Source organism: Pseudomonas sp. UMAB-08, assembly GCF_900095225.1.
Taxonomy (GTDB): Bacteria; Pseudomonadota; Gammaproteobacteria; order Pseudomonadales; family Pseudomonadaceae; genus Aquipseudomonas.
Map to the genome: position 1 here is coordinate 16820 of NZ_LT607423.1, position 57671 is coordinate 74490.

General features: G+C 58.0%; 50 protein-coding genes (1 of these 50 cut by a window edge). 24 read left to right on the top strand and 26 right to left on the bottom strand.

Features of this window, described 5'->3' with window-relative positions:
* Together K0F75_RS17045 and K0F75_RS17050 are read right to left on the bottom strand one after the other, a co-directional pair.
* A partial coding sequence (locus K0F75_RS17045; RefSeq protein WP_257604417.1) for a LysR family transcriptional regulator occupies positions 1-693 on the bottom strand: 693 nt, incomplete at its 3' end.
* A 214-nt stretch (positions 694-907) separates the two neighbouring features.
* Positions 908-1615, bottom strand: a complete 708-nt coding sequence (locus K0F75_RS17050; protein ID WP_219063127.1) for a glutathione S-transferase family protein — start codon at positions 1613-1615, stop codon at positions 908-910.
* Positions 1616-1817: 202 nt separating this feature from the next.
* Here K0F75_RS17050 and K0F75_RS17055 point away from each other — a divergent pair, with 202 nt between their 5' ends.
* Together K0F75_RS17055 and K0F75_RS17060 are read left to right on the top strand one after the other, a co-directional pair.
* On the top strand, positions 1818-2432 hold the full coding sequence (locus tag K0F75_RS17055) for a TetR/AcrR family transcriptional regulator (RefSeq protein WP_219063128.1): 615 nt from the start codon (positions 1818-1820) through the stop codon (positions 2430-2432).
* The gene (locus K0F75_RS17060) at positions 2425-3132 is read left to right on the top strand and encodes a glutathione binding-like protein (RefSeq protein WP_219063129.1); all 708 of its coding nucleotides are present in this window, start codon (positions 2425-2427) and stop codon (positions 3130-3132) included. Before K0F75_RS17055 ends, K0F75_RS17060 begins: the two co-directional genes overlap by 8 nt.
* A gap of 37 nt (positions 3133-3169) precedes the next feature.
* Here the strand turns inward: K0F75_RS17060 and treS are convergent, their stop codons facing one another.
* On the bottom strand, positions 3170-5236 hold the full coding sequence (treS, locus tag K0F75_RS17065) for a maltose alpha-D-glucosyltransferase (RefSeq protein WP_219063130.1): 2067 nt from the start codon (positions 5234-5236) through the stop codon (positions 3170-3172).
* Positions 5237-5449: 213 nt separating this feature from the next.
* Entirely contained in the window at positions 5450-7387 is a 1938-nt protein-coding gene (locus tag K0F75_RS17070) for a DNA topoisomerase III (protein WP_219063246.1), read from the bottom strand.
* Between the two features lie 272 nt (positions 7388-7659).
* On the opposite strand from K0F75_RS17070, the gene K0F75_RS17075 reads away from it, so the two are divergent.
* Complete coding sequence (locus K0F75_RS17075; RefSeq protein WP_219063131.1) at positions 7660-8592, top strand: universal stress protein; 933 nt, start codon at positions 7660-7662, stop codon at positions 8590-8592.
* Here K0F75_RS17075 and K0F75_RS17080 read toward each other — a convergent pair.
* Positions 8570-11188, bottom strand: coding sequence for a cation-translocating P-type ATPase (locus tag K0F75_RS17080; protein WP_257604418.1), 2619 nt, complete (start codon positions 11186-11188; stop codon positions 8570-8572). The two genes, K0F75_RS17075 and K0F75_RS17080, sit on opposite strands and share 23 nt — an antisense overlap.
* 320 nt (positions 11189-11508) lie before the next feature.
* Between K0F75_RS17080 and K0F75_RS25835 the strand changes: the two genes are divergently transcribed.
* The 6 genes from K0F75_RS25835 to K0F75_RS17105 all read left to right on the top strand — a co-directional run bounded on the left by K0F75_RS25835 (position 11509) and on the right by K0F75_RS17105 (position 18478).
* On the top strand, positions 11509-11859 hold the full coding sequence (locus tag K0F75_RS25835) for a hypothetical protein (RefSeq protein WP_257604419.1): 351 nt from the start codon (positions 11509-11511) through the stop codon (positions 11857-11859).
* Positions 11860-12153: 294 nt separating this feature from the next.
* A complete protein-coding gene (locus tag K0F75_RS17085; RefSeq protein ID WP_219063132.1) occupies positions 12154-13506 on the top strand; it encodes an OprD family outer membrane porin in 1353 nt (450 codons plus the stop codon).
* A gap of 252 nt (positions 13507-13758) precedes the next feature.
* Complete coding sequence (locus tag K0F75_RS17090; protein WP_219063133.1) at positions 13759-14463, top strand: YoaK family protein; 705 nt, start codon at positions 13759-13761, stop codon at positions 14461-14463.
* A gap of 525 nt (positions 14464-14988) precedes the next feature.
* Positions 14989-17547 carry a nitrite reductase large subunit NirB gene (gene nirB, locus K0F75_RS17095; RefSeq protein WP_219063134.1) on the top strand — a complete coding sequence of 853 codons (2559 nt, stop codon included), beginning with the start codon at positions 14989-14991 and terminating at the stop codon, positions 17545-17547.
* Complete coding sequence (gene nirD, locus K0F75_RS17100) at positions 17547-17942, top strand: nitrite reductase small subunit NirD (RefSeq protein WP_219063135.1); 396 nt, start codon at positions 17547-17549, stop codon at positions 17940-17942. The genes nirB and nirD overlap by 1 nt, the downstream gene beginning before the upstream one ends.
* Before the next feature lie 95 nt (positions 17943-18037).
* Positions 18038-18478 (top strand): CBS domain-containing protein, encoded by a 441-nt coding sequence (locus tag K0F75_RS17105; protein WP_219063136.1) that lies wholly within the window; start codon positions 18038-18040, stop codon positions 18476-18478.
* 92 nt (positions 18479-18570) lie between these two features.
* Here the strand turns inward: K0F75_RS17105 and K0F75_RS17110 are convergent, their stop codons facing one another.
* The 7 genes from K0F75_RS17110 to K0F75_RS17140 form a co-directional block, all read right to left on the bottom strand.
* Positions 18571-20205 (bottom strand): sensor domain-containing diguanylate cyclase, encoded by a 1635-nt coding sequence (locus K0F75_RS17110; RefSeq protein ID WP_219063137.1) that lies wholly within the window; start codon positions 20203-20205, stop codon positions 18571-18573.
* A gap of 220 nt (positions 20206-20425) precedes the next feature.
* Entirely contained in the window at positions 20426-21616 is a 1191-nt protein-coding gene (gene prpF, locus K0F75_RS17115; RefSeq protein ID WP_219063138.1) for a 2-methylaconitate cis-trans isomerase PrpF, read from the bottom strand.
* Positions 21617-21675: 59 nt separating this feature from the next.
* The gene (gene acnD / locus K0F75_RS17120; protein WP_219063139.1) at positions 21676-24270 is read right to left on the bottom strand and encodes a Fe/S-dependent 2-methylisocitrate dehydratase AcnD; all 2595 of its coding nucleotides are present in this window, start codon (positions 24268-24270) and stop codon (positions 21676-21678) included.
* A 78-nt stretch (positions 24271-24348) separates the two neighbouring features.
* Positions 24349-25476 (bottom strand): 2-methylcitrate synthase, encoded by a 1128-nt coding sequence (prpC, locus tag K0F75_RS17125; RefSeq protein WP_219063140.1) that lies wholly within the window; start codon positions 25474-25476, stop codon positions 24349-24351.
* 78 nt (positions 25477-25554) lie between these two features.
* A complete protein-coding gene (prpB, locus tag K0F75_RS17130; RefSeq protein ID WP_219063141.1) occupies positions 25555-26445 on the bottom strand; it encodes a methylisocitrate lyase in 891 nt (296 codons plus the stop codon).
* A complete protein-coding gene (locus tag K0F75_RS17135) occupies positions 26442-27155 on the bottom strand; it encodes a GntR family transcriptional regulator (RefSeq protein ID WP_219063142.1) in 714 nt (237 codons plus the stop codon). The genes prpB and K0F75_RS17135 overlap by 4 nt, the downstream gene beginning before the upstream one ends.
* A gap of 154 nt (positions 27156-27309) precedes the next feature.
* Positions 27310-29082: a murein L,D-transpeptidase gene (locus tag K0F75_RS17140; RefSeq protein WP_219063143.1), complete on the bottom strand. Its 1773-nt coding sequence runs from the start codon at positions 29080-29082 to the stop codon at positions 27310-27312.
* A gap of 84 nt (positions 29083-29166) precedes the next feature.
* On the opposite strand from K0F75_RS17140, the gene K0F75_RS17145 reads away from it, so the two are divergent.
* Positions 29167-29874, top strand: coding sequence for a murein L,D-transpeptidase catalytic domain family protein (locus tag K0F75_RS17145; protein WP_219063144.1), 708 nt, complete (start codon positions 29167-29169; stop codon positions 29872-29874).
* Positions 29875-29946: 72 nt separating this feature from the next.
* Here the strand turns inward: K0F75_RS17145 and K0F75_RS17150 are convergent, their stop codons facing one another.
* From K0F75_RS17150 to K0F75_RS17170, 5 genes are all read right to left on the bottom strand, one after another.
* Positions 29947-30378: a universal stress protein gene (locus K0F75_RS17150; protein ID WP_219063145.1), complete on the bottom strand. Its 432-nt coding sequence runs from the start codon at positions 30376-30378 to the stop codon at positions 29947-29949.
* Positions 30379-30471: 93 nt separating this feature from the next.
* Positions 30472-31419: a sensor domain-containing diguanylate cyclase gene (locus tag K0F75_RS17155; protein ID WP_219063146.1), complete on the bottom strand. Its 948-nt coding sequence runs from the start codon at positions 31417-31419 to the stop codon at positions 30472-30474.
* 156 nt (positions 31420-31575) lie between these two features.
* Positions 31576-31881: a helix-turn-helix transcriptional regulator gene (locus tag K0F75_RS17160; RefSeq protein WP_219063147.1), complete on the bottom strand. Its 306-nt coding sequence runs from the start codon at positions 31879-31881 to the stop codon at positions 31576-31578.
* An 83-nt stretch (positions 31882-31964) separates the two neighbouring features.
* Positions 31965-33089, bottom strand: a complete 1125-nt coding sequence (locus tag K0F75_RS17165) for an alkene reductase (protein WP_219063148.1) — start codon at positions 33087-33089, stop codon at positions 31965-31967.
* 143 nt (positions 33090-33232) lie between these two features.
* A complete protein-coding gene (locus K0F75_RS17170; protein ID WP_219063149.1) occupies positions 33233-34240 on the bottom strand; it encodes an NAD(P)-dependent alcohol dehydrogenase in 1008 nt (335 codons plus the stop codon).
* A gap of 278 nt (positions 34241-34518) precedes the next feature.
* Here K0F75_RS17170 and K0F75_RS17175 point away from each other — a divergent pair, with 278 nt between their 5' ends.
* From K0F75_RS17175 to tal, 7 genes are all read left to right on the top strand, one after another.
* Complete coding sequence (locus tag K0F75_RS17175) at positions 34519-35280, top strand: hypothetical protein (RefSeq protein ID WP_219063150.1); 762 nt, start codon at positions 34519-34521, stop codon at positions 35278-35280.
* Between the two features lie 140 nt (positions 35281-35420).
* Positions 35421-35732, top strand: a complete 312-nt coding sequence (locus K0F75_RS17180) for a hypothetical protein (protein ID WP_219063151.1) — start codon at positions 35421-35423, stop codon at positions 35730-35732.
* 171 nt (positions 35733-35903) lie between these two features.
* Entirely contained in the window at positions 35904-38177 is a 2274-nt protein-coding gene (locus K0F75_RS17185) for a bifunctional diguanylate cyclase/phosphodiesterase (RefSeq protein WP_219063152.1), read from the top strand.
* Positions 38174-39763 (top strand): PAS domain-containing methyl-accepting chemotaxis protein, encoded by a 1590-nt coding sequence (locus tag K0F75_RS17190; RefSeq protein ID WP_219063153.1) that lies wholly within the window; start codon positions 38174-38176, stop codon positions 39761-39763. The genes K0F75_RS17185 and K0F75_RS17190 overlap by 4 nt, the downstream gene beginning before the upstream one ends.
* Positions 39764-39925: 162 nt before the next feature.
* Positions 39926-42298, top strand: a complete 2373-nt coding sequence (locus K0F75_RS17195) for a DUF3772 domain-containing protein (protein WP_219063154.1) — start codon at positions 39926-39928, stop codon at positions 42296-42298.
* Positions 42299-42448: 150 nt separating this feature from the next.
* On the top strand, positions 42449-43450 hold the full coding sequence (gene dusA, locus K0F75_RS17200) for a tRNA dihydrouridine(20/20a) synthase DusA (protein WP_219063155.1): 1002 nt from the start codon (positions 42449-42451) through the stop codon (positions 43448-43450).
* 152 nt (positions 43451-43602) lie between these two features.
* On the top strand, positions 43603-44529 hold the full coding sequence (gene tal / locus K0F75_RS17205; RefSeq protein ID WP_219063156.1) for a transaldolase: 927 nt from the start codon (positions 43603-43605) through the stop codon (positions 44527-44529).
* 76 nt (positions 44530-44605) lie between these two features.
* On the opposite strand, the gene rssC is transcribed toward tal, so the two are convergent.
* Together rssC and rssB are read right to left on the bottom strand one after the other, a co-directional pair.
* Complete coding sequence (gene rssC / locus K0F75_RS17210) at positions 44606-45088, bottom strand: anti-sigma factor antagonist RssC (protein WP_219063157.1); 483 nt, start codon at positions 45086-45088, stop codon at positions 44606-44608.
* A complete protein-coding gene (rssB, locus tag K0F75_RS17215; protein WP_219063158.1) occupies positions 45088-46269 on the bottom strand; it encodes a two-component system response regulator RssB in 1182 nt (393 codons plus the stop codon). Before rssB ends, rssC begins: the two co-directional genes overlap by 1 nt.
* 270 nt (positions 46270-46539) lie before the next feature.
* Between rssB and K0F75_RS17220 the strand changes: the two genes are divergently transcribed.
* The gene (locus K0F75_RS17220; RefSeq protein WP_219063159.1) at positions 46540-46839 is read left to right on the top strand and encodes a PilZ domain-containing protein; all 300 of its coding nucleotides are present in this window, start codon (positions 46540-46542) and stop codon (positions 46837-46839) included.
* 71 nt (positions 46840-46910) lie between these two features.
* Here K0F75_RS17220 and K0F75_RS17225 read toward each other — a convergent pair whose 3' ends face one another.
* Positions 46911-47612 (bottom strand): VacJ family lipoprotein, encoded by a 702-nt coding sequence (locus tag K0F75_RS17225; protein ID WP_219063160.1) that lies wholly within the window; start codon positions 47610-47612, stop codon positions 46911-46913.
* A gap of 207 nt (positions 47613-47819) precedes the next feature.
* On the opposite strand from K0F75_RS17225, the gene K0F75_RS17230 reads away from it, so the two are divergent.
* Positions 47820-48485, top strand: a complete 666-nt coding sequence (locus tag K0F75_RS17230) for an HAD family phosphatase (protein ID WP_219063161.1) — start codon at positions 47820-47822, stop codon at positions 48483-48485.
* Between the two features lie 121 nt (positions 48486-48606).
* Positions 48607-48870, top strand: a complete 264-nt coding sequence (locus K0F75_RS17235) for a DUF4404 family protein (RefSeq protein ID WP_219063162.1) — start codon at positions 48607-48609, stop codon at positions 48868-48870.
* Positions 48871-48936: 66 nt separating this feature from the next.
* Here the strand turns inward: K0F75_RS17235 and queF are convergent, their stop codons facing one another.
* A complete protein-coding gene (gene queF / locus K0F75_RS17240; RefSeq protein WP_219063163.1) occupies positions 48937-49767 on the bottom strand; it encodes an NADPH-dependent 7-cyano-7-deazaguanine reductase QueF in 831 nt (276 codons plus the stop codon).
* Positions 49768-49828: 61 nt separating this feature from the next.
* Positions 49829-50398, bottom strand: a complete 570-nt coding sequence (locus tag K0F75_RS17245; RefSeq protein ID WP_219063164.1) for a plastocyanin/azurin family copper-binding protein — start codon at positions 50396-50398, stop codon at positions 49829-49831.
* 164 nt (positions 50399-50562) lie between these two features.
* On the opposite strand from K0F75_RS17245, the gene K0F75_RS17250 reads away from it, so the two are divergent.
* On the top strand, positions 50563-51243 hold the full coding sequence (locus K0F75_RS17250; RefSeq protein WP_219063165.1) for a heavy metal response regulator transcription factor: 681 nt from the start codon (positions 50563-50565) through the stop codon (positions 51241-51243).
* Positions 51243-52598, top strand: a complete 1356-nt coding sequence (locus tag K0F75_RS17255; protein WP_306823047.1) for a heavy metal sensor histidine kinase — start codon at positions 51243-51245, stop codon at positions 52596-52598. Before K0F75_RS17250 ends, K0F75_RS17255 begins: the two co-directional genes overlap by 1 nt.
* Positions 52599-52625: 27 nt before the next feature.
* On the opposite strand, the gene K0F75_RS17260 is transcribed toward K0F75_RS17255, so the two are convergent.
* From K0F75_RS17260 to K0F75_RS17270, 3 genes are all read right to left on the bottom strand, one after another.
* On the bottom strand, positions 52626-53870 hold the full coding sequence (locus tag K0F75_RS17260; RefSeq protein WP_219063167.1) for a lipoprotein-releasing ABC transporter permease subunit: 1245 nt from the start codon (positions 53868-53870) through the stop codon (positions 52626-52628).
* 65 nt (positions 53871-53935) lie between these two features.
* Positions 53936-54619 carry a lipoprotein-releasing ABC transporter ATP-binding protein LolD gene (gene lolD, locus K0F75_RS17265; protein WP_219063168.1) on the bottom strand — a complete coding sequence of 228 codons (684 nt, stop codon included), beginning with the start codon at positions 54617-54619 and terminating at the stop codon, positions 53936-53938.
* A 7-nt stretch (positions 54620-54626) separates the two neighbouring features.
* The gene (locus K0F75_RS17270; RefSeq protein ID WP_219063169.1) at positions 54627-55877 is read right to left on the bottom strand and encodes a lipoprotein-releasing ABC transporter permease subunit; all 1251 of its coding nucleotides are present in this window, start codon (positions 55875-55877) and stop codon (positions 54627-54629) included.
* 93 nt (positions 55878-55970) lie between these two features.
* Here K0F75_RS17270 and K0F75_RS17275 point away from each other — a divergent pair, with 93 nt between their 5' ends.
* Both K0F75_RS17275 and K0F75_RS17280 read left to right on the top strand, forming a co-directional pair.
* Positions 55971-56558 carry a PilZ domain-containing protein gene (locus K0F75_RS17275; RefSeq protein WP_219063170.1) on the top strand — a complete coding sequence of 196 codons (588 nt, stop codon included), beginning with the start codon at positions 55971-55973 and terminating at the stop codon, positions 56556-56558.
* 95 nt (positions 56559-56653) lie between these two features.
* A complete protein-coding gene (locus K0F75_RS17280; protein ID WP_219063171.1) occupies positions 56654-57376 on the top strand; it encodes a glycerophosphodiester phosphodiesterase in 723 nt (240 codons plus the stop codon).
* A gap of 42 nt (positions 57377-57418) precedes the next feature.
* On the opposite strand, the gene sthA is transcribed toward K0F75_RS17280, so the two are convergent.
* A protein-coding gene (gene sthA, locus K0F75_RS17285) for a Si-specific NAD(P)(+) transhydrogenase (protein ID WP_219063172.1) crosses the window boundary here: on the bottom strand, positions 57419-57671 show its final stretch. It continues 1142 nt past the right edge of the window; 253 of the gene's 1395 nt are visible here — the last part of the coding sequence; its start codon lies beyond the right edge, outside the window; it ends in the stop codon at positions 57419-57421.

The following is a 57671-nucleotide window of genomic DNA, read 5'->3' on the forward strand; positions in this document are numbered from 1 at the left end:
CATCGTCACCACATGCCGTGTTTCGCAGACACTCGGCCGCGCCGGTTTAATGTGAATCAGCGACTGATCGAGCAGGAAGCGATTGCCTGACGTTTTATCCACCGCAATGTAATCGTGCTCAAAAAACTCGCGCCACGTCACGCTCTCCCGACTCGCCAAAACATGGTCGCGGCGGCAGGCCAGCACATAGGTGTCCTGTACCAATAACTCAAACTCAAGCCCGACATCCAGATTACCCATGAAACTGAGGCCCAGGTCGGCCTCGCCACTGACCACCGCGTCGTGTACGTCGTGAGCGCTGGCGTCGAGCACCTTTACTCTGATTTTCGGGTAGAGCTGGTGATAGCGAGCGACCACCCGCGGCATGAAGTAATAAGCCGCCGACGGCACACACGCGACTGTGACATGGCCCAGGCGTGTCGACGCGACATCGCTGATACCCAGCAATGCGTCGTCGAGGTCATCGAGCAAACGCTCGGCACGCGGTGCGAACGCCCGCCCTACCATGGTCAGGCTGACGCGGCGTGTGGTGCGTTCGAACAGCTTGACGCCCAACGCTTCCTCAAGCTTTTCGATACGTCGGCTAAGGGCCGGCTGAGAAATATGAATCGCTTCGGCAGCCTTGCCAAAGCTGCCTTTTTCCACCACGGCGCGGAAAGCCTGGAGATCGTTCAGGTCGAAGTTGATAGCCATGGAGCACGCACGCCAGAGGCAATTAATAGGTTGAATACGTCGCGGCAGGGAACAGGGTCATGGATGCATGGTTTCAGGACTCGCGTCTTTCACCTTATTGCGGCGGCGAAACAGGGTACCAAGGAATTGCATTCAGCGAGACCAAAAGTGGACTGAGCGTCGGGCCCCTCTGAACCGGAGCCCAGAGGAAACGTGAAGTGCCAACAAGCACATTTCAATCCGCGCTTTTCAAGTAATTCGAGGGGAAAAGCGCACGCCTCGCCTGTTCATCCAACTCTTTCTTGAACGCATGGTCCTTGCCGACGGCTCGCGCTCGAAGCACCGCCGGGCGAGCATCGATTGTCTGGAACCATCGTTTGAGGTTTGGAAAAGCAGCCAGCGGATCGGCTTCGCCTTTCATCACGCGGGGCGCTCGATCCAGCCAACCCCAGGCTGACATATCAACGATCGAATAATCATCACCCACGATGTAGTCGCGCCCGCTCAGACGGTCATCCAGCACCTGATAGTGCCGCTCGATCTCGCGGCGATAACGATTCACTGCATACTCATTGTCATCCGGCGCTGCGTATTGAAAATGCACAGCCTGGCCCGAGAATGGCCCCAGGCCCGTGCCTATGAAAAACAGCCACGACAGCAGCTCGGGACGATCAACAGGCGTGCCGATAAAGCGTCCGGTTTTCTCACCGAGGTAGAGCAAGATGGCGCTCGAATCGAACACTCTGGCATCGCCGCCACCCGGTCCTTCGGTGTCAACAATGGCCGGTACCTTGCCATTCGGATTGATGGCGCGGAACTCGGGGGTGTGCTGCTCGCCTTTGCTGGTATCAATCGGCACGACTTCATAGGCAAGGCCCAGTTCTTCAAGCAACAGTGCGACTTTGGCCGGGTTGGGTGTCGGGTGGAAATAGAAGCGGATCATGGCGTTCAGCCCTTATGGAGCGTGCGAGGGGTAGTTTTCAGCGACGCTATCGCCACACAGCAATCACCACGTTAATCGCGAAGATTACCCATTGCAGCACGCTAGATGCCTCGCCTTTGCGTTTTAGAACGATTGATTTAGAATAGTTCGGAAAGGACAAAGGGGCAACGGCTTTGTCCGCCTGATGCAGAGGAACAGCGAGATGGCTCGACCAAGAGAATTTGATGAAGCCGCCGTGCTCGATGCAGCCGTGCAATGCTTCTGGGTACGGGGGTATGAAGCCACCTCGATTCGCGACCTTGCCCAGAAAATGGGGATCACGGGCGCCAGCCTTTACAACGCGTTCGGCGATAAACGTTCACTGTATCGACGCGCGCTGGACCACTACCTGGAGCAACGCCTGGTTGAACGCATCAATCGCCTGGAGAAGCTGGCCCCACGTGAAGCGATTGGCGCATTCTTTAGCGAAATCATCGAACGGTCCCTGAACGATCCGCAGAACAAAGGCTGCATGCTAGTGAACGGAGCGCTCGAAGCCTCCCCCCTTGACCCGGGGTTCCAACGTGCCATTGCCGACGTTTTCACGCAGATAGAGGCTTTTTTTCACCGCTGCGTGATAACGGGTCAGCACACCGGGGCAATTTCCACCTCACAGCCTGCCGATGACTTGGCACGCCTGCTTCTGGGCGTCCTGCTGGGCATTCGCGTCCTCGCCCGCGCACGGCCAGAGCGAGACCTGCTGGAAGGCTTGGTGCGTCCAGCCCTTGCCCTACTCGACCATCACACCACTGCAATGGGAAGCATCCGCCATGATTGAGCTCTATTACTGGCCCACCCCCAATGGCCATAAAATCACCCTGTTTCTCGAGGAGGCCGGGCTGGACTACACCCTCCACCCGGTCGATATCAGCGCAGGCGATCAGTTCAAACCAGAGTTTCTGGCTTTCTCGCCCAACAACAGAATGCCCGCCATCATCGACACTGCACCTGCAGATGGCGGTGAGCCGATAACGATTTTCGAATCTGGCGCCATCCTGATGTACCTCGCGGAGAAGACCGGGCTATTCCTGCCCAGCGACGTTCGCGGTCGTAAAACCGTGTCTGAATGGCTGTTCTGGCAAGTAGGTGGCTTGGGTCCCATGGCCGGACAAAACCATCACTTCGGCCTCTATGCGCCCGAGAAAATTCCTTACGCGATCAACCGTTACGTCAACGAGACGAAGCGGCTGTACAGCGTGCTCGACCGTCGGCTGGCCGGTCGGGAGTTTATTGCCGGCGAGCACTACACCATCGCTGACATGGCATCCTACCCTTGGGTTGTCCCATGGAAACAACAGCAACAGAACCTTGACGACTTCCCCAACCTGCGCCGCTGGTTTGAAGCCGTGCAAGCCCGTCCGGCGACGATACGGGCTTACGCCAAAGGCGAACCCTTCTCTAGCCGCCCCGCCGTCACCGAGGACGGCAAGAAAATCCTGTTTGGGCAAACGGCGCCAGAGCGTCCCAAGGGTCAGTAAACCTATGGACCGCAGGAGCGAAGCCGGCCGGTCATCCTCAAACCATCGGCGATGTGCTCACTACCCGTAACGCGAGGCCTTCATAAGCGTCCAGGGTGATGGTGAATTCGCCTTGCTCGGTCAGATCCCCCTCGACTCGTTCATTGATGATATCAACGACCGGGCCGGGGGCGATGTCGGGCAGATGCAAGGTCTCGACGACGGGTTCAGCACTGAAGTTCAGTGCGGTGATCTGGGTGCCCTTCCCGGCTGGCAGTTCGTGAACCATGATCAGCAGACCTGGATGCTGCACGTCAGGGATCAAAATCTGGCGACTCGCGGCGATGTCGTACGCGCGCCGCACAGCCAGTATTTTCTTGAGCTGAGAAACAAAGGAGTCCGGCCGCTGCAATTGATCGACCAGGCTGCCGTACAGCGTCTTCGGACGCGGCATGTTGCCAGCCGAAAACTCCGCGTCAGGGTCGAGGTCGACCAGATCGTAAGCCCCCCGATGAATCCAGCGCGTATCGCCATCCTGCATCAAATGTTGCACCTGCTCGGCTGGCAGCGTCAGCGCGCCCACCAAGTCCCAGCCGGACAAGGCGAAAACACCCGGCTGCATCGCGTTGTACATCACCAACAACAAATGAATGTGCTGGATCTGCTGAATGTCGGCATCTGTGATCGCCTCAAGATCGCGAATACCCAAGGCTGCGGTGATAATGCTGGCCGTGGTGCAGGACACGCCGTTCGTAACGAACTTGAGATTGTAGGGCGCGTGTTCCCCTGCCAGCCGTTCGTACATTTCTTCGCGGATGTGTTCGCGCAAGATGTTTCCAGGGAAGGTCTGCCCCTGATAGTGATAAGTATCGTGGGCGTGCAGCGTCCAGAAGTGCACCAGTTCAAGGGTCAACTCATCATGGTTTTGCAGCGCGTGAATCAGCGAAGCAGGATCAATCCCGAACACATGGACCTGACGCAGCATCAGCCGCAAGAACTCAGTATTGCCGGTCAGTAACGCGTGCTGGTAAGCCGGTCGGGTAATGAAGTCGTAGGACAGATCGGCGCCGCCGTGGGACATGGCAGCGATGTCATCCAGGGTCAGGTTCAGCTCCTGAAAGCTGAAGCCTCCCGCCTTGCGAATGGCGCCGCCCAGCAGTTGATTACCGGTGATCGACAACGGGTGACTCTCTGACCAGGCATTGCCTTCGGCCCTGCGTTCGACCCCGAGAAAACCATTGGCGTCGAGACGTAATACCCGTGCGCCCATGACATCGATGGCATGCAACGCATCGCCGATGATCATCTGTTGTGCGGCAAAGCTTGGGTCCAGCCAGTTGAGTGATGGCTGCCCTTCTTTGAAATAGTGCAGATACACCCAGCGCCGGTCCTTTCCGTCCACGCCCTGAACCACCGGTGTGGCACTCCAATCGGTATCCTTGATGCCCGGTTCGAAGAAAATAACCCGCTGCAACTGCCCCACGATGTAATGCTTGTCTCTGAGACAGTCGACGATTTCCGGCGTGAGGTTCACCGCATCCCGACCTTGCGGAATGTCAGGCAACAGGTGCCAGTCCTCCTCCCTGATCTCGACCATGTGGTAAAGGCCTGGATAGTCTTCGTAGGCCATTTCAGCCAGACGAAAATCAGCGCCTTTGCCCGTGTGAGAAGGAATCACATCGTCGATGATGACGGCGTTGTGCGCAGCGGCGATGCGGCTCAAACGTTGAAATTGCGCGTCGGTGCCCAGCTCTGGGTCGATCTCGAAACTGATCCTGTCGAAGTTGCCATCAATGCTGGGCGTACGAAGACGCCCTTGCAAACCACCGGAGGTTTTGAGTGGGCCGTTGTGAATGCCCTCAATACCGATTTCGGACAAGGCGTGCCACAGCGTCTCATCGGCAAGCGCCTCCAACACAGAGCCGCCCTCACGGGTCACAATGGATGCCGGGTAAGCGGTGAACCAGACCGATGCAATGGCCGAGGCATCTCGGGGGCGAGTCTGCGCATAAGGCCTCTGCCAGAGCCTGCCCTGCCCCGAATACAATTTGGCGCGCTGCTTGGCGGCATTGAGCATCGACTGCTCGACCAGCCACTCCACATACTGCTTGTCCGGGGTCGTCATCTGTTCAGTCACTCCCTCTTTAAGGTGGATTGGAGAAGAACGCCTAAAGCGATATGAGCATCCTCAAGCCAATCCTGTCTGCGCTATTGCCTACCTCTATGAGCGCCAGCAGCGGCAAACGTTGCATCGTTTGCCTATTTCTCCCGTCGCAGTGGTTTCGGTGAGGTCGCCCGATCACCCGTTTTTTAGGACCCGCGTCTCAGTCAAGCCAAGCTATTTGGCTTTACGGCGCTTACGGGTGGTCGCGGCCTTGGGTGCAGCTGCACTGCGCTTCTTCTTCCAGGGCGTATTGCCGCGACCCGCCGGGCTCGCGGGTCCGGCAATGGTCAGGCCCAAGCCAGCGCAACGACCCACTTGTTTGCTCATCCAGGCTGACTGTTTGGCCACGAAGTCCTCCAGGCTCATCTCGCCGCTCTGGACCATATCCAGCGCCTGCTCCCAGATGGCGGTGGTTCCGGGATCGGCGATGGCTCGGGGCACGGCGTCGATCAGGCTGAAGGCTGCCGGGGTGGCGGCTAATGCCTTGCCCTGCTTGATCAGATAGCCCCGATTGAGCAATCCCTGAATGATCCCGGCACGCGTCGCCTCAGTACCGATGCCGGTGGTGTCCTTGAGTTTCTGCTTGAGTCGGGGATCGTCTACCAGTTTGGCGACGTTCTTCATCGCCTTGATCAGATCGCCTTCGGTGAAGGGCTTGGGCGGCTGGGTCCAGAGGTCTTTCAGCGTTACGTCCGCCACGTCACACTCTTGCCCTTCGGTCAGGGCCGGCAGGATTTGGGCCGGAGGCGCTTCGCGGCCTTTGGCGGGCGCCACGGCTTGCGGAAGTGCACGCCGCCAGCCGGGCTCGACGATCACCTTGCCTACTGCGCGCAACGCCTGCCCGGCGCAGTCAAAATCCGCTTGGGTTCGGTCGTATTCGTGGTTTGGTAGAAACTGCGCCAGATAGCGCGCCCGAATCAAGGTGTAGACCGCCCGGTGCTTACCTGCCAGGCGCCCAAGGTCTATCGCTGCGGCAGTCGGGATGATGCCGTGGTGGGCGCTGACCTTCGCGTCGTTCCACGCCCGCGAGCGGCGCTTGGGGTCTATGTGTTTCAGCAGGTCTGCCAGGTCCGGATCGGCACGGCCCAAGGCAGCCAGAATCCCTGGTGCTTCGCTGTGCTGGCTCAGCGGCAGGTAGCCGCAATCACTGCGCGGGTAGGTAATGACTTTATGGGTTTCGTAAAGTGCCTGGGCGATGTCCAGGGTTTCTTGAGCGCCAAAGCCCAGTTTTTTGGAGCACACTTCCTGCAGAGTCCCCAAATCGAACAGCAACGGCGGTGCTTCGCGCATGCGCTCGGTGCGCAGCTTGATCACCCGTGCGCTGGCGGCCTTGGCCATGGCGGCTGCAGCCTCTTGAGCCAGCGCCTGGTTCAAGCAGCGACCGTGCTCGTCACACGTGTCTTCGTGCGCGCGCCACTGGGCGGTTAAATACGCGCCGTCGCAGAGTAGCTGCACATCAATCGCCCAATACGGGACCGGCACGAAATCGGCAATGCTGCGGTCGCGGTCCACGACCAGGCGCAGGGTCGGTGTCTGTACCCGCCCCACTGGCAGCACGCCTTGATAGCCGGACTGGCGCCCAAGCAAGGTGAACAAGCGACTCATGTTCATCCCAATCAACCAGTCGGCGCGCGAGCGGCCCAGCGCCGAATGATAGAGACTAAACGTCTCGACACCGGGCTTGAGCGCCGCCAGCGCCTTACGGATCGACGCATCGTCGAGGGCTGATAGCCAGAGCCGTTGGATCGGCCCACGGTACCGACAATACTCCACCAGCTCTCGGGCAATCATTTCACCCTCACGGTCGGCATCCGTCGCAATGACCAGCTCACGGGCCTCACCGAGCAAACGTTTGACAGCCTTGAACTGGCTTGCAGTCTTCGGCTTGACCAGCATTTTCCACTCTTTGGGTACGATCGGCAGATCGGCCAGGACCCAGCGTTTGTACCGGGCGTCATAAGCGTCCGGCGGTGCCGTTTCCAATAGATGACCGATGCACCAGGTCACCGTGACGTTCGATCCCACCCAGCAGCCATCGCCGCGCCTGTCAGCGCCCAGTACCTTGGCAATGTCTTTGGCCTGGGAAGGTTTTTCACACAGGAAGAGCCGCATGGTCATCATCGTTCATTGCGTCGGGGGATGAGGTGCAGCATGCGCAGTGTTGGGGGTTGAGGCAACCTTTATCTGTATGGATGTACAGCCTTATCGCGCATCTGTTGGCCTGGAGCCTGTTCGGGATCATCAGCGCCGCGAACATCTGGTTGCTTGCGCAACTGGCTATATTAAGGTTGATCCACATCAAATACTGCGCCACGACCTGGAGCATGCTTGCATTAAGCGGCTACCATCGGTGGCAACTAACGACTTTTTCGCCGGGGTGCATCATGACCAATCAACAGCGACTCATGCTCATTGTTCCTCCTTTGCTGGAGAAAACCCCGGCGTTTGAGCGCGCCGCAGCATTGGCAAAAGCCAAAGGTGCTGCCTTGCACATTGTTGCCTTTGATTATCTGGAAGGCTTGGCGACCGCCGGACTGGTCAACGCGCGGGCACTGGAGGAAATGCGCTCCAGCTATGTCGAGCGCCATCGTCAATGGCTGGAAGAGCAAGCGCATCCGCTACGTCATTTGGGCATAGAAGTCACGACAGCAGTGGTCTGGGCTGAACATCCCCTGAAGGAAATGCTCACGTACTTGCACGAAATGCCTGTTGACCTGGTGATCAAGGATTTGCAACACGAGTCCTTACTAAAGCGCGCTGTATTTACCACCCTGGACCTGCAACTGCTTCATGAGTGTCCCTACCCTTTGCACTTTGTTGCAAAAAGCCATAACCCTACGCCTCGCAGAATCGTTGCAGCGGTTGATCTACTGCATCCCGATGATCAGTATTCCGGGTTCAATGACACGATCATTCACGAAGCGTTGAAACTGGGTACTCAATGCAACGCTCAGGTGGATGTGGTGTATGCCTATGACCTGTCAATGATTGATGCGGCGGATTATAGCTACGCCAGTGCCTCAATGATGTTCGATTCAAACCTGGCACCGACTACACCGACCTTGTACGAACTGGAAAATGTAGCCTTCGATACATTGGCTGAACGCAACGGTGTTCCCGTGGAGAACCGTCACTTTATGCTGGGAAGCCCTTCCAAGGTATTAGCCCGCTTTGCCGAGAGCCAAGACATCGACGTTATCGTTATGGGCCGGCTACACCACCGAAGCTTGGGGCATCTGCTGGGAAGCACGGCAGAGCGCATCCTTTACAAGATGCCGGGCAGTGTTTTGATACTCAATCCAGACACCTCGATTTAAGGGCGTTGGTTGAACGGGCACGAAGGCCCCACTTGACGCATTCGAACCAGATCAGGCTCAAAGTCGAGACGCCGAGCGCCGCTGCGAGCAACACAGGCGTTGGCGTCACGAACGAAAACAGCCGGCTGATGGCGGGTACGAAAAGCACCCCACACAGCATGGCGATCGTGCCCACCGCGATCCAGCCGAATTGCCGATTGGAGGCACTGCTGCTGTGCCAGGTGCTGTGAACCCAAGAGCGATTGGCCTGTATCAGGGCGAGGTTCGATAGCACCAGCACGACAAATGTCAGCGCTCGCGCCATGTCATCACGACCGGCATCCTCAGGCACCACCAAGTGCGCACTCGCGTAAGTCCCCAGCAACAACACCAGCAAACCACCCCCCTGCCACACGCCACGCACCATCAAGGCCCTGTCGAACAGACGCTGATCCGTGCGCCGTGGCGCAACCTTCATCGCATCCGCCTCCAGCGCCTCGGCTTCGAACACCACCGAACACGCGGGGTCGATAATGAGTTGCAGGAAGAGGATGTGTACCGGCATCAGCAGCATCGGCAAGCCGATCAATACAGGCAGGATTGACAGTCCGACGATGGGGACATGCGCCGCCACCACGAAGGCAATCGCTTTGCGCAGGTTGGCAAACACCCGACGACCATAACGAACCGCCGTCACGAGTGAGGCAAAGTCGTCGTTCAATAGCACCAGCGCGGCCGCCTCGCGCGCGACCTCGGTGCCTCGCGCGCCCATGGCGACGCCAATGTCGGCGGCCTTCAGCGCCGGAGCGTCGTTGACGCCGTCGCCCGTCATCGCGACCACATCGCCCCGAGCGCGGAATGCCCGTACGAGGCGCAGCTTCTGATCGGGCTGCACACGGCAGAAGATATGCGTATCGGCAAGGCGCGCCGTCAGGGCCTCATCGCTCAAGGTGGCGAGCTCAGTCCCGGTGATGACTGGCGCCTCAGCACTCAAACCCGCCTGCCGCGCTATCGAGATCGCAGTGGCCGGGTGGTCGCCCGTCATCATCACGACACGTATGCCTGCGGCTTTGCACTCCGCGATGGCCTGCGGCACGTCGGGCCGCACCGGGTCCTCCAGAGCAACCAGTCCGAGGAACTGAAAATCGAAGTCATGCTGCAGTTTCGGCAGCGCCTCTGTATCAAACGTGGCCTGCGCGACACCCAGCACGCGCAGGCCGTCGCTCGCCATCGCCAGGACCTGTCTGGCGATCGCAGCACTGCGCGTGGCGTCCAGGTGACATAGATCGACGATGGCCTCCGGCGCGCCTTTGGCCGCAATGAGGCGAGCAGGCGAGCCCTTGTCCGGGCTTTGCCATACTCGGGACATTGCCAGCATTTCGGGTGATAACGGGTAGTCGTCGACGAGCGTCCAGTTGCCGTGCAGGTGTTCGGTGTTGGCCAGCAGGCGCTGGCCGGCTTCACCGATGGCCAACTCCATCGGATCAAACGCACGGCGATGACTCGCCAGCACCGCATACTCCAGCAGGCCATGCAACGCCTCCTGCAGCGGTGCAGCTCCCGCCTGCGAGGTGTCGTAAGTTGCCTCTTCGGACCACAGGCGCCGCACCGTCATTCGGTTTGCGGTCAGCGTGCCGGTCTTGTCGACGCACAACACCGTCGTCGCCCCCAGCAACTCGATGGCGGGAATGCTGCGGGCCAGTACTTTCTCGCGGGCCAGACGCCAGGCTCCCAGCCCCAGAAAAAGCGTCAGCACAACCGGCAGTTCCTCGGGCAGGATGGCCATCGCCAACGTAAGCCCGGCCAATAGACCCTGCAGCCAGCTGCCGAGGATGAGTGCGTGGGTAACGGCGAGGGAAGCGGCCAGTGCCAGGCCGACGAGCGCCACGCGTTTGACAACCCAACGCGTCTCCTGCTGGATCGGTGTGGTCTCGACCACGATCCCTGCGAGCGATTGGCCGATGCGCCCCAGCGCGCTGCGCTCGCCAGTAGCGATAACCCGCCCACGCGCAGTGCCGCGCGTGACCAGCGTGCCCGAAAAGGCCCGCGACAGATCCGCTGCATTCTGTGCGATGGCCCCATCGTCATCGATCACGTTCAAAGGCGACGCATGCTTGTCCACCGATGTCGACTCCCCTGTCAGCAGTGACTCGTCGACCGCAAAATTCGGTGCGTCGATGAGCTGCAGGTCGGCAGGCACCCGGTCACCTTCAGCGAGAAGCACGATGTCACCCAGCACCAGCTCTCGGGCCGCGATCCGGCGTAGCAGGCCGTCGCGCTGGACCTGGGCTTGCGGGCTGGACAGATCGCGCAGAGCGTCCAGCGAGCGCTCGCTACGACGCTGCTGGACAAAGCTCATGCCCATGACCACAAAGACGAAGCCCAGAAGCATCAACGCTTCCTGCGCATCCCCCAGCACCATGTAGAGCGCACCACACGCCAGCAACAGCAGAAACATCGGTTCAGTCACGACCTGGCGAACCAGACGCAGCACGCTTCGTGGTTGCGAAACCGGCATCTCGTTCGGGCCATCCCGGCCAAGACGAAGTTGAGCCTCACACTCGCTCAGACCCACCTCAGCAATGACGTGCGCCTCCAGAGGCGAGAAATCTTTCATCGTGTGTCCTGCATGACAGGCTTTTCATGGTTGAGGTCGGTTCGGGGCCACGGATCGACACACACAACAAGAAGCATCCCCGAGGTCAGCCGTGCGGCGGTCTCGAAACGCCGGTGTCTGCAGGGGGTAGTTGTCGTGCTTGATCTGACCATCCGCTTGACTCTACTCGTCAAGCGGAGTTTGCGTCCGTGCGTCACGTGAACATATATCGGGTGGCAGTGAGTGGCTTGATTTGGGTCAAAAAAAGCAATGGAGCATGGAGTGAGTGGACTCATTACTACGGAGTGCTAAAGTCGGCATTTTCAGGACGAGGAAACATAATGCGGATGCTAATAGGTGCCCTGACCTTGGGGGTGTTGGCTGGATGTACAGCGCCGGCCATGAATGAGGCCAGATCCCAAGGCCCGTACAAGACGTTTTTATCTCAGAAGTCAGGCCAGCTCGTCGCCCAATGTATCCAGTTCGCCTGGCAGGATGAGTCAGTCTTTGGCGTAGAAGGTGATGCATTTATACATTCCGGTAGCCAGAAAGATCTCACGGTCTACACAAGGGGCTCGGAGTACTTCGTTGATGTGCTCGGTGGGGCGTCCGGCACAACTGTCAATTATTACCAGACACTGAGTAATTCGATTGCAGAGCGCAGGCTTAGCGCGCTGGCGACCTGTCTCTAAACATTCGCGTCAGGTTAAAGGGGATTTAGATCCATCAGATCCCCTGCAAAAAAAATGAAAAGAGCTCCGTCCACTTCACACTCCCCCACCAACCTACCTTTTCAAGCAACGGTCAATGCGACGTTCCTCTGAGCGCCCTGTCATATAACTGTCATGTCCTTGTTTCCTAATGCGTTTCGAAATGTTGCAGCGCCAACGGTGTTAACCGCCCGCGCTGCCATGCCGTGGCTGACCGGCTGTGCCGGGCTGCCCCTGCATAAGTAGTTTGAAATACTCCTGTGAACGAGACCCATGATGATCAAGAAGCTCAACAAACCCATTGTCGGCGCCTTGCTAGGCAGCGTGATGATGTCTGCTCAAGCAGACTTTATTGACGACAGCCATGCCGATCTGACGTTGCTCAATCGCTACCTTAATCAGCAAGGCCGCGATGTGGCGGGCAGCAGCGCCAAGGCCAAAAGCTACCGTGACTGGGGTCAGGGCTTTCAGCTCAACTTCAAGTCTGGTTATACCGAAGGCACGGTGGGCGTTGGTCTGGACGTGGAGGCGTTTTATGGCCTCAAACTCGACTCTGGCGGCGACTTGAACAACAAAAACCATCAAAGTCGTTACCCAGGCAGCATGTTCCCGCTGGACGATGGAAAGTCTGCCAGCGACTTCGCTGTTCTGAGCCCCACCTTGAAAATGCGCTTCCTGAAAGACGAGCTGCGTATCGGCACGCTTTATCAAAACAACCCGATGCTGGCCAACACCGATGGGCGTCTGTACCACCAGACCAATACCGGGGCGCAGTTGGTGTCCAAGGATTTGTCCGACTTCACCTTTACCGGTGGCGATATCATCCGGACGAAAATCCGCAATGAGACCAACGACAGTGACATGACCACTGGCGGCGGTAACAAGCTCAGCGACCGCTTCCTCTATGGCGGTGCCGATTACACGGGGATTGCCGACACAACCTTGAGCCTGTGGTACTCCAACCTGCAGGATTACTACCAGCAAGCCTTTATCGGCGCCAAACACACCACTCAGCTACCTGTCGGCAGCCTCGCCAGTGATTTTCGTGCTTACCGCAGCCTGGGCATCGGCGCCAACTCAGCCGGGGACAGTGACTATGCAACCGCCGGTTACTACGGTGATGGCCTGAAAAAGGGCCAGATCAACCAGTCGACCATCAGCTTGATGGAAAGCTATAGCCTGGCAGGCCATACCTTGGGCCTGGGTCTCCAGAAAAACACCGGCGAAAGCGACTTCCCCTACCTCGACTCAGGCCTGAACAGCGGTGACGCACGTCAGGGTCCAGGCGCAGGCGCTGATACCCCGGCGCTGACCAACCTGCAATTGAATAAGTTCCAGCACGCTGGCGAGCGCACGTGGCTCGCGCAGTACAAATATGACTTTGGCCAGTTGGGTGTCAAAGGTCTGGGCTTCGCAGCCACTTATGGCCACGGTGACCAAATCAAGGTGGCCAGCGGTGGTAGCAGTGAATGGGAGCGCGACCTTGCGCTGGCCTATCAAGTGCCAGAGGGGAAACTCAAGGGGCTGGGTGTCACCTGGAAGAATGCCCGGGCCAATCCAAGTATGACTGGACAGACGATGCAAGATGAGAATCGCTTCTACGTGAGCTATATCGTGCCGCTGTGGTAATGCACGACCGGACATGAACGCTGTCAGGGCGAAGTAATCTGGCTTACCCATGCTTCGCGTGGGTAAGTCGCCTTAAAATGAACCGGTTGACTGTTGGCGCAACCACGAAAAATCCCGCTCGAAAAGCAAGGAGTCCTTGAAGAGGCATTCGTCGAATTCAAATCCCCTGGGCTTTGCCTCATACTCCGCGCTGAGATATGACGATACCAGCACCTTGACCTCACGAATCATCCCAGGGAGCCCGATACGCTGATGCTGCCTTCCCCCTTTAAAAACCTTACCAATCCCGCACGGCTGCACACACAGAAATGGCGTGGGCGCGTTGGCCTTTGTCTGGTTGCCGGCCTCTCGGTATTGGCAGGCATGACGGACGCTATCGGCTTCATGGCAACCGGCGACTTCGTATCGTTCATGAGCGGCAACACCACCCGCCTGGCCGTGGCCATCAGCGAAGGCGACTTCGGGCTTATGCTGCGACTGCTTGTCGTCGTTGCCACGTTTATCGGCGGCAATACACTGGGCATTGTCGTAAGCCGAATGACAGGGCGACGCGCCCTTCCCTTGCTGCTGTGCATCGCTGCGTTGCTGAGCGCTGCGGCAGCCTTGCCATTGACCGCTCAACTGCCGGCACTGTTGGCCGCTATTATCGCCATGGGCATGCTCAACGCCGCCGTCGAAGAGGTCAATGGCTTCCCCATTGGCCTGACTTACGTGACAGGTGCACTCTCACGATTCGGCCGAGGATTAGGCCGGTGGATGCTGGGGGAACGAAGAAATGGATGGCGAGTTCAGTTGATACCCTGGACCGGCATGTTTGCAGGCGCAGTGATCGGCGCATTGCTGGAGCAGCAACTGGGTATGAAAGCTCTATTGTTCAGCGGCTTGCTTTCTGCCGTCCTGGGGTTTGCCGCACTGAAAATCCCACGTCGCTGGCAACTGGCTTATATGCCTAAATAAGGGCAATCAGCATTCCCCCCGCTTTTCCAGACTGCGCAGCAGCTTGCGGGGGGAATAGTCATGCAATGTCGACTCCATCACCCACGACCTACCTTGCCCCAAATGAGGGAACCGGGAAACTTATCCGCACCCTTCTGGTTCAATGTGCTCATTGGCAATTGACCCGATCACGTTGCCAGGTCTGTAGAGAGCACCTGAAAAAGACCCGCCGTATAGCGCTTCAACCCTCCCCTGCTTAGCGATCCCTGGATCGAAAGACCTCCCGCCGGCACTGGCATGAAACCTGCTTTAGTCCTGACAAACCTGTAGAAATCTCCGACAGGACATCCTTGCGTGGTCACCGACGACCACCTGCCAGCACTGGCGCAGGACGGGTGAACCAGGCAGCGCGGCCTCGGTTAATCACCCCACCACACATCCATGAATACCAGGCAAAGACGCCTGGAGCTGTCACACGGCTCCAGGCGTTTTTTTTGCTTTTTTTTCTGGCCATGCCACGGCAGCGGCTTCGACTGAGGAAAGGTTATGAACGCAACCGCCACCCCGATCAAGAGCGAAACACTGGTCGTCATCGGCAACGGCATGGTCGGCCACCATTGCGTCGAGCAGTTGATCGAGCATGGCGCGCTCGCTCACTATCACGTGCATGTGTTCGGTGAAGAGCGGCAGCGTGCCTACGACCGCGTACATCTTTCCGAGTACTTCGGTGGCCGTGATGCAGAGTCCCTCGCACTTGGCGAGGCCGATCTGTATGCCCGCCACGGCGTGCAGCTGCACCTCGGCGTGCAGGTGCTCGAGATTGACCGCGAGCGTAAGGAAGTGGTCACCAGCGCCGGACGCCAGGCTTATGACCGCCTGGTTCTGGCCACCGGCTCCTACCCTTTTGTGCCGCCGATCCCCGGTGCTGAAGGCCGCTCCCGGTTGGTCTACCGCACCCTGGACGACCTCGACGCCATCCGCGAAGCCGCCACCAACGCCCGACGCGGCGTGGTGGTAGGCGGCGGTCTGCTTGGCCTTGAAGCCGCCAACGCATTGAAGTCCCTGGGGCTGGAAGCCCATGTCGTTGAATTCGCCCCACAACTGATGCCGGTGCAACTGGACAGCTCAGGTGGCGAAGCACTGCGGGCACGGATCGAGGCCCTGGGCGTCGGCGTGCACCTTTCACGAGCAACCCAGGAGATCGTTATCGGTGAAGAGTATGCCTATCGCATGAACTTCAACGGTGGCGAATTCCTTGAAACCGACCTGATCGTATTCTCTGCCGGCATCCGCCCGCAGGACGCTATCGGCCGCAGCGCCGGGCTGGACGTGGCGCCGCGTGGCGGCCTGGTGGTGGACAATCATTGCCGCACCAGCGACCCCGATATCTTCGCCATCGGCGAGTGTGCATCCTGGAACGGCAGCATTTTTGGCCTGGTCGCGCCGGGCTACAGCATGGCGCGTAACGTTGCCGCGCAACTGGCGGGGCAGCATTACGAGCCCTTTACCGGCGCAGACATGTCGACCAAGCTCAAACTGTTGGGCGTCGATGTCGGTTCTATCGGCGACGCTCACGCGGCGACTACCGGCGCCAAGAGCTACCGTTTTATCGACGAAGCCAGCGCCAGCTATCGCCGTCTGGTGGTCTCTGCCGATGGCAAGCATGTGCTGGGCGCGGTACTGATCGGCGATAACAGCTATTACGACACCCTGCTGCAATACGCACAGAACGGCATAGCGCTGCCCAAGGACCCGTCCAGCCTGATCCTGCCGCTGTCAGACGGCGCACCGACACTCGGTGCCGATGCGCTGCCGGACACCGCCACTATTTGCTCCTGCCATAACGTCACCAAGGGCGCGGTGTGCTGTGCGGTCGACGCGGGTTGCGTCGACCTCGGCGAGCTCAAGGGCAAGACCAAGGCCGCCACCGGCTGTGGCGGTTGCAGCGCACTGCTCAAGCAGGTCTTCGACCACGAACTCAGCGCCCGCGGCGTCGCCGTCGACAAAAGCCTCTGCGAGCACTTCGCCTATACCCGTCAGGAGCTGTACGCCCTGGTGCGTGTGGAAGGCATCATCAGCTTCGACGAAATGCTGGCCAAGCATGGACGCGGCCACACTGGCTGCGATATCTGCAAGCCTGCGATGGGTTCGATTCTAGCCTCATGCTGGAACCAGCCGATCATGGACCCATCGTTGGTGCACCTGCAGGACACCAACGACACGTTCATGGCCAACATGCAGAAGAACGGCACCTACTCGATCATCCCGCGCATCGCCGCCGGCGAAATCACCCCGGACAAGTTGATCGCCTTGGGCGCCGTTGCGAAAAAGTACGACCTCTACACCAAGATCACTGGCGGCCAGCGCATCGACCTGTTCGGCGCCCAATTGCATCAGTTGCCAGACATCTGGGGCGAACTGATCGAGGCCGGTTTCGAGACCGGTCACGGCTACGGCAAGTCTTTGCGCACGGTCAAATCTTGCGTCGGCAGCACGTGGTGCCGCTATGGCGTTCAGGACAGTGTGAGCATGGCTCTGCTCCTCGAGAACCGCTACAAGGGCCTGCGCGCGCCGCATAAATTCAAGCTTGCGGTTTCCGGCTGCACCCGCGAATGCGCCGAAGCGCAGAGCAAGGACGTCGGGGTGATCGCCACCGAGAAAGGCTGGAATCTCTATGTCTGTGGCAACGGCGGCATGCGCCCGCGTCACGCCGAACTGCTAGCCACGGACCTGGATGACGCAACCCTGCTGCGCTACGTCGACCGGTTCCTGATGTTCTACATCCGCACCGCCGACAAATTGCAGCGCACCTCCGTCTGGCGCGAGAGCCTGGATGGCGGCCTGGACTACCTCAAGGACGTCATCATCAACGACAGCCTGGGGCTTGGGGCGGAGCTGGAGTCGCAGATGCAGTTGGTCATTGACCGGTACGAATGCGAATGGGCCAACGCTATCAATGACCCGGAAAAGCTCAAGCGCTTCCGGACCTTCGTCAACGACGAGCGCGGTGACCCGGATATCCATTTCGTCAAAGAACGAGGCCAGCGCCGCCCGGTGCATGCTAACGAACTCCACCTGATTCCCGTTACCCAGGAGGTGCTCTGATGAGCCAGTCAAACGTCGTCCGTATCGAACCCCGCCACGCGATTGAAAGCCCTGCGCAATGGCGGATGCTGTGCAGCCGTCAAGACCTGGTGGCCAATTCCGGTGTCGTCGCCTGGCTCGATGGCGCCCAGGTCGCGCTGTTCCACCTGCCCGACAACCAAGGCAAGACCCTCTACGCCATCGACAACCGCGACCCGAAGTCAGGCGCAAATGTTATTGGTCGAGGCATCGTCGGTAATCTTAAGGGCGACCTGGTTATCGCCTCGCCGCTGTATAAGCAGCACTTCCGTCTCGAAGACGGCAGCTGCCTGGAGTATCCGGAACAGAACCTGCGAGTCTGGCCGGTGCGTTTGAACGGGGATGCTGTGGAGATTGGAGTGAGTGCAGCGCTTTAGCGTTAAACAGTGAGAACAGTCCTGATGCTGCAGCCTGCACCGCAGCGCCAGGGCGGTTCGCGGCCACCTATAAGAATGATAGTGGAGAAACCCTCATGAAGACCGTTGCACAACTGCTCAAGCTAAAGGCCATCCACAACCAGCACGTCCACACCATCGGTCCAGACCAGATGGTGCTGGAGGCGCTGCGGGTGATGGCCGAGAAAAATATCGGCGCTCTACCGGTGATCGAAGAGGGTCAAGTGGTCGGCGTTATCAGCGAGCGCGACTACGCACGCAAGATCGTTCTCCAGGGCAGATCCTCCATCGGCACGTCCGTCAGAGCCATCATGAGCTCGCCCGTCGTGACGGTGAACTCCCACCAAAGTATCGAGACGTGCATGGGGGTCATGACCGATAGCCACCTGCGTCATCTGCCCGTCGTGGAAGACGGACAACTGCTCGGCCTGCTGTCCATTGGTGACTTGATTAAAGAAGCGATAGCCGAGCAGGCTGACCTTATCCGGAAACTGGAACAGTATATTCGCGGACATTAAACTGACCGCTTTTCCGACAGATCAAAAAGCAAAAAGAATACAACCGGACTCAACTGATGACAGAGCCGTCTTGGGCCTCAGGTCATCGTTGGCTAATGTTTGTAGATTATATATTTGCCGCGCCCGGTCTTTTTAGCTTGATACATCACTCTGTCTGCGGCGCGCAGGAGATTATCCGCAGAGCTTTCCCTGTCCCACAGTGCTATACCGATTGAAACGCCGACGATGCACGATGTGCCGAAAATAAAAAATGGCGTTTTCAGTGCATCGATACACTTAGCGGCGACAGTGCTGACGGCCTCTTCGGCATTGTCGTCCTCAAGGTCACTTAGCAGCAAAACAAACTCATCGCCACCAATACGCGCGAGGGTATCGGACTCCCGCAACGTATTGGCGAAGCGCTTCGCAACCTGCCGCAACACCTCGTCACCGGCCTCGTGGCCGAGCGTGTCGTTGATATTCTTGAAACCATCGAGGTCCATGAACAATAGGCCGACCTGCGTTTCATTGCGGCGTGCGAGCGCTAATACCTGGCGAAGCCGCTCAGAAAGATGCGCTCTATTGGGCAAACCCGTCAGCGTATCGTGATGAGCCATGCGGGTCAGTTCAGTTTGATGGTCATTGAGTTTGATCAACAAACGATTGAACGCCGATATCAAGTGCCCTACTTCATCATCGCGGACGACAGGCAAGGGTTCGAGCGGCAACTCATCCCGCGTCATGCGGTCGGCGTGCTCTGCTGCATAAAACAAATGACGGAGGACGAAATACAGCCCGATCGAGGAGAGAACAGCGAATACCAAAATGGCGAAGACGGCATTTTTAATCAAAAAATGCTGCATCCGCCCCACCGTCGCAAACGCCTCGCTGCTCGGCACACGGCCGACGACAAACCAGCCCGTGCTCGGGACAGACACCATTGCCGCGACCTCTTCGACACCCTGCTCATCGACCGTGATCCCGGCACCGCGAAAGCCCGCCATGGCCCGATCATGAAGCACATCGACGCCGGGGGGCGGTGTGGGTTTGAGCACCTTGTCGAGATCAGAAGAGGCGACAAATAATTTATCTCTCGGAGAGACAAGCAAGAATCCACCCGTTGCATTACCAATACGACTCTGGAGTAACGAATCAAGAAACCCAGGGGCAGCCAGTGCCGTAACGCCAACCAAAACAGCTTGAACCACACCGCTTTCATTTCTGATCGGAGCAGAAATCGGCAGAACCGGCTCTTTTGCAGCACGGCCAACCACAGGACGACCGACAAATGAAGCACCGCCTAATCCAGCCTTAACATAGTCACGGTCAGCATAATTGATCGTCAGCGGATCGCGCAGAACAGGATAGTCCGCGATTGGAACGCCATTAGGCGTTACCACGAATAGACCCGCTGAGAACAACGTTTGGAAGTCGAAGTGCTCTTTCAGCCACGCACGTAGTTGCTCAGGCTGCGTAAGCAAACGCGTCGGCAAGGAGGCGGCAAGGCGTTCAAGCAAGACCTGGCGCTGAACAATTTTTCCATCAATATCGTGGGCAACATAAGTCGCCAACGCTAATTGTTGGTTTTCCACTACCGCGCTCAAATCCTCACGCAAAAAATGAGTCAGCACGAAATAGCGAAGGACAGAACCAGAGATAACAATGCACAGCGCCAGTACCAACAGTCGAGTAACGACACTATTGAAGATACGGGGAAGGCTTGTGCGCCCATAATATTTTTTTGGCATCCCGGGAGTTTACCCGAGGAGCAGCGTTTTTTGTGCACTGGAACAGGCGCAAAGGCGGACTTTACTGTCAGTTCGCCATTAAATATCCAGGACTTATGCTCTCTCACGGCCTCGGTCGAAAACAGAGACCGCGATGCGGCAATGAATCGCGCCAAGGAGCATCGGCGCGATAGCATTGTTTAACCGTTGACAGGTTCCCTGTATTCAGCGGTAGCGCACATTAGAACGCATCACCGGGCACACGGACCCATCCTTCCATCAGCACGCGAGCGCTGCGGCTCATGATGGCTTTGGTCACCGTCCATTCGCCATTTACCTGACTGGCTTCTGCCCCCACACGCAGGGTGCCTGAGGGGTGGCCGAAGCGTACAGCGCTACGCGCGCCACCGCCAGCAGCGAGGTTCACCAGCGTGCCCGGGATCGCCGCAGCGGCACCGATGGCCACGGCGGCCGTGCCCATCATGGCGTGATGCAGTTTGCCCATCGATAGCGCACGCACGAGCAAGTCAGCGTCATCGGCAGTCACACGCTTGCCGCTGGAGGACACGTATTCGGCCGGTTTGGCGACGAAAGCGATTTTCGGTGTGTGCTGACGCTTGGCGGCTTCATCAAGGTCCTGAATGAGGCCCATACGCAGCGCGCCATAAGCGCGAATCGTCTCGAACATCGCCAGTGCCTTGGGATCGCCGTTAATCGCGTCCTGCAGCTCGGTGCCCGTATAGCCGATGTCTTGCGCGTTAACGAAGATAGTCGGGATGCCGGCATTGATCATTGTGGCCTTGAATGTGCCAACACCCGGCACTTCAAGATCGTCCACGAGGTTACCGGTGGGGAACATCGAGCCGCCCGCGCCCTCTTCGTCGGCCGCCGGGTCCATGAATTCCACCTGCACTTCGGCAGCGGGAAAGGTCACGCCATCAAGTTCGAAGTCACCGGTTTCCTGGACAGCGCCATCGGTGACAGGCAGGTGCGCGATGATGGTCTTGCCGATGTTGGCCTGCCAAATGCGCACGGTCGCCATACCGTTATGCGGGACGCGGCTGGCATCGACCAGACCACTGCTGATGGCGAACGCGCCGACAGCGGCAGACAGGTTGCCGCAGTTGCCGCTCCAGTCAACGAACGGCTTATCGATGGACACCTGACCGAACAGGTAATCGACGTCGTGATCGGGCTTTGTGCTCTTGGACAGGATGACCGTCTTGCTGGTGCTCGAGGTTGCCCCGCCCATGCCGTCAATCTGTTTGCCGTAAGGATCGGGGCTGCCAATCACGCGCAACAACAGCGCATCGCGCGCCGCGCCGGGGACCTGTGCGGATACGGGGAGGTCTTGCAGGTTGAAAAAGACGCCTTTGCTGGTACCGCCACGCATGTAGGTGGCGGGGATCTTGATCTGGGGTACGTAAGCCATGGAAATAGTGTCCTGATAAGACTCAGGCGCAACGTTGCCGTCGCGCCTGAGTATGGTGCTTAGACAGCCGCAGTCGATTCAAGGAAGTCCTGGGCGAAACGCTGCAGAACACCGCCCGCCTCGTAGATCGACACTTCTTCGGCGGTGTCGAGACGGCAGGTGACTGGCACCTCGACACGTTCGCCGTTTTTGCGGTTGATCACCAGGGTCAGCGTGGTACGCGGGGTACGCTCGCCGATGACGTCGTAAGTTTCGCTGCCATCGATAGCCAGGGTGTGGCGGTCGGTGCCCGGTTTGAACTCCAGCGGCAACACGCCCATGCCGACCAGGTTGGTACGGTGAATGCGCTCGAAGCCTTCGGCCGCGATGGCTTCCACGCCAGCCAGACGCACGCCTTTGGCAGCCCAGTCACGCGAGGAACCCTGACCGTAGTCAGCACCGGCGATGATGATCAACGGCTGCTTGCGTTCCATGTAGGTTTCGATGGCTTCCCACATGCGCATGACCTGGCCTTCCGGCTCGACGCGGGCCAGGGAACCCTGTTTCACCTTGCCGTTTTCCAGCACCATCTCGTTGAACAGTTTCGGGTTGGCGAAGGTGGCGCGTTGCGCGGTCAAGTGGTCGCCGCGGTGGGTGGCGTAAGAGTTGAAGTCCACCTCTGGCAGGCCCATTTTGAACAGGTACTCACCGGCTGCGCTGTCGAGCATAATCGCGTTCGACGGCGACAAGTGGTCGGTGGTGATGTTGTCCGGCAGCACGGCCAGCGGGCGCATGCCCTTGAGCGGACGAGCGCCAGCCAGCGCGCCTTCCCAGTACGGCGGACGGCGGATATAGGTGCTCATCTCGCGCCAGTCGTACAGCGGCTTGACCTTGGGACCCGTGTCTTCCTCGATGGCAAACATCGGGATATAGACCTGGCGGAACTGCTCCGGTTTTACCGAGGCCTTGACCACCGCGTCGATCTCTTCATCGCTCGGCCAGATGTCCTTCAGGCGAATTTCCTTGCCGTCGGCATCCAGGCCCAGCACATCCTTCTCGATGTCAAAACGGATGGTCCCGGCGATGGCGTAGGCCACCACCAGTGGCGGCGATGCGAGGAACGCTTGCTTGGCGTACGGGTGGATTCGACCGTCAAAGTTGCGGTTGCCCGAGAGTACCGCGGTGGCGTACAAGTCGCGGTCGATGATTTCCTGCTGGATCACCGGATCCAGCGCGCCAGACATGCCGTTACAGGTGGTGCAGGCAAACGCCACGATACCGAAGCCTAATTGCTCCAGTTCGTCAGTCAGGCCGGCTTCATCCAGGTACAACGCGACGGTCTTGGAACCGGGTGCCAGGGAAGACTTGACCCAAGGCTTGCGGGTCAGCCCCAGCTTGTTGGCGTTACGCGCCAGCAGGCCAGCAGCGATGACGTTGCGTGGGTTGCTGGTGTTGGTGCAACTGGTGATAGCCGCGATGATGACCGCACCGTCCGGCATCTGGCCGGGAACGTCGTCCCACTGGCCGGCAATGCCCTTGGCCGCGAGGTCCGAGGTGGCCACTCGGGCGTGGGGATTGCTCGGGCCCGCCATGTTGCGAACCACCGAGGACAGATCAAAGGTCAGCCCACGTTCGTATTGGGCGCCCTTCAGGCTGTCGGCCCAAAGGCCGGTCAATTTTGCGTAACTCTCGACCAGTTTCACCTGCTCGTCTTCACGGCCGGTGAGCTTGAGGTAGTCGATGGTTTGCTGGTCGATATAGAACATCGCGGCGGTGGCGCCGTATTCCGGGGCCATGTTGGAGATGGTCGCGCGATCACCAAGGGTCAGTGCCGAGGCACCTTCACCGAAGAACTCCAGCCAGGCGCCGACCACCTTTTGCTGGCGCAGGAACTGGGTCAGTGCCAGCACCATGTCGGTGGCGGTGATGCCCGGCTGCAACTTGCCGGTGAGTTCGACGCCGACGCTTTCCGGCAGACGCATCCAGGAGGCGCGGCCAAGCATGACGCTTTCTGCTTCAAGGCCACCGACACCGATGGCGATTACGCCCAACGCATCAACGTGCGGGGTGTGGCTGTCGGTGCCAACGCAGGTGTCAGGGAACGCCACGCCATCACGCACCTGGATCACCGGAGACATTTTCTCCAGGTTGATCTGGTGCATGATGCCATTGCCCGGCGGGATCACGTCGACGTTCTTGAAGGCTTTTTTGGTCCAGTTTATGAAGTGGAAGCGGTCTTCGTTGCGGCGATCTTCGATGGCGCGGTTCTTTTCGAACGCCTCGGGATCGAAGCCACCGGACTCAACGGCCAACGAGTGGTCGACGATCAATTGGGTCGGCACCACCGGGTTCACTTGCGCAGGATCACCACCTTGCAGCGCGATCGCATCACGCAAGCCAGCGAGGTCGACCAGCGCGGTCTGGCCGAGAATGTCGTGACACACCACACGGGCCGGGAACCACGGAAAGTCGAGATCGCGCTTGCGCTCGATGAGCTGGTTCAGCGATGCGGTCAACATGGCCGGGTCGCAACGGCGCACCAGGTTCTCGGCCAGCACGCGCGATGTATAAGGAAGTGTATCGAAGGCCCCAGGCTTGATTCCGTCCACCGCCGCGCGCGTGTCGAAATAATCCAATCGGGTGCCAGGTAAAGATTTGCGGTATTCAGTGTTCATGGCGTTGGGACTCAATCACGGAATGTTCAGGGATGGGCGGGGAGCACCGAAGATCATGGTCCACTCCCCTTTTCCCAATCAGCGTTGTTCGATGGGCACGAACTTGCGCTGTTCGACGCCGATGTATTCGGCACTCGGGCGGATGATGCGGTTATTGCCACGCTGTTCGAACACGTGAGCGGCCCAGCCGGTCAGGCGTGAGCAGACAAAGATCGGCGTGAACAACTTGGTCGGGATACCCATGAAGTGGTAGGCCGAGGCGTGGTAGAAGTCAGCGTTTGGAAACAGTTTTTTCTGTTCCCACATGGTTTTGTCGATGGCTTCGGACACGGGGTACAGCACGGTGTCACCCACTTCATCGGCCAGTTTTTTCGACCAGCCCTTGATCACCTCGTTACGCGGGTCGGACTCTTTGTAGATCGCGTGACCGAAGCCCATGATCTTGTCCTTGCGCTCAAGCATGCCCAGCGTGCCTTTAACGGCTTCTTCGGCAGAACCGAAACGCTCGATCATTTCCATCGCGGCTTCGTTGGCGCCGCCGTGCAGCGGACCGCGCAATGAGCCGATGGCTGCGGTGATGCAGGAATACAGGTCCGACAGCGTCGAGGCACAAACGCGGGCGGTAAAGGTCGAGGCGTTGAATTCATGCTCAGCGTACAAAATCAACGAAACGTCCATCACCTTGCGGTGCAGTTCGCTCGGTTTTTTATCCAGCAGCAGGTGCAGGAAATGCCCGCCGATGGACTCTTCGTCCGTCACGCAATTAAGGCGTACGCCGTCATGACTGAACCGATACCAGTAGCACATGATGGCCGGGAACGCCGCCAGCAGGCGATCAGTGACGTCGTGCTGCTGCGCAAAACTCGCTTCTGGCTCCAGGGTGCCGAGCATAGAAGCACCGGTACGCATGACGTCCATCGGGTGGGTCTCGGCAGGAATGCGCTCGAGCACTTCCTTCAAGGCTTGCGGCAGATCACGCAGACCTTGCAGCTTGCTCATGTACGCCGAAAGTTCGGTCTTGGTCGGCAGCTCGCCGTAAAGCAGCAGGTAAGCCACTTCTTCAAAACGCGCCTCGGCGGCCAGTTCACGCACGTCGTAACCACGGTAGGTCAGGCCGGCTCCGGCTTGCCCAACGGTAGACAATGCGGTCTGCCCCGCCACCTGGCCTCGCAGGCCAGCCCCGCTCAACACTTTTGCTTCAGCCATTGCTTTCTCCAATCTTGAATTTATTTGGGAAACGGCAATCCGGTCCAGGCGACGTTACGCCTGGACCGGCACCCAGAATCACTTCTTCTGCGCGAACAACGCATCGAGTTTCTGCTCGAAGATGTGGTAATCAATGGCGTCGTAGAGCTCCATACGCGTCTGCATGGTGTCGATGACATTCTTCTGCGTGCCGTCGCGACGAATCGCGGTGTAGACGTTCTCTGCAGCCTTGTTCATGGCGCGGAACGCTGACAATGGGTATAGCACCAGAGAGACATCGGCCGACGCCAGTTCATCAGTGGTATACAGCGGGGTAGCACCGAACTCGGTGATGTTGGCCAGGATCGGCGCGCCAACCTGGGCAGCAAACAGCTTGTACATCGCCAGCTCGGTGATCGCTTCCGGGAACACCATGTCAGCGCCCGCTTCAACGCAAGCCGCAGCCCTTTCCAGTGCCGACTCCAGGCCTTCGACTGCCAGTGCATCGGTACGCGCCATGATCACGAAGCTATCATCGGTACGCGCATCGACGGCTGCCTTGATACGGTCGACCATCTCTTGCAGGGAAACGATTTCTTTGTTCGGGCGATGGCCGCAACGCTTGGCGCCGACCTGATCTTCGATATGAATCGCTGCTGCGCCGAACTTGATCATCGACTTGACTGTACGCGCCACGTTGAACGCGGACGAGCCGAAACCGGTATCCACGTCCACCAGCAGCGGCAAGTCGCAGACATCGGTGATACGACGTACGTCGGTCAGCACGTCATCCAGGCCAGTGATGCCCAGGTCCGGCAAGCCGAGCGAACCTGCTGCCACGCCGCCACCCGAAAGATAGATGGCTTTGAAGCCGGCGCGCTTGGCCAGCAGTGCGTGGTTGGCATTGATCGCGCCTACCACTTGCAATGGATGTTCGCTGGCGACGGCATCACGGAAACGTTGACCGGGAGTAGTTTTGGCGGAACTCATTTTTCACCTCGGGCTGTCGGTTGGGGAGCGGCCTGATAATGGCGCTCGATGTTGCGTTTGGATGCGCTGATATGGCGGCGCATTAACAATTCGGCCAGTTCGCCGTCACGCTCGGCAATGGCATCAAGAATACGGTGGTGTTCGGCAAACGCCTGACGCGGACGATTGGGCGTCGCAGAGAACTGGATGCGGTACATGCGCACCAGTTGATAAAGCTCGCCACAGAGCATTTGGGTCAGCGTGCGGTTGCCGCTGCCTTGAATGATCCGGTAATGGAAGTCGAAATCGCCTTCTTGCTGGTAGTAGCCCACGCCCGCCTTAAAAGCGGCATCTTGTTCGTGGGTATCGAGAACGCGGCGCAATTCGTCGATCTCTTCGACGGTCATGCGTTCGGCGGCCAGACGACAGGCCATGCCTTCCAGCGATTCGCGAATTTCATACAGCTCGATGAGCTCGGCGTGGCTCAGGGAAACCACACGAGCGCCCACGTGGGGAATACGCACCAACAAACGCTGCCCTTCCAGGCGATGGATTGCTTCACGCAGCGGTCCCCGGCTGATGCCGTAGGCGCGTGCCAGCTCTGGCTCGGAAATCTTGCTGCCGGGCGCGATCTCACCCCGCACGATGGCCGACTGGATACGCCGGAACACATGCTCGGAGAGGGTGCCAGACTCCTCGCCTACAACCTGGGTTTCTGCAAGATCTTCCATTACATTGTCGACACATTGGCAATTAGATGGCGGAAAATTACGACCAATCCCCATAAATGTCAAATGTCATTAGACTATTGTCGACAATGCGCCGCACCAACACCGAGACATGGATTAGATCATGCACCGGCTTCAGTCAAGGCCGTGTCGACGGTTATCGAGAGGGCTTCGGGGCCTCGTTTTGCCACGTCGCCGCATCGGAAAATCCTACACGCGGCAACGCCAGAACGGACGGATCTAAAGGCTGATTCAGCGCGCGCAGCACGGGGGAGTCGTACCCGTACACGTCAGGTTTAAACGTCACTCGACCATCATCACCCAAGCCCACTGTCCAATAGGCCAGCAGCACAGGCACCTTCACGGGGAGCCTGATATTTTCTGTAATGCCGTTGGCCAACTGAGCCTGAATACCGGCGGCGTTCCAGCGAACCGGGTCGTTAAACAACAACTCTACCAACTGAAGCGGGTTTTCAACCCTGATACAGCCTGAACTTGTCGCGCGGCGTGCCTGGGCGAACAACTCTCGATGTGGCGTGTCGTGGAGATACACCGAATACTCATTTGGAAACCGTATGGCAACCTGGCCAAGAGAGCTGTCCGGGCCAGCATCCTGGCGCAGTGTGATGCCGCGCGGGTTATGCCAATCAACGGTTGATGGATTCAGGACAGTCCCTTGACGGTCAAGGACGCGAATACGGTTTGCGTCAAGGTAATGAGGGTCCTTTAGAATCTTGGGAAGAACATCATTAGTAAGAATGGTCGGTGGAACTGTCCACGTGGGGTTAAACGTTACATGCGTAATCTCGGATTGAAAGACCGGCGTACTGCGGAAAGGTTTACCGACCTGCACACGAGAACGCCAGATAACCTTGCCGTCACGGTAGAACGCAATCTTGTACCCGGCGATATCAACAACGACGAACGTGCCCTGAAGTTTATACAATAGCCAACGCGCCCGTTCCATGTTCACGCGGACTTGGTCTATACGCGCGCCTATGGGTATATTCAACGCCGCAAGTGTTGCCGCACCGGCGGTGCCATCCACGGGAAGGTAGTGCTCGGACTGAAACTGTTTAACCGCAGTTTTAACGACGTCGTCGTAGTCAGTCCGCGTTGCCACTTGCTCGTCCAGATAACCGCCTGCCGCCAAACGGGCTCGCAGCGCTGCGACTGAAGCACCGGCAACGCCTGGCTTGAGTGCCTGCCCGACAGGAACCAGCGGCCAGCCACCCGAGTCTCGACGCTGGCGAAGTTGTGCCAACCCCTCTCGCAGCCGGCTGTAAATCGCATCTTGTGGCGGCGCCTGATTGAATGCACGTGCGACGTCATGGTTTTCGACGGCAACAAACAAGTCTTTGAGATCTTCCCGCGGGTCGACATCGACCGGGTCGAAGTTCCAGTGTATTTCCAAACGAGAGGGATCGACTTTGCCGCGCCGCAGCTGGAGCAGCGCTGCGATGTAGGCACGGGTAGCCGCAATATCAAACATGGCGCGTTGCGCCGGGGACGGCGTTGCTGCGTGCATCAACCCTGCAGCCCTGGCCAGCTCATCAATGCGGAAATCACGAGGGTCCAGGCCGTCTGCCTGAATGTCGTTCAGACTCTTCAACAGCTGCGCGACGTCGCTAACATTCGTCCAGGCAGCACGAAAGTTACGTTGAGCATAAAAATCGACGACCGCACGACTGACCTCCAGCCGTTGGTGGCGGGGTGGCGCGGCGGGCAGAGGGGAAGAAGGCGTTGCGCCCGACGGGGCGAGCGCGGCCTGGATCGTCTGTGCCACCTCGTCGGCTGGCGCAACGTCACTGACGCTGTGTGCTATGGTTGTCGCCGAGACAGGCAAAGGCTCTGCCGTCGCTGAGTTGCTTATCAGGACTCCCATAAAAAAGACGCGGCTTAACATGGATAAGTTTGATAGTTGCAGCATGGACGTCCTTAGTTTCTCGTATCAATGGAAAGCTAGCATTCCTAACACTGCTAGGCTCGTATAAATAGCCATGAGACAACCCACATGACGCTCGACCGCTTTGGCTTTTTAATGGCCTTCATGCTTCTGATATCCCTCTCTGCCGAGATAGCGTACGCCGATTCGCTTGAGGTCGCGCTGGTCAAAGCCGCACCCGATGCTAACGCCAAGGTTATTGCGCTGGCTGTCCATGCCTCTCAGTGCAGGCGGGCACAAGGCGAATCGCCTGCGCAAAGACTCGCCGTCATTGATTACTCACTGCCCTCCACCGAACAGCGACTGTGGGTGTTTGACCTGCAACGCCGCACATTACTGTTCCATGAACTGGTTGCGCACGGCCGGAACAGCGGCGAAAACATGGCCCGTCAATTTTCCAACCAGAATCAAAGCATGGCCACCAGCCTGGGCCTGTACAGGACGCGTGCGACGTACCTCGGCCATAACGGTTACTCATTGCGCATGGAAGGGTTAGAACCCGGCTTCAATGATAATGCCCTCGACCGAGCGATTGTGATTCATGGAGCACCCTATGTCAGCGGTGATCTGGCGCGTTCGAATGGCCGTATTGGCAGAAGTTTAGGTTGCCCGGCCGTGCGACCGGCAATTGCTCATCAACTCATCGATTCAATGAAAGATGGCCAGTTGCTATTCTCTTATTACCCCGACCCGCGCTGGCTTAATTCATCCTTGTTTATCAATTGCGATAACGCCACCGTGGCGGAAGTGTCAAAACCGGTTAGAACGTTTCAATGAGTTAACGCGGGGTAACATGGGACCGTAGTACCGTCCGCGCCCTACCCCGCTTATGACACAACGACGTTATTGCTACTTCACCAGCACCACCGGAACCGATACCTCGTGAATGACCCGGTTCGCTACCGAACCCAGCAGTAATCCGCCGAAGCTGCCCAAGCCTCGCGTCCCCATGACCACGGTATCGCACCCCAACCGCTTGACTGCCTCATTGACCTGCTCCGCCACATTGCCGAGGGCCGCGTGGGTTTCATGGGCAACGCCAGCAGCCGACAATAAAATAGCAGCCTCTTCAAGCACACTGTTGGCCTTGGTCAAAAGCCCTTCGTTTACATCTTCGACCATGCCGCTCGTAAAGTAATCCCCGTACATAACCGGCCCATACTGCGCATTAAAAACATGAATTTCCAAGGGCCGCGCACTGTCGCGAAAAAGGTCGATCACGTACTGCAGAGCACGCTTTGAAGGCTCCGAGCCATCAAACGCAACCAGAACTTTATGCATGTCAAATCTCCCTTAATGTGTGAAACAACCATAGACCATTCCACACATCGAGGGACTTACACCTTAGACATCATTGAGGTAGCTAAGGCGGCATCAATCGCTGAAGTCAGCGTACTCGGCGCCCATCCTGCCGCTACGCTTGACGTGGTAGAGCAGCCCATCGACTTTCTCGACGAATAGCAGCGCCGTCTCATCGTGCTTGGGGGTCGTGGTGCCAACCCCCAGGCTCAGGGTCAAGAGTGCTGAAACGTCTGACTTTGGGTGGCTGATCTGCTGTTGGCGGATCAATTGCAGGCATTTCTCCGCCACACCCCTAGCCTTTTCGGCAGTGGTGTCAGGCAGTAACCAAACGAACTCTTCGCCCCCAATACGCGCGATGAAATCCCCTGGGCGGTTCGCTGCTTGCGACAGGGTCTGGGCCACTCGCCGCAGGGCTTCGTCGCCCTTCACATGCCCATAGTGATCGTTGTACTGCTTGAAGTAATCGATATCCAGAATAATCAAAGACAGCGGGCGTTGATTCCGCTGTGCACGACTCCACTCGCGTTCAAGGACTCTATCGAACATGCGTCGGTTGGCGATCCCGGTGAGTCCATCCTGAAAGGAATATTCTTCAAGCTGCTTTTGCAGGCGAATCAGATGCTCTTCGGTCTTCTTGCGTTCGCTAATGTCAAACATGAAGCCGACCAAGGCTTCAACTTCGCCATCCTTGCGCACAACGTGCACCACATCACGTATCCAGACGTACTCGCCATCCTTGGTCAATGCTCGATAATCCGCCTCATGGTCAACGCCGGCTTTGGACTGCGATACGCAGAAATTAACCACATAGTCACGATCATCCGGGTGCATGCGCGCAACCCAGTCATCAACCCCGACCCAGCTGTCCGGCGTCCACCCGAGCAGCCCTTCGATCTGCGGTCCTATGTAGCTGAACGTCATTGTTTTCCAGTCGATCCGCCAAGGGATTGCCTTGGTCGACTCAAGCAGGGTTTTATAAACAGCGCTATCGGTTTCAGGAGGGAGTTTGGCGGTGCTCATATCGACCATGCTTCGATGGGGGCGGTACGTAATAGCATGTTGCTACTATCGATACGAAGCAAGGTCGAATTCATTGAAGCGATGCGCGGCACTTCGCAGTGTTTGCTGAACGCTCCAGGGCCAATCACAGGTGATATCAACGGCCTGAGAACACACTCAAATGAGCGCTTTGAGTGCTTGCTGGAATTGTTCGATGTTCTGCTCGTGGCGCTTGTAATACGTCCACGGGCCAATGCGCTGCGACGTTACCAGTTGAGCCCTTTGCAGCGCGGCGAGGTAAAGCGAAACCGTTGATTGCGATAAGTTGGCCCGCGCCTGAATGATGCTCACGCAAACACCGACCTCATCGGCATTGACCTCTTGCTCGGGGAAGTTTTTACGGGGCTCTTTGAGCCACGCAAGAATGGACAACCGAGTGGGGTTGTCCAGTGCCTTCAGGGCTTCGCTGATATCAATACTCATAGGTCATTCGCATCTGCTTTTCGAGATATTACGATATCTACACCGAAAATACAGCGCGCCGCCCCTCGCGACGCGTCCGATGCTTAAACGCTGTGGCAGGGATAGTCGGTATACCCCATCGCAGTGCCGCCATAAAGGCTGGCGGGATCAGCCAGATTCAGCGGCCAGCCATTGGCGATGCGCTGCGGCAAATCCGGGTTGGCGATAAAGGGGCGTCCAAATGCGATCAGGTCACTCCAGCCCTCGCCGATAGCTTTCTCACCGCGCACTGCCGTGTATTTGCCTGCGTAGATAATGCGCCCACTGAACGCAGCGCGAGCCGCGTGACGAAAACTCGCCGGTAACTGCGGTGCGTCGTCCCAGTCAGCCTCGGCCAGCGACAAGTAGGCGATGCCGATGCCTTCCAGTACCTTGATCGCTGCGATGTAGGTTGCATGAGGGTCGTCTTCAACCAGCCCGAGGTAGACGCGCGCTTCGTCGGTGCTTTGAAACAGCGGCGAGAAACGCACCCCCACACGATTTTTGCCCACTCGATCGGCTACCGCTTGAGTCACTTCCCTGAGAAAGCGCAAACGATTGTCCAGGCTACCGCCGTATTCATCCTCACGCTGGTTGCTGTGCTTAGAGATGAACTGGTTGATCAGATAACCATTGGCACTGTGGATCTCAACGCCATCAAAGCCCGCATCCATCGCATTCTGTGCAGCTTGCGCATAGAACGAAACCAACTCTGCGATCTCTTCACGTGTCAGCGCTCGGGGCTGGGACGGCGCGCTTAACTCACCCGTACCCGGTCCTGTTTCGACAAATACGCTGACCCCTTGTGCGGCAATCGCCGAGGGCGCTACCGGCGCGCCACCGTCTGGTTGTAGCGAAACATGCGAGACCCTGCCGACATGCCAGAGTTGGGCGAAGATGACTCCGCCGTCGGCGTGCACCTTGGTTGTCACCTTGCGCCAGCCCTCGATCTGTTCTGCAGTGTGGATGCCCGGTGTCCAGGCGTAACCCTGCCCTCTTGGTTCAATCTGGGTACCTTCAGTGACCATGAAGCCCGCACCACTGCGCTGGGAATAGTAGGTCGCCATGAGGTCATTCGGCACATTGCCTGGCTGCGAGCTGCGGGAGCGGGTTAACGGTGGCAGGACCACACGGTTTTTCAGGGTATAGGGGCCGAGTTCGGTGCTGCTGAATAGAGTCGAGTGTTTCAACGTGGAATCCTTATGAATCACGGGTACTGATTAATAACAGCGGCCACCATAATATAGATATTGAGATATCTCAATATCTATATTCGAACCCGCCACCTCTCAGGGTGGCGGCTATCGGATTTTTCGTGTCACATCAACAGCACTTAGAACGCGAGACAGATTTTCCCCAAGTGAGCACCCGACGCTTCATGGGCAAAGGCCCTACCGATATCAGTCAGCACGAAGGTGCTGTCGATCACCGGTTTGATACCCATCGCTTCAAGCCCGCGCACCATGTCCCGCTGGTTCTGCCGGCTGCCCACGATCAACCCCTGCAGACGTTGTTGTTTGGCCATCAATGCCGCCGTCGGCACCGGACCTTCCCATCCTGTGAGAACGCCGATCAGGGCGATATGCCCACCGATACGGCACGCGATTATTGATTGAGGCAACGTGCCCGGACCGCCGACTTCGATGACGTGGTCCACCCCTCGGCCGCCGGTCAATTTGAGCACTTCGTTGCCCCACTCGGGCTGATGGCGGTAGTTGATCGTATGGTCTGCACCCAGCTCTCGAACCTTGGCCAGCTTGGCGTCTGACGACGAGGTGGCAATCACCGTTGCGCCCATCGCCTTGGCCATTTGCAAGGCGAAAATCGACACGCCCCCGGTGCCCAGCACCAACACACTGTCACCCGCCTTGAGCCCACCATCGACGACAAGCGCCCGCCAGGCGGTAAGCCCTGCCGTGGTCAATGTGGCGGCTTGCACATGGCTGTAACCCGCAGGCGCCAGCGTGAACCAGTGACTTGGCTTGACCACTACCTCGCGGGCATAACCATCCACGCCATCACCGGGTGTCGTGCTGAAGTCGGCAATCGCGGCACCGCCGGTTTCCCAGCTCGGAAAAAAACACGAGACGACATGGTCGCCGACCTTGAACTCGCCGACACCCTCACCCACGGCCTCCACCACCCCCGCGCCATCGGCCATAGGGATACGCCCATCGGCGGTCGGCATCATGCCGGTCACTACCGCGTAATCGTGAAAATTCAATGAGCACGCATGAATGCGCACACGAATCTGCCCGGCAGCGGGTTGTCCAGGATCGGGTAGCTCGACCAGTTGAAGGTTTTCCAGCGACGCAGGCAGCGTGATCTTGATAGCTTTCATTAAGCGATTCTCCAAAAAAGAGGCTTCGATAAGGCTCGCGCACCGCGAAAAGCCAACACTGACATGAGACAGACACCCGAGCGGCGGAAGAAATTCGACCTTCACCCCGAAAAACCGAGAATAGCACCCCGCTCCAGCGCCGACGGTACGCGGGCGGTATCGCTGAGCGGTGGCTGAATATTCAAACGCTATCCGACGCCTTAACACCGCCCGGCCGTCTACTATCATGACTCTACCGAACAGCCTGAAGACAACGACAACGACAATGGAGGTTGAACTTGAATCATCTGATGATCGCGTCAGTCGTTTTCATCTGCCTGTTCGGTAGCGCGCTGCTGGGTTCGTATCTGCGCGGGCGGCTGCCCTCTCAACACCTGAGCGATGAATCCATCAGCGTAGTGAAACTCGCCACAGGCCTGATCGCGACAATGGCCGCCCTGGTGCTCGGCCTTCTGGTCTCGTCAGCCAAAGGCACTTTCGATACGACCAGCGCCGAGCTCGTGGGAACGGCGGCCAAGGTCGTTCAATTCGACCGTGTGTTGTCCCGATATGGGCCGGACACCCAAGAAATCCGCAGCCTGCTCAAGCATAACTACGCGGGCGTCATGCAGGTGCTTGCATCACGCGATGCGTCACAGATCGCAAAGCTCGACAGCCCCGAGGCGATAAACCGTTCTGAAGAACTGCAGCGCAAGGTGGAAGCCCTTTCCCCCGGCAATGATGCTCAGCGTGCGCTCAAGGAACGTGCCTTGCTGGTCATGGATGAAGTGTTTGCTACCCGCTGGCTGGCACTCCTTCAGGCAAATGGCTCGATCCCGTTTACGATGCTTGCGATTCTAGTGTCGTGGCTGTCCATTATCTTCGGCACCTTTGGCCTGTTCGCGCCCCGTAACGGCACCATTTTGGCCGTACTAATGATGTGCGCACTATCAACCTCCGCGGCGATTCTTCTGGTCGAGGAACTGAACAGACCGCTCGATGGTTTGATCGGCGTATCACTTGAGCCCATACGCGACACACTGGGCAGACTCGGTCAGTAGCCAAATCCAGGGCGAGCACCTGTGTGGGAGAGAGGCGCCCCTAGTTTTTCCAATTTGCTTTTAAGCTGATCTGAATCAATGGCCCATGACCGACGGCGCTATAAACAGTACGTTTGACTGAGCAAGGAAATAGCCGAGTTATGTGTAGCTCCAGCCCGCCGGCCCGGATTATCTGCAATGACCACGTACTCGCCAACACGCTGCGCGGCCAGATGGCAACCATAGCCCCCAACTGCGAAGTGCTCAGCGCGCCGGATGATTGCAGTCATGCTCCTTTTTGCCGCTGGCTCGGCGAATCGCACCTTAGCAACGCCGGGCGGGTTCAGGCCGCGCTGATTGAGGCCATCGAAACGCTGGAGCGCTCACGACACGCCTTTAAATCCCGTGAGCTAGGACTACTAAGACAGCGACTGGTCGTTCTTTCGCGAGAGTTGTCAGGCAGTTCGGAATAATGTATTTATGCCACTACTAGTAGGTTCCGCTCGCTGCGGGGACCGGCTTTGCCGAGCAGGACAATGGGCCTGAAAGACGAAGCGCCATGACGCCAGTTCTTAATTGGAACGCGCCGTCATGGCGTTTTTTTTTGGCCTAAAAAGCCCACTTTGGGGACTCAAGGGACAAGGATGAAAATAACAAACGATCTTGCCGAGTTGCTGAAACGTACCCGTCTCGATCCTGAGGAGATCGCCGAACGCTTCCGTTTTCTCGACTGGCAAGAGGAGGATGCCAAGCGCCTAAGCGCAGCAGCACAGCGGATGGCACCAGCGCAGCAAGCGTTCGTCGATCACTTGTACCGCCACTTGGAACAGTTCGCCACGCCGTCCGCGCTGCTGCGCATGCCAGAGGTCACTGCCCGTCTGAAGCAAAGCCAGATTGAGTATTACCAGCGCTTATGGGCCGGCCCTTATGATGACGACTACGTCAACGGCCGACTGCGTATTGGAGTGATACATCAGAAGGTCGGTCTGGAATTAAAGTGGTACCTCGGCGGTTATCGCCTTTACCTCGACGACATGCTATCGAGCTTGTTTGACGATGACCGCAGCATCACCCTCTACTCCAGCCTGTTGAAAGCGGTTTTTTTCGACATATCCCTCGCCATCGACACTTACAGTGCCGCTCAGCACAAGGCTCTGGAAGACAGTGAGGCTCGCTTCGCGCGGGCTCTGCGCGGCGCCAACGACGGGCTCTGGGACTGGCATGTCGACCAGGATCGACTGTATGTTTCCGAGCGATGGGCAAGCATGCTCGGTCTCAGCCGAGACAGCATCGGCGAGACCAGCGCCAGTTGGTTCAGCCGAATACATCCAGACGACCTGCCAGACTTTCACCAGGCCATCGACGCACATTTAAAGGGGCAGACGCCCTCTTTTCATCATGAATACCGTATCCGCCAGCACGACAGTAGCTATATCTGGGTGCTGGTACGTGGCGTAGCAGACGCGACCACACCCGGCCAACTGCGCATGGCGGGCTCGCAATCCGATATCAGCGCATACAAAGGTGCGGAGCAGCGCCTCAAGCATACCGCCCGCCATGACTCGTTGACCGGCCTGGCCAACCGTATGCGCTTTGACGAGCAGTTGCAGTCTGCCCTCTTACGCCAGGGCAAAAACGGCACACGTGAAGCTGCGCTACTGTTCATTGATCTCGACCGCTTCAAGCTGATCAACGATAGCCTCGGTCACCGCGCCGGTGATCACGTATTGGTCGAGGTGGCGAAACGCCTGAATGGCTGCCTTCGCCCTGGCGATCAACTGTTCCGCTTCGGTGGCGACGAATTCATCGTGCTACTTGACGACCTCGCCTGCAGCAGCGATGCCGAGCATGTGGCCCAGCGCCTCCTCGACAGCCTGCGTCAGCCACTGCACCTGGATAATCGAACCTTGGTGGTCAGCGCCAGCATCGGCATCACGCCGCTACAGGACGAAGGCACAACGCTGGACACCCTGCAGGCCGCCGACCTTGCGCTCTACCGCGCCAAAGCGGCCGGGAAGGCGCAGTTCGCCCGTTACACTGAGGGACTGCAGATCGTCGCACAGCACCATCTGGAACTGGAGTCATCTCTGGGCCAGGCGCTGCAAAACGACGAGTTCGAACTGCATTACCAGCCGATCTGCCGAATTGATCAGGACCACGTGCACCTGACCGGGGTCGAAGCACTATTACGCTGGCGGCGTGGCGAGCGCTTGATCTCGCCACTGGAGTTCATCCCTGCGCTGGAGGAGTCTGGAGAGATCATCCACGTCGGTGAATGGGTATTGCGCCAAGCCTGCCGACAGACGCGTGCCTGGCAACTGACCGGCCAGGGAGGCCTGCGCTGCTCGGTCAACATCTCTAGCCGCCAATTGCAACAAGCCGATTTCGTCCCCCGGCTGATAGACATCCTGCAAGACAGCGGCTTGCCACCCTCCAGCCTGATTCTGGAGATTACCGAAAGCCTACTCATGCATGACAACGCGGAGACGCTGTCCTGTCTGAACGAGTTGGCCAGCCTTGGCGTGCAGTTGGCACTCGACGACTTCGGCACCGGTTACTCCTCCCTCGGCTATCTCAAACGCTTCCCGCTGCACATCCTCAAGGTGGACAAAAGCTTCATCGGCGGCACCCCGGACGATAGCGAACTGAGCACGATCAGCCGAGCAATCATTGGCCTCGGCCGTAGTCTCGGCATGGAGGTGGTGGCGGAGGGTGTCGAAAGCGACGCACAACTCGACTTCGTTGTTGGTGAAGGCTGTCACTACGCCCAAGGCTACTGGTTTAGTCGACCAAGACCCGCCGCCAATCTGCAACAGTTGTTCAGCGGAGAGGACTGTTTCGAAGGTCTGTGGTGCCTACTGCCGGACGCGCAACAGACACCCATTTATGACCCCGCAGCTACGGAGGCAGAACAATGAAAATCAATCTCCCGGTAAGTGGTCGCGCAGTCGAATTCAGCACCAGCGCGAATATTCTTTCCACAACCAACCCCAAGGGCGCAGTCACCTACGTCAACCCCGACTTCATAGATATCAGCGGCTATAGCGAGGCCGAGTTGCTCGGCGTCAATCACAATATCGTGCGCCACCCGGACATGCCGCCGGAGGCCTTCTCGCACATGTGGCAGACGCTCAAATCCGGGCGCTCGTGGATGGGAATGGTCAAGAATCGTTGCAAAAACGGCGACCACTACTGGGTCAGTGCCTACGCGATGCCCATGTTGCGGAACGGCGAAGTCGTTGAATATCAGTCCGTACGTACACAACCAAAAAAGGAATGGGTAGACGCCGCCGAGCGCCTCTATGCCGAGCTACGCAGCGGTGGAAAGCCACGCTGCCTGCGTCCGCCAAGGCTGTCCGTGGGCTTGCGCCTGGCGCTTACTGTGGCCGGGCTGAACCTGCTCGGCTTTGCCGCTCTAGTCCTCGTCGGGGCCTTATCCTGGATCAATGCGCTCGTCGCGGCTCCGCTATTCAGCCTGCTGCTCGGTGGGTTGTTGCGCTACAACCTGCAGCCCCTCGACGCCCTCGCCCGCAAGGCTCATAACATCGCCGACAATCCGCTGAGCCAGGCCCTGTATAGCGGCCGCCGCGATCAATTTGGACAAATTGATTTCGCCCTCCATATGCTCGACGCTGAAACCCGCGCCGTCGTCGGGCGCATCGCCGACTCGGCCAGTCAATTGAACAAGGAAGCAGGCGAGCTAGTCGCCGCGGTGGACGGCAGCAGCAAAGCCACCCTCCAGCAACAGGGAGAAACTGCTCAGGTGGTCAGCGCGGTCTCCCAGATGTCCAACAGCGTGCAAGAAGTGGCGCGCAATGCTCAGCTAACCGCCAGCGCGGTCAGTTTAGCCGATCAAGAAACCAACCTTGGTCTGCAACTGGTCGAGCAAACCTGCCAACACATCAACCACCTGGCCGACGAGGTGCAGCAGACCAGCTCGACGATCAACCAACTGGAACTGCAAAGCCAAGACATAAACCGTGTGTTGGAGGTGATCCAGAGCATCGCCAAGCAAACGAATCTGCTCGCCCTTAATGCTGCCATAGAGGCAGCCCGCGCTGGCGAGGCTGGACGCGGCTTCGCTGTTGTCGCTGACGAAGTGCGTGGGTTGGCCTCACGCACCCAGCACTCCACCGAAGAAATCCAAAGCATCATCGACACCCTACGCTGTTCGACCGGCGATGCTGTGGCCGCCATGCAACGCAGTCACCGGATAGCCGGGGTCAGCGTCGAACAGGCACTACTGGCCACCAAGGCGCTAGACGGGATCAACCAGCGGGTTAGTGATATCAGCGAGATGAGTGTGCAGATAGCTGCCGCAGTGGAGGAGCAAAACGCAATGGGTGACCATATTCAGTCCAGTCTTGATGGCATTCGCATGGCTACCGACAGCAATGTAGTCGCCAGCACCCAGAGCCGCACCGCCTCTGACCATGTCGCCGGACTGGCCAAGCATCTGCAACTGTTGTCGGAACAGTTCTGGGGCCGCCAACACAGAAATTGAGCGCAGCGGCGTAACGAAGAACACCTCCATTCGATCATGTCCATGTGGAAACCTCGTGATCGTCACCTAGACTCACGCAATTACGTTCAGCGAGGAGGTGCTTGATGTGGCTCATCCATGGTCCGGGGAAAGGGCGACTAAAACAGCGAGCCGGGCCCTCCCATGCGCTCTGCCTTGAAACTGATCTGCCTACTGCTGCTTGGCTTGGCATCCGGGACGCTTCCTGCCGCTAACATCGCGGATACCTCGGTAACGTATGAGGAGGCGTTTACATCAGCAGTTCCCCAAAGCGACCTGCAAACACTACGGCTCCGACTGAACACACTCAAACAACAAGTGTCGGTCACGACCAATTACACTCAGTTGGTAGGGCTTCAGGACCCCGTACAAGACCTGGTCAGTGACATAGACCAACGGGTCGCCTCGCTACTTCCTGAACAGGCAAAGATACAGGCTCAACTGGACGTATTAGGACCCGTACCCACCGATGACGCGACGATGGAAAAACCTGACATCGCACAACAACGGTCCTACCTCACCGCTCGAAAATCCCTGTTAGACGGCGACTTGAAACTGCTGGAAGGCATCAAAGAGAACGCCGTTAATCTCAGCATCCAAATTGCCGGTATCCGTCGAAGTCAGTTGGGAACTGAACTGGCGTTACGCACCGGAAGCATCCTGGGCTCCCGGTTCTGGTCACCGTTATTCGCCCCCCTTGCCGAGGACAAGCAGCACCTGAATGCTTTCCTTGAGCAGGCCGCGTCTGCCATACGGGTAGCGTGGCAGCCGGAGCAGCGAACGATGTCCGTTACACTGCTGCTGTTAGCCCTGGCGGTATGGACCTTGGGTCGCAGGTTGGCTGAGTGGGGGCTGACGTGGGTTTGCATCCACTGGTTACCCGAAGAGCGGCTGCGGCGCAGCTCACTGGCGCTGACAACAACACTGGCGACCGTATTGACCACCGCCTGTGCGGTTCAGCTCGTGTATTTTGTCCTTACCCGACAGCATCAATTGACGCCGACACTGCAGAGTTTCTCTGACGAACTCGAAAAGCTGGCCTATACATGCGCCATGATTACCGGCCTGAGCCGAGCCTTGTTATCCACTCGGCATCCATCCTGGCGCTTACCCTCTATTGCCGATCCGGTGGCGCTGGCCATAAAGCCTTTTCCACGCAGATTGGCAGCTCTGCTCATGGTGCTCGTTTCTCTGGTACAGATGAGCAACGTGGCCGACATGAGTTCACAGGTCATCATTTTTGGGCGTGGCGTGGTGGCGATGGGCGTAGCGCTAATCATTGGCGCGTTGCTGCTGCGTGTAAATCACATCCGAAGAATGATGGCGGCGGCAAGTGAACCGCCTGAATCAAGTACTCTCTTCGCCGGACTGATTTATGCCAGCGCGAGCATCGTCGTCGTGCTGTCGCTGCTCTCCTTGTTGATTGGCTACACCTCTCTGGCAAGGTTTCTTACTTACGAACTGGTGTGGATTTATATTGTCCTGTCCAGTTTCTACCTGCTGACACAACTGCTCAAAGATACCTGCGATAACGTTTTTTCGCCCAAACACTCAAGTGGCAAAGCCATCAAGCAACTATTGGGAATTGGTGACGTACGCCTAGAGCAGGTAGCGATCGTTTTGTCGGGTGCAGGTAGAGCACTGCTATTGTTGCTCGCGGTCATTGCGCTGTTCGTGGGTGGGGTCGGTAGCACGCTTGGACAACTGGTTCACAGCATCTTCGGGGTGCTCGGTGGCGACGGACTGCGCAAACTGAATATTATTCCGGCACACCTCTGGCACGCCGGCCTGGCCCTTGCCATAGGCGTTTATATGGTTCGAACGCTAAGCAAGTGGCTAGACACAGAGCTATTGCCTAAAACAGATATGGACCCAGGCATGTGCGCCTCGCTGAGCACGTTGTTCAGCAACATTAGTTACGCCGTGGTCATTCTGCTGACCTTGTCTACCCTTGGGGTCGAGTGGCAAAGTCTTGCCTGGATAGTCAGTGCCTTGTCAGTGGGCATCGGCTTCGGCCTGCAGGAAATCGTCAAGAATTTCGTCTCTGGAATCATTCTGCTCACCGAGCGCCCAGTCAAAGTCGGCGACCTGATAAGCATCAGCGGAGTCGAAGGGGATATCCGTCGGATCAACGTGAGGGCCACAGAAATTCAACTCAGCGATCGGTCGATCGTTATTGTCCCCAACTCCCAATTGATCTCACAAAACCTGCGCAACGTGACCATGGGCGGTAGTTCTCTAGGTGTAGCCACACTTGAGCTCATCTTTCCACTTGATATCGATCCGGAACAAGTCAAAAGCCTGTTACTGGCTGCCTATGACGAACACAAAATCATTCTCGACAAACCCGTACCTTCGGTAAGATTCAGCAAACTGACGCCTGATGGCATCACGTTAACCATCACCGGTTATGTCAGTAGCCCTAGAATCGTTAGCGCGACCAAGAGCGACCTGCTTTTTGAAATCCTCAAGCGACTGAGCGTTGCCGGCATTCCCTTGGCCAGCCCTAAACCTTGATACCTATGAAATTTTCCAGTCGGATGGATTGTTTAAATGCAGTGGGCCCGTTTGTATAGATAGGCACATGGCTGCACGGATCTGCCTCCCCACCTTCCGACGCCATTCCTGATAAACTTTCGTCTCCCGCCTCACCCACCTAGATACCCAATGCCCCTAAATCTCGCCACGGCAACACCCCAATCCGTCTCCCGCCGCTTCTCCGTGGCTCCGATGATGGATTGGACCGATCACCATTGCCGCTTTTTTCTGCGGCTGTTGTCGAAAAATGCCCTGCTGTACACGGAAATGGTCACGACCGGCGCGCTTCTCAATGGGGATCACGCTCGTTTCCTGCAGCACGACGAAGCAGAGCACCCGTTGGCTCTGCAGTTGGGCGGGAGTGTTCCTGCCGACTTGGCGGCCTGCGCGCGTATGGCTGAAGCCGTAGGCTATGACGAGGTCAATTTGAATGTGGGCTGTCCGAGTGATCGAGTGCAGAACAATTTGATTGGCGCGGTGCTGATGGCACATCCGGGCTTGGTGGCGGATTGTGTCAAGGCGATGCTGGATGCGGTGTCGATCCCGGTGACGGTGAAGCATCGGATCGGGATCAATGGTCGGGACAGTTACGCGCAGTTGTGTGATTTTGTCGGACAGGTAAGCGAGGCGGGTTGCACGAGTTTTACCGTGCATGCGCGGATTGCGATTCTTGAGGGATTGTCGCCTAAGGAGAACCGCGATATTCCGCCGCTGCGCTATGACGTGGCCGCGCAGTTGAAGGCGGATTTTCCTGATCTGGAAATCATCCTCAACGGCGGGATCAAGACGCTGGAGCAATGCCGTGAGCATTTGCAGGTATTCGACGGCGTGATGTTGGGACGTGAGGCTTATCACAACCCTTATATGTTGGCCGAGGTCGATCAGCAGCTATTTGGCAGTACCGCGCCGGTGATTTCCCGGGCGGAGTCGCTGGCGGCGTTGCGGCCTTATATAGCTGCGCATATTGCCAGCGGCGGCTCGATGCATCACATCACTCGGCATGTGCTGGGGCTGGGCACGGGTTTTCCAGGGGCTCGGCGCTTTCGGCAATTGCTGTCGGTCGATATCCATAAGGCGAAAGACCCGCTGGCGTTGCTGGATCAGGCGGCGCAGTTGCTCGAAGGTCGGTAGTTACAGCGTCGCTTGGGGAACAACCAGTACGGATCGGGTTCAAAGGATTCTGGATCGCTTATCCGCCTCTTGGAGCGCCGATAAGGATGCGCCCTTGAGTGGCTGGCAGCGCTCGGGTAATGTCTTCTAACCGCACAGGACAGAGCACGCTCATGACTTCCAAGCTGGATCAACTCAAGCAAATGACTACTGTGGTCGCTGATACTGGCGATTTTGATGCCATCGCCCGCCTCAAGCCGGTGGATGCGACGACCAACCCTTCCCTGCTGCTCAAGGCCGCCTCCAGTTCGAACAACGCCGGACTGCTCGCCGATGCTTTCAGCGGTAGCAAAAACGATATTGGACTCGCTTGCGACCGGTTTGCCGTCGCGATCGGGCAAAAGATTCTTAACGTGGTACCTGGCCGCGTTTCCACTGAAGTGGACTCCCGGCTGTCATTCGACACTGATGCCATGATCAAACGTGCAGAGCGTCTGGTTGGCCTTTACGATGATGCCGGCATTGGCCGCGACCGGATACTGATCAAGCTGGCGTCGACCTGGGAAGGCATTCGTGCCGCCGAGAAGCTCGAACGCGATGGTATCCAGACCAACCTCACGCTGCTGTTCTCGTTTGCTCAAGCGGTGGCCTGCGCCGAGGCTGGCGTGTTCTTGATTTCGCCATTCGTAGGGCGGATTTACGACTGGTACAAAAAGTCGGCTGGCCGTGATTTTTTTGGTGCTGAAGACCCTGGCGTGCAATCGGTCACCCGGATCTACAACTACTACAAGTCCAATGACTACAAGACCGTGGTCATGGGTGCGAGCTTCCGCAACCTCAGCCAGATCGAGCTACTTGCCGGTTGTGATCGCCTGACCATCAGCCCGGACTTGCTGGAGCAGCTGTCGAATGATAACGGTACGCTGGAGCGCAAACTGGCGCCGGGCAATGCCGGTGAGAAACGTCAGAGCTTGAGCGAAAACCAGTTCCGCTGGGCCTCGAACGAAGATGCGATGGCCACCGAAAAACTGGCTGAAGGCATTCGTCAGTTCGCACGGGATCAGGAAAAACTCGAAGCATTACTCGCCGCCAAGGCCTGAATGCATCAAAGGGCGGCACCTTCACAGGTCCGCCCTTTTTAATTTCCGCGCATCAATGGCTTCAGCCGTGTCGCTATCAGTGCCGCTCTAGGGCATTGACCAGGTCGTGAAACGCTTCGCGATTAGAGTCGTTCAAGCCCATCAGTATCTTGTGCGCTTCCAGCACTTTGGCCTTCACCACTTCTTCGGACTGATCCTGCGACGGCAAGTCGGTCAGGCACTCAGGACACGGAATCGGTCGATCCACTATGTTGAATACTTGATCAAAGCCCATCGACTGCAACAGTCGAGTGATGTCTTCGTGGGTGGTGACAACCGTCGGCAACAGCCCTACTTTTTGGCGCGACAAGATGGACAACTTGGCCAGCAAGCCGAGCGTCGTGCTGTCAATGCTGCGAGTTTCGGTCAAATCGATGACGATTGCCGAAAAATTCCGCGCAGTGAAAATGCGTTCAATAGTTGCATCCAAAGCCGAACAGAGCGTCAGGCGCACTTCGCCAACGAACTTAAGGACAAAAGTGCCTGCTTGCTCAGCGAACTGGATTCTACCGGTACTCATTAAAGGTTCCTGCTCAACACCAACAAGGCGATATCATCCGGCATCTCTCCTAGCGTGGCCAATCCAAAAACTTGACGCAGACCATCCAGGCTGCCGCCGGCCTTTTTTACCAACTGAGGTAAAATGGCCTCTTTCTCTTTGAGTGTATCACCGGGCAAAAGGTCCAAAATCCCATCAGAGAGTAAAGTCAGGCTGAAGGTCTCAGGCAAGTCCAGTACGTGATCTTGATAGGTCGCCTCATTGAACAGCCCGACCGGCAGGCCACGGCCTTCCAGATAATGGACATCCGTGGGCGTGTACAAGATCGGTAGCGGTAAATGGCCACCGATACTGTAGGTCAATTTCCCGGTTTCTTCGTCGATGACACCACCTACCATGGTCACATGCTTGCCCAGGTTGCAGTTGATCAGTCCACGGTTGATATGGCCCAACACTTCCGAAGGTTTGAACTCCGGCAATGTACCGCTACGTTTGAATTCGAACAACAGGCGCGTGGTCATGAACTTCAGCAGCACCGTGACAAAGGCTGAAGAAGCACCATGCCCGGACACGTCGGCGAGGTAAAACGCCACGCGGCGCTCGTCGACCCGAAAGTAATCCACGAAGTCGCCTGACAGGTACAGCGAAGGGATGATCTCGTGAGCGAACTGGAACTGATCGACCGCCCATGGATTGACCGGCAACATGTTCATCTGCACCTGTCGACCGGCGTTCTGGTCTTCCTGGAGCAAATGCAGGCTGGCTTCGAGTTCGCGGTTGGCCGTTTCGAGCTTCTGACGATAGCGCTGGTTTTCCAGGAGCAGCCGCGCACGATCCAGGGCTCGACGCACTGAGTGCTCGAGCACCGCCAGATCTTCTAGGGGCTTGACCAGGTAATCGGCGGCCCCCAAGCGCAAGGCTTCGACGGCGTCGCTCATGACCCCTGCCCCGGAAACGACGATCACTGGCGTTTCAGGCGCGAGGTTAGTTACCTGACGGATAAGCTCGAGGCCGCCCACCTGAGGCATACGCAGGTCGCAGATCACAAGGTCGGGCTTTTTTTGCTCAAAGACCTGAAGACCCTGCAAGCCATTGCTCGCTTGCAGGACGCTGAAGCCACTGTCTTCCAAATAGGCGGCGATGCTCGCTCGCACTACTTCGTCGTCATCGATTATCAGCAGCGTGGCACTGGTTTTCTGCATGTGGGCAAACGGCGCCAGAGTAGGTTGGCGTAGGCGGCTCGGTTTTTTACCGGGCTCGCATACTGGATTCGCTTCTAGCCTCTCTAAAACAGCAATCACAGACTTTTGGTCGTGCGCAGCGCTGTTCAAAGGTGCCCTTCAAGGCGCAGACGGTACTCCCATCCGCCGGGCGTTTCAAGCTCACGCCGATGGTCACGGGATGTCTTTACATCGCAAATCACCCGGAGTTATAAGAACAGGTAAATCAGCAACGAAATCGAAGGACATGTCATGAGCCAAAATGATCGGAACTACGCAGAAAAGAGAGATTACATCCGCATGCGTGTGGATGCCGACGTGACCCTGTTGTACGCCGGCCAGATCATTCCAGCAGTCTGCGTGGACCTGTCAAGCTCGGGCATGCAAGTGGAAGCGCCTCGCGCGTTCAAGATTGGAGACAAGCTGAGCGTGCGAATCGATTCCGACCATGCGGCGCTCAAGGGACTGGAGGCCGACACCGAGGTTGTGTGGCTGACCGATCAAGACGAAGGGGGTCAGAAACTGGGCCTGACTATTCTTTCAATGAATTGAACCGATTTTTTCGAGAGAAAAATCAAATAAAAAAGGCGACCTGAAGGTCGCCTTTTTTGCAGGTCGGAAGACTAGAAATCGTCTTTGACCTTACCGTCTTTCACCTTGAACTCGCGATTCTGCATGTAGGCGTTACGGATGAACGTGTATTTGTCACCACGGATCAACTTCTCGGCTGACAACAGGCTCGCACGGGTGTCGACAATATCCACGCCCCACATGGTATTGCGGGCCGGTATATCGTTCATGTAGCGGTACGGCGAGGTGTACGTGTCAGGGTACTTGGCGAAACCGTCGCGCACGTTGCTAGGACCGAGCAACGGCAGCACCACATACGGGCCGCTTGGCAAACCCCAATAACCCAGGGTCTGACCGAAGTCTTCATCGTTACGCTGCAAGCCCATTTTGGTACCGACGTCGAAGAAGCCGGCCAAACCAAATGTCGTGTTGAACAGCAGACGGGCCGTGTCGACGCCAGCGGCCTTCGGCTTGGCCTGCAAGACATCGTTGGCGAAGTTGCGAACGTCACCGATGTTATTGAACATGTTGTGGATGCCGTCTTCAAGGAACTGCGGCGTAATGTACTGATACCCCTGCGCCAATGGCTTCAGGGCGTAGGTATCGACTGTATCGTTGAAGCGGAAAATGACTCGGTTGACGCCTTCCCAAGGGTCTTCATCAGCGGCTTGAGCAACCATGGGAACCAGCGCAATACCGGCACAAATACACAATTGAGCCAGACGATCGATAAAGCCTGCACCGGTCACGGGCATAGCAGACACTCCTAGAGACAGTAATGGGGCGGGCGCTATGCCCTGCAACTCAAGACGCGCAGTATAAAGCCTTCTACGACTATTTAGGCAGCTTAGTGGATCCAGATGCTGCCAAAGTACAAATCAACGGCCCATCCTCGTTACCAAAATGTCATGCGACTGTCATCTGCCACCCGTAGCGTGTGAGGATAATTCAGGGACGTGACCATGCCTGCGCCACACGCCACACCCGCACCCTCTCCTTCGCCAATCTTCACTGCGCTGCTCTTCGGCCTCAGTGGCTGCCTGGTCGACTTTGGTGCTCGCGCCCGAGCGGTGTCGGCTAGAAGCGCACTCGGCGCGCAACCGCAGGATATTCAACTCGAGATGAGCGAACAGGCCCGCGTCACACCGGGCGCTCTGGATATTCTGCAAACCCTGAGCCGACAAGGCATACCTTGCGCCTGGCTGGATGACCTTCCCTCCACGGTCAGCCAACGCTTGGCGGCGCCACTGCCGGAATGGGTTCAACCGACCAATCACGCCATTGCCTGCGCCGCTTGGCCCGCACCCGATGCTTGTTGGCAGGCGTTAATGGCCTTGAAGGTGAAACAACTCGATGGCTGCGTGCTGGTCAGCGGTGAACCACACCTGCTGCAGTCCGGGCTCAACGCCGGACTCTGGACCGTCGGCCTGGCGTCTTGCGGCCCCCTCTGCGGATTGTCGCCTAGTGAATGGCGAGCGCTGAACAGCGCCGAACGTGAACACCGACGCGGCCAAGCAACCCTGCAGCTGTATGGCCTTGGCGTGCATTCAGTGATCGATCACCTCGGGGAACTCGCTTCCTGCCTCGCCGATATCAGCTTGCGCCGCACCAAAGGCGAGAAACCCTGATCGCGACCCGTTGATCAAGATCATGCATGCAGCTTCGGAGTGGATTAGTCTTATACTTATCAAGGACCTTTAGCTCAGCGCTAAGGTCCATGCCAGAGACTATCCATAAAGGGAGCACGCTATGCCTGCCCGCGAACTGCAAGAACAACTCAACACCCTGCGCGAGCAACTGGAGCAGAACCCGCCGCTGTCTGAATCGGAACGCGAGCACCTGCATGAATTGATGCAGAAGATCGAACTGGAGCTTCAACTGGAAACCGTGACTCAGGACTCGAGCCTGTCTGACAACGTCAATCTTGCCGTCGAACGCTTTGAGCTGGAACATCCAGCCATTGCCGGAACACTGCGCAGCATTGTTCAGACCTTGGGTAACATCGGGATTTAAGCCCACCCGCGAAACACATCGGTTACGCACCACAAAAAACCCGTCTGATTAGACGGGTTTTTTCGTTTACTGACGTGCCAGCCTGCGATTTTCCAGGCTGATCGCCTCAGTACTGCGATAAGGATTGATGTCCAACCCGCCGCGTCGCACGTAACGTGCGTAGACCGTTAACTTCTCTGGCTTGAGCAAGTGTTGCAGATCGAGAAAAATCCGCTCGACGCATTGCTCGTGAAAGTCTGAGTGCTGACGGAAGCTGACGATATAGGCCAACAAACTGGCGTGATCCAGAGCGGAACCGCGATATTCCACGGCGACGCTGCCCCAGTCAGGTTGACTGGTGACCGGACAATTGGATTTGAGCAGATGGCTGTGCAGGCTTTCTTCGATCACCCGCGAGTCATCGCAACGCAGCAGCTCTGGGCGCGGCGTCTCGTAGCTGTTGATGCTCACGTCCAGCTCATCGATGCAAACGCCCGGCAATGCAGCGATACCCTCCGCTTCAACGTCACTCAGGCTACGAATTCGCACGCCCACCGGCTTGCCAGCGGCGGCAGACAGATCCGCTTGCAACGTCGCGACCAAGCTGGCTCGATCCGGGAACGGGGTCTGGTTCAGCGAATTGAGGTAAAGCTTGAACGATTTAGACTCAATGATATTCGGCGAGTCTGCCGGGATGGTGAATTCACCAATGGCCACCACCGGTTTGCCCGACGGCAGCAGCCAGGACAACTCAAAGCAGTTCCAGAAATCGACACCTTGATAGGGCAGCGTTTCAGCCGTGAGCCCAAGCTCGGCCCATTTCGCCGCACGCGGGATCGGGAATAGCAGGGACGGCGTGTAGGTGGCAATGTATTCACTGGACTTGCCCAGCGGCGAATGTTCGGCTGCGGGATGCATGGTGGGGACCTGGCTAAATAATCCCCACGAGTTTATAGGGTTTGCCCGCAGCTTTCAGCGCCTAGTCGACGATGTTGATCTTACCGACCATCCCGGCCTGATAATGCCCGGGAATATTGCAGGCAAACTCAAGGTCGCTGGCCTTGCTGAAAGTCCAGGTCAATTCGGCGGTTTTGCCCGGCTCGACCAGCACGCTGTTGGGGGCGTCGTGTTTCATGGGTTTATCATTATTCATTGCACCTTGCATCATGCTGTCATGACCCATACTGCCGTGATCCATTGCCTCATGGCTCATTGCCTCATGACTCATACCCGTCGGCGAGAGCATGCCGCCTTGCTGCATCGCGAGCATTTCCTTCTGATGTTCAGCGTGCATGGCCGCGTCGCCAAGGTTGAACTCGTGCAGCAACTGCCCCTTGTTGATGAGGACGAAGCGCACCGTCTCACCCGCTTTGACCTGAATAGCCTTGTCCTCGAAAAACATATCGCCCAAGGTCAACTCGACTGTGCGGGTAGCCTGAGCCGCCGGAGCAGCGTGACCGAAGTTCAGTGTATGGGCAGACGAAGCCATTAGCGGCAGGCTCAACCCCAGCAGCCCCGCGACCACGGCAATACGAACAAGCGAAACCATAGACTTCTCCAAATAAGCGACAATCAATCACCCTACTGTAGAGAGGCAGCGCTGGCAGTTAGCTGACCGGGAGATTACAACTTTGTCAGCTTCGGCCTTGAATCTGCCATTCGCGTTATAAAGTACCGCTGCATAAGCTCCTCCGCGGTCGCCACGAGTCGCCCATGAAATTACTAATCGTCGAAGATCAACCGAAAACCGGCCATTACCTGCGCCAAGGCCTGAACGAGGCCGGTTTCATCACCGAACTGGTGGCCGATGGCACCACGGGACAGCACTTGGCGTTGAGCGGCGACTACGCGCTGCTGATCCTTGATGTGATGCTGCCCGGCCGCGATGGCTGGCAGATACTCCAGGCCGTGCGCAGCGCCGGACTGGAGACGCCTGTGTTGTTTCTCACCGCCCGCGATGCAGTGGAGGATCGGGTTCGAGGCCTTGAGCTGGGCGCCGATGATTACCTTGTGAAACCCTTCGCCTTCTCTGAACTGCTCGCCCGGGTGCGCAGCCTGCTTCGTCGTGGCAGCAGCGTCGCGCAGGAAACTCATCTGCAACTGGCCGATTTGCGCCTCGACCTGCTGCGTCGGCGAGTAGAACGCAATGGACAACGCATCGACCTGACGGCCAAAGAGTTTTCGCTGCTGGAACTGCTGTTGCGGCGCCAGGGTGAAGTGCTGCCTAAATCGCTGATCGCATCACAGGTCTGGGACATGAATTTCGACAGCGACACCAACGTGATTGAAGTCGCCATCCGCCGCTTGCGCTTGAAGGTCGATGATGATTACCCAAACAAACTGATCCATACCGTTCGCGGCATGGGCTATGTTCTAGAAGAGCGCCCCCTGTGATGGCTCGTCTGTCCCTCAGCAGTCGTCTGGCACTGCTGTTCGCAGCCTGCACTGCCGTGGTTTCGTTGACCGCGGGCGTGCTGTTCAATCGAGCCAGTGAAGCGCACTTCATCGAACTGGACCAACAATCACTCGACAGCAAGTTGCAGACATTTCGCTCGGTATTGAAGGGTGTTGCGAGCCAAGCCGATCTCAGCGCTCGACAAGCGACGCTGCAAAGCGAACTCAGTCATCAACCGGACCTGGCACTGCGTCTCAGCGGCAGTGACGGCGTCATCTGGTTCGACAGCCTGCCGACGCTCCCGGCGACATTGCCCACTCCGCATGGCCTGCACACCTTGCACAGCACAGAGACTGACTTTCGAACGTATAGCGCCTTGCTCGAGCCTGAGGCCGTTAATTCACCGCAACTGACGCTGTTGCTGGACGTGACCCATCACCAACACTTTCTTCAGCGCATGCAGCACTTGATCTGGCTCACGGTCGGATTCTCCGCCCTGGCCACGGCACTGCTGGGTGCCTGGGCGGCGCGCAGCGGCCTCCGACCACTCAGACAAATGAGCGAAATCGCCGCCAGCGTCTCGGCCAGCTCGCTGACGACACGCCTGCCGCAGACGGAAATGCCCGCTGAACTGGCGGAACTGACGCACGCCTTCAACGCCATGTTTGGACGCCTCGACGACGCCTTTCAGCGGCTCTCGGCATTCTCTGCGGACATTGCTCATGAGCTGCGCACGCCGCTGTCCAACCTGCTGACCCACACACAAGTCACCCTCACCCGCCCGCGCTCGACCGAGGACTATCGCGAAGCCTTGCTCGGCAATCTTGAGGAACTGCAATGGATGGCGCAGATGATCAACGACATGCTGTATCTGGCCAAGGCCGAACACGGCCTGCTTAACCCGACGCGGGAAACCCTGCAACTGGAAGACGAAGCGGACGCAGTACTGGAGTTTTTCGCACCCTTGGCCGAGGACGCGCAGGTGCGGCTGTCACGCGAAGGCAACGCCACACTGGCTGGTGATCGCAATATGCTGCGCCGCGCTATCTCCAACCTGCTGGACAACGCGCTGCGCTTCACCCCGGCAGGCGGACAGGTCGCAATGCGCATATCCCGCTCGGATCAAGGGGTGCAACTGAGCATCGAAAACAACGGAGCAACCATTCCTGCACCAGCGTTGCCCCATGTGTTCGATCGGTTTTTTCGCGCGGACCCTGCACGCAGCGAAGGCAGCAGCGAGCACGCAGGGCTGGGGCTGGCGATCACTCAGTCAATCATCCGCGCCCACGGCGGGCAGATTCGCTGCGAATCGGCGGACGGCTGGACACGCTTTGTGATTGAGTTGCCGGCCTGAATTAAACCGTGAATCACCGCACGGAAATCACTCGTAGCGCAGCGCATAGGCCGGCTGGATCTGTGCCGCACGCCAGGCTGGGTAGAGCGTCGCGAGAAAACTCAGGATAAATCCGGCGCTGCAGATCAACACAACATCCTCCCATTGCAGTTGGGATGGCAGGTTATTGATGAAGTACACATCGGAACTGAAGATGTGCTGCCCGGTGACGCGCTCCAGCCAGCCCACCATCTCGCTGACATTGATTGCAGCGATCACGCCGAGAACACCACCGATAATGGTGCCCACGATCCCGATGACGGTGCCCTGAACCATGAAGATGGTCATGATCTGCCCAGGTGTGGCACCGATGGTGCGCAAGATGGCGATGTCAGCGCCTTTGTCGTTTACTACCATGATCAAGGTGGCGATGATGTTGAACGCCGCCACAGCGACAATCATCAGCAGCAACAGGCCGATCATGGTCTTTTCCATTTTCATCGCACTGAACAGACTGCCCTGAGTGTGAGTCCAGTCATCGGCGCGGTAATCAGCACCGAGGCCGGCAACAATGGCAGCCGAGACCTGCGGCGCTGTGTACAGATCCTTCAGCGCCAGACGTACGCCTTGCACTTGATCAGGCTTCCAGCGCTGCATTTGCGCAGCGTCGGCGACGTTGATCAGGGCCATGGAGCCATCCAGCTCGGCACCGACCTTGAACACGCCGACCACCGTCAGCCGCTGCAGGCGCGGGGTAATGCCGCCCGGCGCGTTACTGACTTCCGGGACGATCAGAGTCAGCTTGTCGCCGACGTTCAGGCGAAAACGTCGAGCGGTGATTTCACCAACCACCACACCAAACTCACCGGCTTTGAGGTCTTCCAGGCGCCCCTGAGTGATGTGCTGGGCAACAATCGAAACCTTGTGCTCCAGCGCCGGATCAACGCCGCTGATCTGGATAGGCTGCATCGAACCCTTATAGGAGAACATGCCTTCCATCTCGGTGAACGGAACGGCAGCGGTCACCTCGGGATTCTTCATCGCCGCAGCGGCTGCGGGCTTCCAGTCGTCAAGCGGCGTCACGCCGGCGATGACGGCGTGGGGCACCATGCCCAGAATCCGCGAGCTCATTTCACGCTGAAAACCATTCATCACCGACAGCACCACGATCATTGCCAACACGCCCAGGGCGAGGCCAATCATCGAGGTCATCGAAATAAACGAAATGAAGTGATTACGGCGCTTGGCGCGGGTATAGCGCGCGCCAATAAAAATTGATAACGGTCTGAACATTCGCGGAGCACCGTAGAAAAAATGAAAACCCCGACGCCGTGACAACCGGCGCCGGGTTGATTGAATCAATCAGCGACCAAATGACCATCTTCGAGGCGCAACACTCGATCCATCTGCCGGGCCAGAGCCATGTCGTGGGTCACGACCAGAAACGCCGTTTGCGATGAGGTACTGAGCTCCAGCATCAAATCCTGAATGCCCTGCGCCGTGTGATGATCGAGGTTACCGGTCGGCTCGTCGAGCATCACCAGTCCCGGCCGGTTGACTAGCGCCCGGGCAATCGCCACGCGCTGACGCTCGCCACCAGACAATTCCGATGGTTTATGCGCCAGTCGATGCCCCAACCCTACCCGCTGCAACAGCTCGGTAGCACGCTGACGGGCTTCCGGGATCGCCGTACGGCCGATCAACAGCGGCATGCAGACGTTCTCCAGAGCGGTGAACTCAGGCAACAGGTGGTGGAATTGATACACAAACCCCAGCGCCCGGTTACGCAACAGACCCCGGGCTTTTTCGCCCAACGCCGACAATTCTTCACCCGCCAGCCACACGCTGCCTTGCGAAGGCGTATCCAGACCGCCAAGCAGATTGAGCAAGGTACTCTTACCGGAACCCGAACTGCCGACAATGGCGACGCGCTCGCCGGGGTGCAACTCCAGTTGCAAGCCCGAAAGGACCACCACCGACTCCGGGCCTTCCTCGTAGGATTTGCCCAGATTGCGGCAACTCAGTACTGCTTTATCACTCATGCCCGACTCACTCATAACGTAGCGCCTCCGCAGGCTGGGTGCGCGCAGCACGCCAGGCTGGATACAGGGTGGCGAGAAAACTCAGAATCAATGCGGCACCGCAGACCAGCAGCACGTCTTCGGCCATCAATTGCGACGGCAGGTAGTCGATGAAGTAGACGTCCGCATTGAGAAACTTGTGCCCGAGCAAACCTTCCAGCGCGGAGATCGCAGCACTGACATTGAGCGCGGCGAAAATCCCCACCACGGCGCCAATCAGCGTCCCGACCACACCAATGACCGTGCCCTGCACCATGAAGATCGCCATGATCTGCCCCGGTGTAGCGCCCAGGGTGCGCAGGATCGCGATATCACCCTTCTTGTCGTTGACCACCATCACCAGCGTGGAAATGATATTGAAGGCAGCGACCGCAACGATGAGCAACAACAGCAAGCCGATCATGGCTTTTTCCATACGGATCGCCTGATACAGATTGCCCTGCGTCCGGGTCCAGTCACGGGCATAGAAATTATGATCACCCAACGTCTGCGCGATTTCCCACGATACGCGGGGTGCCTCGAACAGGTCGTCGAACTTCAGACGCAGCCCTTGCACCTGATCCGGTTTCCAGCGATGCAGACGCGCCAGATCGGTGAGATTGGTCAAGCCGAGGTAGCCGTCCAGTTCGCCAGCGCCGACATGAAAGATGCCGACGACAGTAAAACGCTTCATCCGCGGAAATATTCCAGCGGGGGTAACGGTCACTTCCGGGGCGACGAAGGTCAGTTTATCACCGAGACCCACGCCCAGCTTGGTGGCGGCCTTGTCGCCGATAACGATGCCAAAGCTGCCGGGGGCCAGATCATCCAGGCGCCCCTTCAGCATGAAGTTATCGATGATCGAAACCTTGCGTTCCTGCGCCGGATCGATGGCGTTGAGCAACACCTTCTGCACCTGACCGTTGCTGGTCAGCAAACCCTGCATTTGGGTAAACGGCGCAACCGCGACAACCTTGGGGTTTGCCTTGACCTTGTCGCCCAGGCTTTGCCAGTCGCTGATCGGCTGATCGGACTCGATGGTCGCGTGGGGCACCATGCCCAGCACACGGGTGCGCATCTCATGATCGAAACCATTCATGACCGATAACACGACGATCATCACGACGACGCCAAGGGCGAGGCCGATCATCGACGTCAGGGAAATGAAGGAGACAAAATGATTGCGGCGTTTTGCACGGGTATAACGCGTGCCAATAAATACAAAAAGAGGTCTGAACATGTCGGGGCTTGTTCGGAGGAAAGGGAACGTCCTTGTGGCGGGGCTCAGCGAGCAGCTTTACACTCAGAACACCGCCGCTACCATGGGTTCGCCATGTCGACATTAAATGAAGAAGATCGCCGCGAATACTACCGTATCGAGGACACGATCGCACTGGAAATTAACCACCTGTCCGGCACCCACGCGACCCATCAGACGCCTGCGCAGGACACGTCCACGTTGTTCAACCTGCTCAGCGAACTGCATGTCAGCGAGTTCGAGTCCCAACATTTGCTACGCCAGCTAGGCGATAACGACCGCGCGCTCGGTAGCTATCTGAAGGCCCTGAACAAGCGCATCGATTTGCTCGGCCAAGTCGTGGCACACACCGTCCTGGGCAAGATAGGCGAGCCACAGCTGGTGATTCTCTCCGAAGGCGGTGTGCAGTTTCATCATCCGCTGCCGATTCCCGCAGGCACGAAACTGTCCATCAAGATGGTGCTGATGCCACAAGCACTGGGCTTGATGATGAACGCCAAGGTCACGCACTGCGACGCTCGCGAGATCGGAAATTTCGAGATTGGTACTGAGTTCGAGGACCTCCCGGATGCCCAGCGACAGCTGCTCGCCCGTTACATCTTGCAACGACAATCCCAGCAACGCCGTCTGGCGCGAGAGCAAAACAATGGCTCAGAGGCGTGATACCTGACAAATCTGGCTATCCCGTGAAAACCTCTGAGCCCAGGTAACGAAGACGCTTAGGCAACAAGCAGCGCTAAAACCCACAAGGAGTAAACGTGACCCTTATTTACGGCCACCGCGGCGCTAAAGGCGAAGCACCGGAAAACACCCTGACCAGCTTCCAGGAATGCCTCAAGCACGGCGTTCGCCGCTGCGAGCTGGATCTGCACCTGTCCCGTGATGGCGAACTCATGGTAATCCATGACCCGACGCTAAAACGCACCACGGATCGGCGCGGCAAAGTCATCGAGCAGGACGCTGCAGACCTGGTGACTTTTGATGCGCGCAAAGGCGGCCCAGGCTGGGTTCATCCCTGCCCGATTCCACGTCTGGAAGAATTGTTCGAACAATGCGCCTTCGATCATTGGCAACTGGAAGTCAAAAGCGCATCCCGCACACGCGCTGCGACCACCGTGTTGGCGATTCGGGAATTGGCTCAGCGTCACGGCCTGCTGGACAAGGTCACCGTTACGTCGAGTTCGCGGGAAGTATTGCGCGCAGCACTGGAGCTGACACCCGACCTGTCACGCGGACTGGTGGCTGAATACGCCTGGCTCGACCCTCTGAAGGTCGCGCAAAGTTATGACTGCAGGATTCTGGCGTTGAACTGGACACTGTGCACCCCCGAGCGCTTGCAGAAAGCCCAGCGTCAGGGATTGCACGTATCGGTATGGACAGTCAACGAACCTGCACTGATGCGCAGGCTCGCCGACTTCGGCGTAGATAGCCTGATTACAGACTTTCCCGGTTTGGCCACTGCCACTCTCGGGAATTGCTGAAATCGGTCTCCCCGGCCGGCTCAGGCCACCGGCCGGAGCCGCTCAAAAAAGCCGGTTGAGGCCGTCGTAAGCCGCTACCCGATAGGCTTCTGCCATGGTCGGGTAGTTAAAGGTGGTGTTGACGAAGTACTTGAGGGTGTTGGCCTCGCCCGGCTGGTTCATGATCGCCTGACCGATATGCACGATCTCTGACGCCTGGTCACCAAAGCAATGCACGCCCAGCACTTGCAGCGTCTCGCGGTGGAACAGGATCTTCAGCATGCCGACCGGCTCGCCGGAGATCTGCGCCCGGGCC

Excerpts from the sequence above, each read along its gene's own strand:
- K0F75_RS17260 (WP_219063167.1), bottom strand. The coding sequence starts at position 53,870 with ATGTTCAGACCGTTATCAATTTTTATTGGCGCGCGCTATACCCGCGCC.
- K0F75_RS17275 (WP_219063170.1), top strand. The coding sequence starts at position 55,971 with ATGTCGACATTAAATGAAGAAGATCGCCGCGAATACTACCGTATCGAG.
- K0F75_RS25835 (WP_257604419.1), top strand. The coding sequence starts at position 11,509 with ATGCGGATGCTAATAGGTGCCCTGACCTTGGGGGTGTTGGCTGGATGT.
- K0F75_RS17185 (WP_219063152.1), top strand. The coding sequence starts at position 35,904 with ATGAAAATAACAAACGATCTTGCCGAGTTGCTGAAACGTACCCGTCTC.
- K0F75_RS17225 (WP_219063160.1), bottom strand. The coding sequence starts at position 47,612 with ATGCCCGTGACCGGTGCAGGCTTTATCGATCGTCTGGCTCAATTGTGT.
- K0F75_RS17195 (WP_219063154.1), top strand. The coding sequence starts at position 39,926 with ATGCGCTCTGCCTTGAAACTGATCTGCCTACTGCTGCTTGGCTTGGCA.
- K0F75_RS17145 (WP_219063144.1), top strand. The coding sequence starts at position 29,167 with ATGACGCTCGACCGCTTTGGCTTTTTAATGGCCTTCATGCTTCTGATA.
- queF (WP_219063163.1), bottom strand. The coding sequence starts at position 49,767 with ATGCATCCCGCAGCCGAACATTCGCCGCTGGGCAAGTCCAGTGAATAC.
- K0F75_RS17270 (WP_219063169.1), bottom strand. The coding sequence starts at position 55,877 with ATGTTCAGACCTCTTTTTGTATTTATTGGCACGCGTTATACCCGTGCA.
- K0F75_RS17230 (WP_219063161.1), top strand. The coding sequence starts at position 47,820 with ATGCCTGCGCCACACGCCACACCCGCACCCTCTCCTTCGCCAATCTTC.
- K0F75_RS17170 (WP_219063149.1), bottom strand. The coding sequence starts at position 34,240 with ATGAAAGCTATCAAGATCACGCTGCCTGCGTCGCTGGAAAACCTTCAA.
- rssC (WP_219063157.1), bottom strand. The coding sequence starts at position 45,088 with ATGAGTACCGGTAGAATCCAGTTCGCTGAGCAAGCAGGCACTTTTGTC.
- K0F75_RS17075 (WP_219063131.1), top strand. The coding sequence starts at position 7,660 with ATGACCAATCAACAGCGACTCATGCTCATTGTTCCTCCTTTGCTGGAG.
- K0F75_RS17160 (WP_219063147.1), bottom strand. The coding sequence starts at position 31,881 with ATGAGTATTGATATCAGCGAAGCCCTGAAGGCACTGGACAACCCCACT.
- K0F75_RS17060 (WP_219063129.1), top strand. The coding sequence starts at position 2,425 with ATGATTGAGCTCTATTACTGGCCCACCCCCAATGGCCATAAAATCACC.
- rssB (WP_219063158.1), bottom strand. The coding sequence starts at position 46,269 with ATGCAGAAAACCAGTGCCACGCTGCTGATAATCGATGACGACGAAGTA.
- K0F75_RS17140 (WP_219063143.1), bottom strand. The coding sequence starts at position 29,082 with ATGCTGCAACTATCAAACTTATCCATGTTAAGCCGCGTCTTTTTTATG.
- prpF (WP_219063138.1), bottom strand. The coding sequence starts at position 21,616 with ATGGCTTACGTACCCCAGATCAAGATCCCCGCCACCTACATGCGTGGC.
- treS (WP_219063130.1), bottom strand. The coding sequence starts at position 5,236 with ATGACGACCCCGGACAAGCAGTATGTGGAGTGGCTGGTCGAGCAGTCG.
- K0F75_RS17220 (WP_219063159.1), top strand. The coding sequence starts at position 46,540 with ATGAGCCAAAATGATCGGAACTACGCAGAAAAGAGAGATTACATCCGC.
- K0F75_RS17150 (WP_219063145.1), bottom strand. The coding sequence starts at position 30,378 with ATGCATAAAGTTCTGGTTGCGTTTGATGGCTCGGAGCCTTCAAAGCGT.
- K0F75_RS17250 (WP_219063165.1), top strand. The coding sequence starts at position 50,563 with ATGAAATTACTAATCGTCGAAGATCAACCGAAAACCGGCCATTACCTG.
- nirB (WP_219063134.1), top strand. The coding sequence starts at position 14,989 with ATGAACGCAACCGCCACCCCGATCAAGAGCGAAACACTGGTCGTCATC.
- lolD (WP_219063168.1), bottom strand. The coding sequence starts at position 54,619 with ATGAGTGATAAAGCAGTACTGAGTTGCCGCAATCTGGGCAAATCCTAC.
- tal (WP_219063156.1), top strand. The coding sequence starts at position 43,603 with ATGACTTCCAAGCTGGATCAACTCAAGCAAATGACTACTGTGGTCGCT.
- K0F75_RS17155 (WP_219063146.1), bottom strand. The coding sequence starts at position 31,419 with ATGAGCACCGCCAAACTCCCTCCTGAAACCGATAGCGCTGTTTATAAA.
- K0F75_RS17255 (WP_306823047.1), top strand. The coding sequence starts at position 51,243 with ATGGCTCGTCTGTCCCTCAGCAGTCGTCTGGCACTGCTGTTCGCAGCC.
- prpB (WP_219063141.1), bottom strand. The coding sequence starts at position 26,445 with ATGAGTTCCGCCAAAACTACTCCCGGTCAACGTTTCCGTGATGCCGTC.
- K0F75_RS17050 (WP_219063127.1), bottom strand. The coding sequence starts at position 1,615 with ATGATCCGCTTCTATTTCCACCCGACACCCAACCCGGCCAAAGTCGCA.
- K0F75_RS17070 (WP_219063246.1), bottom strand. The coding sequence starts at position 7,387 with ATGCGGCTCTTCCTGTGTGAAAAACCTTCCCAGGCCAAAGACATTGCC.
- nirD (WP_219063135.1), top strand. The coding sequence starts at position 17,547 with ATGAGCCAGTCAAACGTCGTCCGTATCGAACCCCGCCACGCGATTGAA.
- K0F75_RS17080 (WP_257604418.1), bottom strand. The coding sequence starts at position 11,188 with ATGAAAGATTTCTCGCCTCTGGAGGCGCACGTCATTGCTGAGGTGGGT.
- K0F75_RS17105 (WP_219063136.1), top strand. The coding sequence starts at position 18,038 with ATGAAGACCGTTGCACAACTGCTCAAGCTAAAGGCCATCCACAACCAG.
- K0F75_RS17235 (WP_219063162.1), top strand. The coding sequence starts at position 48,607 with ATGCCTGCCCGCGAACTGCAAGAACAACTCAACACCCTGCGCGAGCAA.
- K0F75_RS17090 (WP_219063133.1), top strand. The coding sequence starts at position 13,759 with ATGCTGCCTTCCCCCTTTAAAAACCTTACCAATCCCGCACGGCTGCAC.
- acnD (WP_219063139.1), bottom strand. The coding sequence starts at position 24,270 with ATGAACACTGAATACCGCAAATCTTTACCTGGCACCCGATTGGATTAT.
- K0F75_RS17245 (WP_219063164.1), bottom strand. The coding sequence starts at position 50,398 with ATGGTTTCGCTTGTTCGTATTGCCGTGGTCGCGGGGCTGCTGGGGTTG.
- K0F75_RS17190 (WP_219063153.1), top strand. The coding sequence starts at position 38,174 with ATGAAAATCAATCTCCCGGTAAGTGGTCGCGCAGTCGAATTCAGCACC.
- K0F75_RS17110 (WP_219063137.1), bottom strand. The coding sequence starts at position 20,205 with ATGCCAAAAAAATATTATGGGCGCACAAGCCTTCCCCGTATCTTCAAT.
- dusA (WP_219063155.1), top strand. The coding sequence starts at position 42,449 with ATGCCCCTAAATCTCGCCACGGCAACACCCCAATCCGTCTCCCGCCGC.
- K0F75_RS17055 (WP_219063128.1), top strand. The coding sequence starts at position 1,818 with ATGGCTCGACCAAGAGAATTTGATGAAGCCGCCGTGCTCGATGCAGCC.
- K0F75_RS17085 (WP_219063132.1), top strand. The coding sequence starts at position 12,154 with ATGATCAAGAAGCTCAACAAACCCATTGTCGGCGCCTTGCTAGGCAGC.
- prpC (WP_219063140.1), bottom strand. The coding sequence starts at position 25,476 with ATGGCTGAAGCAAAAGTGTTGAGCGGGGCTGGCCTGCGAGGCCAGGTG.
- K0F75_RS17180 (WP_219063151.1), top strand. The coding sequence starts at position 35,421 with ATGTGTAGCTCCAGCCCGCCGGCCCGGATTATCTGCAATGACCACGTA.
- K0F75_RS17135 (WP_219063142.1), bottom strand. The coding sequence starts at position 27,155 with ATGGAAGATCTTGCAGAAACCCAGGTTGTAGGCGAGGAGTCTGGCACC.